The 44,089-nt window shown below is 71.1% G+C and carries 44 protein-coding genes; 30 read left to right on the forward strand and 14 right to left on the reverse strand.

Annotation, left to right across the window (positions count from 1 at the left end; translation table 11 throughout):
- Positions 1–537 (forward strand): dienelactone hydrolase family protein (locus tag VKN16_17445; protein HME95993.1); only part of this gene is annotated, 537 nt, incomplete at its 5' end.
- 28 nt (positions 538–565) lie between these two features.
- On the forward strand, positions 566–991 hold the full coding sequence (locus tag VKN16_17450; protein ID HME95994.1) for a cupin domain-containing protein: 426 nt from the start codon (positions 566–568) through the stop codon (positions 989–991).
- A gap of 47 nt (positions 992–1,038) precedes the next feature.
- On the opposite strand, the gene VKN16_17455 is transcribed toward VKN16_17450, so the two are convergent.
- Positions 1,039–2,040, reverse strand: a complete 1,002-nt coding sequence (locus VKN16_17455; protein ID HME95995.1) for an ABC transporter substrate-binding protein — start codon at positions 2,038–2,040, stop codon at positions 1,039–1,041.
- A 149-nt stretch (positions 2,041–2,189) separates the two neighbouring features.
- Here VKN16_17455 and VKN16_17460 point away from each other — a divergent pair, with 149 nt between their 5' ends.
- A complete protein-coding gene (locus VKN16_17460; GenBank protein ID HME95996.1) occupies positions 2,190–3,920 on the forward strand; it encodes a thiamine pyrophosphate-dependent enzyme in 1,731 nt (576 codons plus the stop codon).
- 59 nt (positions 3,921–3,979) lie between these two features.
- A complete protein-coding gene (locus VKN16_17465; GenBank protein ID HME95997.1) occupies positions 3,980–4,615 on the forward strand; it encodes a hypothetical protein in 636 nt (211 codons plus the stop codon).
- Positions 4,616–4,637: 22 nt separating this feature from the next.
- Here the strand turns inward: VKN16_17465 and VKN16_17470 are convergent, their stop codons facing one another.
- Together VKN16_17470 and VKN16_17475 are read right to left on the reverse strand one after the other, a co-directional pair.
- On the reverse strand, positions 4,638–5,549 hold the full coding sequence (locus VKN16_17470; protein HME95998.1) for an MlaD family protein: 912 nt from the start codon (positions 5,547–5,549) through the stop codon (positions 4,638–4,640).
- A 20-nt stretch (positions 5,550–5,569) separates the two neighbouring features.
- The gene (locus tag VKN16_17475; GenBank protein ID HME95999.1) at positions 5,570–6,178 is read right to left on the reverse strand and encodes a paraquat-inducible protein A; all 609 of its coding nucleotides are present in this window, start codon (positions 6,176–6,178) and stop codon (positions 5,570–5,572) included.
- A gap of 101 nt (positions 6,179–6,279) precedes the next feature.
- On the opposite strand from VKN16_17475, the gene VKN16_17480 reads away from it, so the two are divergent.
- The 7 genes from VKN16_17480 (at position 6,280) to VKN16_17510 (ending at position 12,463) form a co-directional block, all read left to right on the forward strand.
- A complete protein-coding gene (locus tag VKN16_17480) occupies positions 6,280–7,140 on the forward strand; it encodes a xanthine dehydrogenase family protein subunit M (protein HME96000.1) in 861 nt (286 codons plus the stop codon).
- A complete protein-coding gene (locus tag VKN16_17485; protein ID HME96001.1) occupies positions 7,140–7,616 on the forward strand; it encodes a (2Fe-2S)-binding protein in 477 nt (158 codons plus the stop codon). The genes VKN16_17480 and VKN16_17485 overlap by 1 nt, the downstream gene beginning before the upstream one ends.
- Positions 7,617–7,619: 3 nt before the next feature.
- The gene (locus VKN16_17490; protein HME96002.1) at positions 7,620–9,914 is read left to right on the forward strand and encodes a xanthine dehydrogenase family protein molybdopterin-binding subunit; all 2,295 of its coding nucleotides are present in this window, start codon (positions 7,620–7,622) and stop codon (positions 9,912–9,914) included.
- A gap of 10 nt (positions 9,915–9,924) precedes the next feature.
- Positions 9,925–10,224, forward strand: a complete 300-nt coding sequence (locus VKN16_17495; GenBank protein ID HME96003.1) for a MoaD/ThiS family protein — start codon at positions 9,925–9,927, stop codon at positions 10,222–10,224.
- 130 nt (positions 10,225–10,354) lie between these two features.
- On the forward strand, positions 10,355–10,594 hold the full coding sequence (locus VKN16_17500; protein ID HME96004.1) for a hypothetical protein: 240 nt from the start codon (positions 10,355–10,357) through the stop codon (positions 10,592–10,594).
- An 84-nt stretch (positions 10,595–10,678) separates the two neighbouring features.
- A complete protein-coding gene (locus tag VKN16_17505; GenBank protein ID HME96005.1) occupies positions 10,679–10,864 on the forward strand; it encodes a hypothetical protein in 186 nt (61 codons plus the stop codon).
- A gap of 87 nt (positions 10,865–10,951) precedes the next feature.
- Complete coding sequence (locus VKN16_17510) at positions 10,952–12,463, forward strand: alkaline phosphatase family protein (GenBank protein HME96006.1); 1,512 nt, start codon at positions 10,952–10,954, stop codon at positions 12,461–12,463.
- 100 nt (positions 12,464–12,563) lie between these two features.
- Here VKN16_17510 and VKN16_17515 read toward each other — a convergent pair whose 3' ends face one another.
- Positions 12,564–12,956: a hypothetical protein gene (locus VKN16_17515; GenBank protein ID HME96007.1), complete on the reverse strand. Its 393-nt coding sequence runs from the start codon at positions 12,954–12,956 to the stop codon at positions 12,564–12,566.
- A gap of 189 nt (positions 12,957–13,145) precedes the next feature.
- The gene (locus VKN16_17520) at positions 13,146–14,903 is read right to left on the reverse strand and encodes a cyclase family protein (protein ID HME96008.1); all 1,758 of its coding nucleotides are present in this window, start codon (positions 14,901–14,903) and stop codon (positions 13,146–13,148) included.
- Positions 14,904–15,087: 184 nt separating this feature from the next.
- Here VKN16_17520 and aroA point away from each other — a divergent pair, with 184 nt between their 5' ends.
- On the forward strand, positions 15,088–16,386 hold the full coding sequence (gene aroA, locus VKN16_17525) for a 3-phosphoshikimate 1-carboxyvinyltransferase (protein HME96009.1): 1,299 nt from the start codon (positions 15,088–15,090) through the stop codon (positions 16,384–16,386).
- Between the two features lie 66 nt (positions 16,387–16,452).
- Here the strand turns inward: aroA and VKN16_17530 are convergent, their stop codons facing one another.
- Positions 16,453–16,674: an SDR family oxidoreductase gene (locus tag VKN16_17530; protein ID HME96010.1), complete on the reverse strand. Its 222-nt coding sequence runs from the start codon at positions 16,672–16,674 to the stop codon at positions 16,453–16,455.
- Between the two features lie 66 nt (positions 16,675–16,740).
- Between VKN16_17530 and VKN16_17535 the strand changes: the two genes are divergently transcribed.
- From VKN16_17535 to VKN16_17545, 3 genes are read left to right on the forward strand one after another with little or no spacing between them, the layout of a single operon-like run.
- Complete coding sequence (locus tag VKN16_17535; GenBank protein HME96011.1) at positions 16,741–17,508, forward strand: aldolase/citrate lyase family protein; 768 nt, start codon at positions 16,741–16,743, stop codon at positions 17,506–17,508.
- Positions 17,509–17,527: 19 nt separating this feature from the next.
- Positions 17,528–18,661 (forward strand): alanine racemase, encoded by a 1,134-nt coding sequence (gene alr / locus VKN16_17540; GenBank protein HME96012.1) that lies wholly within the window; start codon positions 17,528–17,530, stop codon positions 18,659–18,661.
- Positions 18,662–18,676: 15 nt separating this feature from the next.
- A complete protein-coding gene (locus tag VKN16_17545) occupies positions 18,677–19,522 on the forward strand; it encodes a phytanoyl-CoA dioxygenase family protein (protein ID HME96013.1) in 846 nt (281 codons plus the stop codon).
- A gap of 60 nt (positions 19,523–19,582) precedes the next feature.
- Here the strand turns inward: VKN16_17545 and VKN16_17550 are convergent, their stop codons facing one another.
- Entirely contained in the window at positions 19,583–20,389 is an 807-nt protein-coding gene (locus VKN16_17550) for a polysaccharide deacetylase family protein (protein HME96014.1), read from the reverse strand.
- A gap of 98 nt (positions 20,390–20,487) precedes the next feature.
- Complete coding sequence (locus tag VKN16_17555) at positions 20,488–20,973, reverse strand: ureidoglycolate lyase (GenBank protein HME96015.1); 486 nt, start codon at positions 20,971–20,973, stop codon at positions 20,488–20,490.
- Between the two features lie 135 nt (positions 20,974–21,108).
- Between VKN16_17555 and VKN16_17560 the strand changes: the two genes are divergently transcribed.
- Positions 21,109–22,140 (forward strand): aldo/keto reductase, encoded by a 1,032-nt coding sequence (locus VKN16_17560; protein ID HME96016.1) that lies wholly within the window; start codon positions 21,109–21,111, stop codon positions 22,138–22,140.
- Positions 22,141–22,237: 97 nt separating this feature from the next.
- Here the strand turns inward: VKN16_17560 and VKN16_17565 are convergent, their stop codons facing one another.
- A complete protein-coding gene (locus VKN16_17565) occupies positions 22,238–22,996 on the reverse strand; it encodes a glucose 1-dehydrogenase (protein HME96017.1) in 759 nt (252 codons plus the stop codon).
- A gap of 251 nt (positions 22,997–23,247) precedes the next feature.
- Here VKN16_17565 and VKN16_17570 point away from each other — a divergent pair, with 251 nt between their 5' ends.
- The 4 genes from VKN16_17570 (at position 23,248) to VKN16_17585 (ending at position 27,138) form a co-directional block, all read left to right on the forward strand.
- Entirely contained in the window at positions 23,248–23,682 is a 435-nt protein-coding gene (locus tag VKN16_17570; GenBank protein ID HME96018.1) for a peptidoglycan-binding domain-containing protein, read from the forward strand.
- A 62-nt stretch (positions 23,683–23,744) separates the two neighbouring features.
- Entirely contained in the window at positions 23,745–25,109 is a 1,365-nt protein-coding gene (locus VKN16_17575; protein ID HME96019.1) for an adenylosuccinate lyase family protein, read from the forward strand.
- Positions 25,110–25,117: 8 nt separating this feature from the next.
- The gene (locus VKN16_17580; GenBank protein ID HME96020.1) at positions 25,118–25,903 is read left to right on the forward strand and encodes an alpha/beta hydrolase; all 786 of its coding nucleotides are present in this window, start codon (positions 25,118–25,120) and stop codon (positions 25,901–25,903) included.
- A complete protein-coding gene (locus VKN16_17585) occupies positions 25,900–27,138 on the forward strand; it encodes a cytochrome P450 (GenBank protein HME96021.1) in 1,239 nt (412 codons plus the stop codon). The genes VKN16_17580 and VKN16_17585 overlap by 4 nt, the downstream gene beginning before the upstream one ends.
- A gap of 7 nt (positions 27,139–27,145) precedes the next feature.
- Here VKN16_17585 and VKN16_17590 read toward each other — a convergent pair whose 3' ends face one another.
- On the reverse strand, positions 27,146–27,547 hold the full coding sequence (locus VKN16_17590) for a RidA family protein (GenBank protein HME96022.1): 402 nt from the start codon (positions 27,545–27,547) through the stop codon (positions 27,146–27,148).
- A gap of 140 nt (positions 27,548–27,687) precedes the next feature.
- Here VKN16_17590 and VKN16_17595 point away from each other — a divergent pair, with 140 nt between their 5' ends.
- The 5 genes from VKN16_17595 to VKN16_17615 are packed head-to-tail and all read left to right on the forward strand — an operon-like array spanning position 27,688 to position 31,637.
- Positions 27,688–28,572 (forward strand): polysaccharide deacetylase family protein, encoded by an 885-nt coding sequence (locus VKN16_17595; GenBank protein HME96023.1) that lies wholly within the window; start codon positions 27,688–27,690, stop codon positions 28,570–28,572.
- Positions 28,573–28,622: 50 nt separating this feature from the next.
- Positions 28,623–29,459, forward strand: a complete 837-nt coding sequence (locus VKN16_17600; GenBank protein HME96024.1) for a lytic transglycosylase domain-containing protein — start codon at positions 28,623–28,625, stop codon at positions 29,457–29,459.
- 53 nt (positions 29,460–29,512) lie between these two features.
- Positions 29,513–30,184: a redoxin domain-containing protein gene (locus tag VKN16_17605; GenBank protein HME96025.1), complete on the forward strand. Its 672-nt coding sequence runs from the start codon at positions 29,513–29,515 to the stop codon at positions 30,182–30,184.
- A 39-nt stretch (positions 30,185–30,223) separates the two neighbouring features.
- Entirely contained in the window at positions 30,224–31,099 is an 876-nt protein-coding gene (locus VKN16_17610) for a VOC family protein (GenBank protein ID HME96026.1), read from the forward strand.
- 31 nt (positions 31,100–31,130) lie between these two features.
- On the forward strand, positions 31,131–31,637 hold the full coding sequence (locus tag VKN16_17615) for a VOC family protein (protein ID HME96027.1): 507 nt from the start codon (positions 31,131–31,133) through the stop codon (positions 31,635–31,637).
- Here the strand turns inward: VKN16_17615 and VKN16_17620 are convergent.
- Positions 31,634–32,476 (reverse strand): enoyl-CoA hydratase-related protein, encoded by an 843-nt coding sequence (locus VKN16_17620; GenBank protein ID HME96028.1) that lies wholly within the window; start codon positions 32,474–32,476, stop codon positions 31,634–31,636. The two genes, VKN16_17615 and VKN16_17620, sit on opposite strands and share 4 nt — an antisense overlap.
- A gap of 107 nt (positions 32,477–32,583) precedes the next feature.
- On the opposite strand from VKN16_17620, the gene VKN16_17625 reads away from it, so the two are divergent.
- The 5 genes from VKN16_17625 to VKN16_17645 are packed head-to-tail and all read left to right on the forward strand — an operon-like array spanning position 32,584 to position 38,722.
- Complete coding sequence (locus VKN16_17625; protein HME96029.1) at positions 32,584–33,288, forward strand: TetR/AcrR family transcriptional regulator; 705 nt, start codon at positions 32,584–32,586, stop codon at positions 33,286–33,288.
- On the forward strand, positions 33,285–34,496 hold the full coding sequence (locus tag VKN16_17630; GenBank protein ID HME96030.1) for an HlyD family efflux transporter periplasmic adaptor subunit: 1,212 nt from the start codon (positions 33,285–33,287) through the stop codon (positions 34,494–34,496). Before VKN16_17625 ends, VKN16_17630 begins: the two co-directional genes overlap by 4 nt.
- A complete protein-coding gene (locus VKN16_17635; protein ID HME96031.1) occupies positions 34,493–36,418 on the forward strand; it encodes an ATP-binding cassette domain-containing protein in 1,926 nt (641 codons plus the stop codon). The genes VKN16_17630 and VKN16_17635 overlap by 4 nt, the downstream gene beginning before the upstream one ends.
- A gap of 7 nt (positions 36,419–36,425) precedes the next feature.
- A complete protein-coding gene (locus tag VKN16_17640) occupies positions 36,426–37,532 on the forward strand; it encodes an ABC transporter permease (protein ID HME96032.1) in 1,107 nt (368 codons plus the stop codon).
- Positions 37,529–38,722 (forward strand): ABC transporter permease, encoded by a 1,194-nt coding sequence (locus VKN16_17645; protein ID HME96033.1) that lies wholly within the window; start codon positions 37,529–37,531, stop codon positions 38,720–38,722. Before VKN16_17640 ends, VKN16_17645 begins: the two co-directional genes overlap by 4 nt.
- A gap of 44 nt (positions 38,723–38,766) precedes the next feature.
- Here VKN16_17645 and VKN16_17650 read toward each other — a convergent pair whose 3' ends face one another.
- The 3 genes from VKN16_17650 to VKN16_17660 form a co-directional block, all read right to left on the reverse strand.
- On the reverse strand, positions 38,767–42,327 hold the full coding sequence (locus VKN16_17650) for an adenylate/guanylate cyclase domain-containing protein (GenBank protein ID HME96034.1): 3,561 nt from the start codon (positions 42,325–42,327) through the stop codon (positions 38,767–38,769).
- 62 nt (positions 42,328–42,389) lie between these two features.
- Positions 42,390–43,424: a cobalamin-independent methionine synthase II family protein gene (locus VKN16_17655; protein ID HME96035.1), complete on the reverse strand. Its 1,035-nt coding sequence runs from the start codon at positions 43,422–43,424 to the stop codon at positions 42,390–42,392.
- Between the two features lie 2 nt (positions 43,425–43,426).
- Positions 43,427–44,089, reverse strand: a 663-nt coding sequence (locus VKN16_17660; protein ID HME96036.1) for an ABC transporter permease subunit, incomplete at its 5' end; no start/stop codon positions are given.

Below are 44,089 nucleotides of genomic sequence, written 5' to 3' on the forward strand. Positions count from 1 at the left end.
CCCGATCTCTTCAACATGTTCGGCATCGCGGGCACCACCCACATCGGCATGGGCGCGGATCTGCAGGCCAAGCACGGCGACGACGAGTTCCTGGGCAAGATGGACGAGGCCTGGCGCTACCTCATCGACCGCATGGGGACCGATCCCGCGCGCACCGGCTGCATCGGCCACTGCATGGGCGGGCGGCTGCTGATCCCGTTCGCGGCCGATCACCCGTCGGTGAAGGCCATCGTGCTCTATTACCCCTCGGTGCGCGACGAGCCCGAGACTGGGCACCGGCCCCGTCACGCCTTCCACCTGGCCAGGACGCTCCAGTGCGCGGCGCTCGTGTTCGCGGCGGGCCAGGACTACATCGCGACGCCGGCCATCCAGGGCCCGCTCTGGCAGAGCTTCCTCGCCAACGGCAAGCTCGTGGAGTGGCACTTCTTCTCCGACGCGCAGCACGGCTTCCGCCATCCCGACAACCCGGGCTTCCAGCCCTACTACGCCGATCTCACCTGGCCGCTCACCACCGGCTTCCTGCAGCGCACCGTCTGACGCGCACCGCACCCAGAGGAGAACCGACATGACCGAGCCCAAGCAGAAGTTCAGCGCCAGCCTCGCCAAGGACGCCGTCTACCAGCCCGGCCTCCGCAGCTTCATGGAGTACCGCGACCTCGGCATCGCCGACGCCACCCACGGCAAGATGCGCGCCCACATCATTCGCGTGAAGCAGGGCGGCGACACCCACGATCTCCACACCACCGGGCTGCACAAGCACGAGTGCGACTTCCAGATGTTCTACGTGCTCCGTGGCACCATCAAGTTCGTCTACGAGGGCCATGGCGAGCGCACGTTCAACGCGGGCGACTGCGTGCTGCAGCCCGCCGGCATCGTGCACAACGAGCTCGAGTGCACCGACGACCTGGAGATCCTCGAGATCTACTCGCCGGCGGTGCATCCGACGGTGGTGGTGGAGAAGATGCCGGAGGCCGCGGCGGCCGCACGCTAGCTCCTCACCGAGGCTCGCGGACCCTCTCCTCGTTCGAGGAGAGGGTGTCACTCGAGGACTTGATCGGCCCTCAGGAGCACTGTCTCCGGAATCGTCAGGCCGAGGCTCCGAGCGGTTTTCAGGTTCACGATCAGCTCGAACTTCGACGGCTGCTCCATGGGAAGATCGGCCGGCCGCGTCCCTTTGAGGATCCGATCCACGTAGTACGCGGCGCGTCGGTGCATGCCCGGATAGCTGGGGCCGAAGGACATCAGGCCTCCCGCCTCGACCAGTTCGGAGTAGGCGTAGACCGCGGGCAGGCGTGATCGCTCGGTGAACTCCACGATGCGCGCCCGGCTGTGCAGGAACACCCGATCGGCCAGCATGACCAGGGCGCCAGGCCGCCAGGCCGCGATCGCCTGGAATGCCCGGTCGAACTCGGCTTCGGTCCGCGTCGGGAAGAACTCCACCCTCAGGTGCAGAGCGCGCGCCGCCTCCTGCACCTGTTTCTCGGACGTGACGTGGAGGCGATTCGCCGGGTTCGTCAGGAACGCGACCGCCGACAGGCGCGGCACGATCTCCTTCAACAGCTCGAGCCGCTTGCCCTCGAGATCCGGCGCGATCCCCACGAGCCCGGTGAGGTTGCCGCCGGGGTGAGCCAGGCTCGCGACGAGTCCGCTCCCGACGGGGTCGCCCACCGCCAGCATCACGACCGGGATCCTGGTCGTCGCCCGCTTGACCGCGAGGGCGGCGGGAGTCCCGGCGGTGACGATGACGTCCACCTTGAGGTGGATCAGCTCCTGGACGAGGGCCGGGAAGCGCTCGTACTGCCCCTCGGCCCAGCGATACTCGACGATGAGGTCGCGACCCTCGACGTAGCCCTGCTCGCGAAGCCCCTCGCGAAACGGGCCCACCAGGTTGGCCTCGAGCGCCTCGGTCGAGTTCCCGAGAAACCCGATCCGGTGAACCCTCCCGGTTGCCTGCCCGGCCACCTTCCCGGCGGGGGCGAGAAGGACCCCGGCCGTGAGGGTCAGGAATCCCCGTCGTCCCATCGTCACGCCGCCGCGCATCGCGGGGATTCTGCGCCGGGGGCCGTCGCAACGCAACCCATGAAACCGGACCGAGAGGTCGACGGGGTGGTGTAGTGTTTCGACCCGTGAGGCCCGGGTAGCGGCGGGCCGACGACAACGACATCAGGGGCACACCAGGGGCCAAGACCATGCGCAAGACCATCACCGGCACCGGCGGCATGCTGCTGCTCCAGACGCTCAAGGACGCGGGCGTCGAGTATCTGTTCACCAACCCGGGCTCGGCGGAGACCGGGCTCTTCGCCGCCATCGCCGAGGATGGGGACAATCGCCTGGTGGTCGGCAAGCACGAGGGGCTGGTGGCCGCGATGGCCGACGGCTACCACCGCGTCAGCGGCAAGGTGGGCGTGGTCATCGCGCACGTCATGGGCGGCTCCTACCAGCTCGCGGGGCAGCTCTTCAATGCCCAGGTCGCCGGCTCGTCGCTGCTGGTGATCGCGGGTGACTGGGCCTCGGAGCTTCAGGACTATCGCGGGCTCGCGCCGTTTCCTGGGCTGAGCCAGGCCGAGTCGATGCGCCCGATCACGAAAGAGGCGCGCTGCGCCTACCAGGTGCACACCAACCCCAAGGCCATCAGCGTGGCCACCATCCGCGCGCTGCGCGAGGCGACCACGCCGCCGACGGGGCCGGTGTACCTCTCGATCAGCGCCGAGCTGCTGCACACCGAGGGGCTCGAGGCCACCATCGGCGAGGATGCGCGCTACGAGATCGAGCGGCCGGGGCCGGCGCGGCCTGCGACCATCGAGGCGATCGCCAGGCGACTGGGTGAAGCCAGGTGTCCGGTGCTGATGTTCGGCGACGATGTCTGGCGCACCGGCGCGGCGGCGGAGGCGGTTGCGCTGGCCGAGGCGCTGGAGGCGCCGGTGTTCGCGAGCCGGCAGATCTTCCCCAACTTCCCCACGCGGCATCCGCTCTTCTGCGGCAACTACCCGGTGCCGAAGGACTTCACCCAGACCACTGGACTGCAGCCGGACCTGATCTTCCTGGTCGGCTGCCAGGGCGTGCACGGCAGCGTGAGCGAGCCGGTGGTGATGCAGATCGGGCCGAACCCGCTCCTGATGGGCCGGCACTATCCGCTCGACCTGGCCGCGCAGTGCGAGCTGCGCGAGACGCTGGGCGGCGTCACCCGGGCGCTGGGGCGGCTGCACGGCGACAAGGCATCATCGTGGGCGCCCCAGCGCGGCAAGGTCCGCGCCTTCGCGGCCAACCTGATCGAGCGCGAGGAGAAGCTGGCCCGCGAGCACGAGCACGACATCCCGGTGCACCCGGCGGTGCTGGAGGCGCAGCTGGCCTCGGTGCTGCCGACGAGCACGGTGATGGTGCACGAGAGCTCGACCGCGCGCCTGACGCTCCTGCCGTTCGGTCACGGCGGCATGACCTGGACGCGTAGCGGCGGCGGCTCGCTCGGCTTCGGAGTGGGGGCGGCCATCGGGGCCAAGATCGCGGCCGGCCGCGAGCGCCCGGTCGTCCTGCATCTCGGCGACGGCGCCCTCGGCTACAGCGCCTCTGGCTTCTGGTCCATGGCGCGCTACAACACCGCGATCCTCACCATCGTCTCCAACAACGAGAGCTACCAGATCGTGCGCCACAACTGGGCGCGCGAGATGCCCGACGCCAAGATGATCCGCGAGGGCAAGTACCCCGGCCTCTGGCTCAGCGCGCCGCCGGTGGACTACGTGGGCCTGGCCCGCTCGCAGGGCGTGGACGGCGAGGCGGTCACCACGGTGAAGGACCTGGAGCCGGCCCTCCGCCGCGGGATGGACAAGATCACCCGCGAGAACCGCCCGTACCTGATCGAGGTCGCGGTGGCGCGCGAGGGCATCGGCGCCGACTCCACCTGGTACCAGGACTGGCAGCTCTGAGGACGCGGACCGGCGTCGGCGCTGGCACGCTGGCCCTCGCGCTGGCGGTGCTGGGCGGTGTGGCGCTCGCGGGATCGCTGAGCACGTCGAGCCTGCTCGACTTCGTCACCTTCGACGGCATCGACTACATCCGCTTCGCGGACGAGCCGGGTCGAGAGCTGACGCGGGACGACCTCGGGATCGAGTTCGCGACCGTCGCCTGCTCCATCGGCGAGGACAATCGCGGATGCTCGTACGGCCTGGACGGCGGTGCGGCCTTCCTGCCCGCCGGCACCCGGATGTACGCGGTGCGCGGATTCGCCACCGAGTTCCGCCTCGCCGCGGTGTCCAGCGGCCGCGTCTATCTCTACCAGGCCTGGCGCAATCCGCGGGCCCGGGTCGGGGGGGCGCTCTTCGACATCGCCAGGAGGGTGGAGGCGATCGAGGTCTGGCGCGGCGAGCCCAGCGCGGAGGCGACCGCGGCGCGCATCACGTCGACCGAGGACGTCAGCACGCTGGTGGACATGATCACCCGGGCGCCGGCGCGCCGGCCGGTCCCGCACGCCGCCGCCGAGGCCCGATACTGGCTCACGTTCTGGCTGGTGGACGGCACCACGCTGGGCCGCGCCTATTTCCCGGAGACCGGCGAGCTCATGGGCGGCGTGGTGGTGGCCGCCGAGTTCCAGCGCCTGCTCGAGCGCTACCTGGCCCGATGACTCGATGGCCCGACGCTTCGGGTCAGTCTCCGGCCGGGATCGTGATCTTCGGTCGCCAGTCGAGCCATTCCTTCTGTGGTTTGTCGTGCAGGAGGAAGGTCGTGCCCTCGCGGGCGATCTCGCCCTCGTCCGGCGAGGCGAAGGCGATGCCGCCGGTCACCAGCGACCGGAGCGAGTCCACGTTGATCTGCAGGCCGCGGAACAGGCCGAAGTCGACGTCCACGCCGCCGACCATCCAGAAGCGCGAGCCGACGCGAATCAGGCGCGCGTACCGCTGCGAGATGAACGCGCGCGCCTGCGCGGCGGTCGCGTCGCGGCTCAGCTCGAGCGCGGTCACCGAGCCGACTTCGACGCCGCGATAGAAGATCGGCGAGCCCACGCGCACCGACCCGATCTGGGTCGAGGCCAGCGTGACGGTCATGCCGGGCTGGCCCATGGTCGGGGAGGCGGACTCCAGCCCGACGAAGTCCTTCTTCGCCTTGCCCTTTCCGGGCATCGACTGGATGTACGAGCCGGTGAGCACCGTGCTGAGCCCACGCACGGTGCCGAAGCCGATCTCCGGGCGCACGATCCAGAAGACGGAGCCCTCGCGGGCGAGCCCCTCGGCGGTGTGGTGCAGCTGCACGCTCACCAGCACGTGCTGCTGATCGGAGGTCAGCTCGGCGCGGATGACCTGGCCGACCGGCACGCCGCGATAGCGCATCTCGGTCTGATCCGGTTTCACGCCGCTCGCGTCGCGGAACCGGATCGTGATGGTGGGGCCGCGCTCCTGCATGCGCTGGTAGACGAGGCTGCCCGCGACGATCGCCGCGACGAGCGGCACGATCCAGACGAACGGCAGCTTCCAGCGGCGCTTGCGCATCGTCGCGCGCGGCAGCGACGGATCGGCGGCGCGGTCCGCCGGAATCGGCTCGGGCGGCGGCTCCTCCGGCATCGGACCCTTCGGCGGATCGGTCACGGCTCGCCGTCGGGCTCGGCCCAGATCAGGCTCGGATCGAAGCTGCTCGAGGCCAGGATGGTCAACACCACCACCGCGCTGAACGCGAACAGTCCCGGGCCGGGAATGACGGTCGCCAGCTCGCCCAGCTTGACGAGCGAGACGAGGATCGCCAGCAGGAACACATCGAGCATCGCCCAGGGGCCGACGAGGTCGATCGCGCGGTAGATCCAGGTTCGGAGCGGCCGGCGCCAGCGGGAGCGGAGTCGGGTGGTCACGACCAGGAAAAAAAGCCCGAGTAGTTTGAGGAACGGGATCACCAGACTGGCCAGGAACACCACGATCGCGACGAGGACCTCGCCGCGCTGGAACAGCGTCTTGCAGCCCTCCCAGACCGTGTTCTCCGAGTGCACGCCGTACAGATCCATGCGCAGGATTGGAAAGACGTTGGCGGGAACGTACAGAGCCAGCGCGGCCAGGGTGAACGCCGCCGTGCGGGACAGGCTGTTCGGCTTGTGGTCGCCGAGGCGTGCCCCGCATCGTACGCATTCCGCGAGCATGCCGGGAGCGAGCGGTCCCTGGTGCTGGACCAGGCCACAGACCTTGCAGCAGACCACCGTGTCCACGCTTCAGGCGGTGCTGCAATTCCAGGGCCTACCGTGTCGCGGCGTTAAGGTATGATGCTCGACTGAACCGTTCGACCACACCGAGGAGCCAGACACCACACATGCGATACGAGGCACCGGAGTCGTTGGAAGGAGCAGTTGCCCTCCTCGCCGGAGCGAAGGGCGAGGCGCGGGTCCTGGCCGGAGGCACCGACCTCCTGGTCCAGATGCGCGCCGACGTCGTCGATCCCGACCTGATCGTCGACATCAAGCGGATTCCCGAGACCCGCGCGGTCACCGAGGAAAAGGGCGGCTGGCGCATCGGGGCCGCGGTCACCGGGGCGGAATTGAAGGAGCATCCGCGGCTCAAGAAGGTCTGGCCGGGAGTGATCGAGGCCGCCAACCTGATCGGCTCGACCCAGGTGCAGGGCCGGGCGACGCTCGGCGGCAACCTGTGCAACGGCTCGCCGGCCGCCGACAGCGTGCCCGCGCTGATCGCGGCCGGCGCGGTCGCCTCGCTCGTGGGACCGGGAGGCCGACGCGATCTGCCGGTCGAGGACGTGATGCTCGGACCCCGCAAGCTGGCGCTCCAGAAGGGCGAGATCGTGGCCTCCTTCCTGTTGCCGCCGCGGCCGCCCCGCTCGAGCGACGCCTATCTGCGCTTCATCCCACGCACCGAAATGGACATCGCGGTCGTGGGGGCGGGGGTAAGCTTGAGCCTCGACGCCAACAGCGTCATCAGCGCGGCCCGGGTGAGCCTGGGCGCGGTGGCGGCGCGGGTGCTCCTGGTGCCCGAGGCGGCGCAGGCCATCATCGGGAGCCGGCTGGACAAGCCGGCGCAGGATCGGCTCGAGGCCGCGGCGCGGGCCGCGTGCCGTCCCATCGACGACAAGCGAGGCACCACCGAGTTCCGCATCGACGTGGCGGCCGTGCTGGCCCGGCGGAGCGCCCTGATCGCACTGGACCGAGCGAGGAGCAACTGATGGCCAAGCATCACATCGAAGCGACGGTGAATGGAGACGCGGTGGAGTTTCTCTGCGAGACGGAGGAGACGCTGCTCGACGTGCTCCGCGACACCCTCAACCTGACCGGCAGCAAGGAAGGCTGCGCCTCCGGCGACTGCGGGGCCTGCAGCGTGATGCTCGACGGGCGGCTGGTCTGCTCGTGCCTGGTGCTGGGCTGCGAGATCTCGGGACGGAAGGTCGAGACGATCGAGGGCATGGCCAAAGGGGACTCGCTCCATCCGCTGCAGCAGCGGTTCCTGGAAGCGGCCGCACTGCAGTGCGGCATCTGCACCCCGGGTGTCCTGGTCGCGTCCAAGGCGCTCCTCGAGAAGAACCCGGATCCCAGCGAGCACGAGGTGCGCTTCTGGCTGGCCGGCAACCTGTGCCGGTGCACCGGCTACGACAAGATCGTGACCGCGGTGATGGATACCGCGGCCGCCATGAGAAAGGGATAGGACATGGCCGAGACCAACGGGCACTCCCAGGCGAACGGACACAGCTACGTCGGCACGCGGCAGATCCGTCCGGACGGCGTGGACAAGGTGACGGGCCGCGCCCGCTTCGGGGCCGACTTCAACCTGCCCGGCCAGCTCATCGGCCGCGTGCTGCGCAGCCCGTATCCGCACGCCCGCATCGTCGCGATCGACACCTCGAAGGCGGAGGCGCTGCCCGGGGTGAAGGCGGTCATTACCCGGGACGACTTCGGGGATCAGCCGTCCGAGTTCATCCCGGCCGGCGAGATGATGATGAACTACAAGGACGTGGTGCGGAACGTCATGGCCCGCGAGAAGGCGCTGTACGAAGGGCACGCGGTGGCCGCGGTGGCCGCGACCAGCGCGGCCATCGCCCGGCGCGCGCTCAAGCTCATCGACGTGAAGTACGAGGTGCTGCCCCACGTCATCGACGTGGTCGCCGCCATGCGCCCCGACGCGCCGCTGCTCCACGACGACCTGTTCACGGTGGGAGTGGAGCCGAAGCCGGAGAAGCCCTCGAACGTGGCCAAGCGCGTCGAGATCAAGGTCGGCGACGTCGAGGCCGGCTTCAAGAAGGCCGACCTCGTGGTGGAGCGCGAGTTCAAGACCGCTCCGGTGCACCAGGGCTACATCGAGCCGCACGCCGCGCTGGCCAGCGCGTCCGAGGACGGCTCGGTCGAGCTGTGGACGACGACGCAAGGGCACTTCATCGTGCGCGCCCACTGCGCGCGCCTGCTCGGGCTCGACATCGGCAAGGTGCGGGTGACCGCCACCGAGATCGGCGGCGGCTTCGGGGGCAAGACCGTGGTGTACCTCGAGCCCCTCGCCATCGCCCTGTCCCGCAAGGCCAAGCGGGCGGTGAAGATGGTGATGTCGCGCGAAGAAGTGTTCAAGGCCTCGGGCCCGACTTCTGGAGCCACCGTGCGCGTGAAGATGGGGTCAACCCGCGATGGCAAGTTCGTGGCCGGGTTCGCCGAGCTGAAGTACCAGGCCGGCGCGTTCCAGGGCTCGCCGGTGCAGCCCGGCACCATGTGCGCCTACGCGCCCTACGATATCGAGAACGTGCACGTGATCGGCTACGACGTGGTCTCGAACCGGCCGAAGGTGGCGGCCTACCGGGCCCCCGGCGCGCCGATCTCCGAGTACGCGGTCGAGAGCGTGGTGGACGAGATCGCCAAGAAGCTCGAGCTCGATCCCATCGAGCTGCGCATGATGAACGCGGCCCGCGAGGGCACCAAGGCCGCCTACGGGCCCAAGTTCGGGCCGATCGGCCTCGAGGAGACGCTGAACTCGATCAAGAAGACCGAGCACTGGAACACTCCGCTGCGGAAGTGGCAGGGCCGCGGGGTGGCCTCGGGATTCTGGTTCAACATCGGCGGCGAGACCTCGGTGTCGCTGACCGTGAACGAGGACGGCACGATCTCGCTGATGGCCGGCACCCCCGACATCGGCGGCCTGCGCGCGGCGCTCACCTCGGTGGCCGCCGACGAGCTGGGCGTGCCCTACGACAAGGTGCGCCCGATCATCGGCGACACCGGCTCGCTGTCCTTCAACTTCCTCACCGGCGGCAGCCGCTCCGCGTTCTCGGGCTCGATGGCCATCGTGGAGGCGGCCCGGCAGATCAAGAACGATCTGATCGCGCGGGCGTGCAAGCTGTGGGAGGCCAAGCCCGACCAGGTCGAGTGGAAGGACGGCGCGGTGCGGCCGCTCGGCGCGCTCGCCGAGAAGGTCAAGCCGATGACCATCGCCGACTTCGCCAAGGTCTCCGGCAAGACCGGCGGTCCCATCGGGGGCGTGGGCCGCATCAATGCCCAGGGCGCCGGCCCGAGCTTCGGCACGCACCTGGTGGATCTCGAGGTGGACCCGGAGACCGGCCGGGCCACCATCCTGCGCTACACCGTCGCCCAGGACGCGGGCCGGGCGCTGCATCCGGCCTACGTCGAGGGGCAGTACCAGGGCGGGGCGGTGCAGGGCATCGGCTGGGCGCTGAACGAGGAGTACATCTACGGCGAGGACGGCAAGCTGCAGAACGCGGGCTTCCTCGACTACCGCATGCCGGTGGCCTCCGACGTGCCGATGATCGACACGGTGCTGGTGGAGGTCGGCAACCCCAAGCATCCCTACGGGGTGCGTGGGGTGGGAGAAACGCCAATCGTCCCGCCGCTGGCCGCCATCGCCAACGCGATGGAGAACGCCACCGGCATCCGCTTCACCGAGCTGCCGATGTCGCCGCCCAAGGTGCTCAAGGCGCTCAAGGACAAGGGCCTGAACAAGGCCTGATCGTGCACGCATGGCGCGAGTGGTGCTGGTCGGCAACCTCGCGCAGGTGACGGGCGGCGTCGCCGAGTTCGATCTCTCGGCGACGTCCGTCCAGCAGCTCTTCCGGCAGCTCACCGCGCTGCACCCGGCGCTCGAGCGGCATCTCGAGACCGGCGTCGCGGTCGCCATCGACGGCCAGATCTACCAGGACGCCCTCTTCGCGCCGATCCACGACGACAGCGAAGTCTTCCTCCTCCCCCAGATCGCCGGCGGGGGGCCGGGGGCCGACCGCGGACCAACGGCTGCCCGCGGCCGAAGCCTTGCGAGGTGAGCCAACGGCGAGCCGAGCGCATTGAAAAGAGAAGTCACCGTGTCAGCCGGAAGGAGACCCGTCTCCTCCAGCGCCCAGAAATGTCGTAATGCAAGACCTGACCCCAGGTGAGGCACCCAGGAGGAAAGCGATGGCGAGGATGCAGCCGCTCGGGATGAACGAGGTGGACGTCGAGATCCGGCACCTGTGCGAGGAGTCGGAGCGGCAGATCGGCACGTCGGCGAGCACGCGCACCTATGCGCGGAATCCCGCGGTGGTGAAGGCGCTCGCCGCCTTCCGGGGCGCGCTGGTGCGCGAGGGCACGATCGACCCGGTCATCCGCGAGTTGGTGCGGATCAAGATCGCGGGGCTCAACGCCTGTCGCTACTGACTGAAGGCCCGCTATGCCGGGGCCCGGCATGCTGGCGCGACCGAGGAGAAGATCGCCGCGATCGAGGACGACACCTCCGAGCTATTGACTCCACGCGAGCGCGCGGCGGTGCGGTTCGCGGAGAAGCTGGCCGTCGATCACCGGAAGGTCGACGACGCGCTCTGGGCCGAGGTGCGCGCCCAGTTCTCGGAGGCCGAGGTGATCGAGCTGGTCGCGCACACCACGCTCTACATCGGCTTCGGCCGGTTCAACGAGATCGTCGGCATCTAGAGCGGGGTCAGGTCTTACATTCCGACATTTTTGACCTGATCGCCCGGGCGATGCGCGCGGAAATGTCGGAATGTAAGACCTGACCCCATGCTCGTCATCGTCTTCGTGGTCGACGGGCTCCGCCCCGACTCCATCACCCGCGCGGAGACGCCCACCCTCTTCCGCCTGCGCGCGGAGGGGGTAAGCTTCGCGAGCAGTCACGCCGTCTTCCCCACCGTCACCCGCGTCAACGCGGCCGCGCTCTCGACCGGCACCCAGCCCGGGAGCAACGGGCTGCTCGGCAATCAGCTCTACGTCCCCGCGATCGACCGTGGCCGTGCGCTCGACAGCGGCAACCACCGCAACCTGCTCGACCTCGAGCGGGTCAGCGGCGGCCGCCTGCTGCTGGCCCCCACGCTGGCCGAGCGCCTCCACGGGCTCGGGCTGCGGCTGGCCGGGGTCAGCTCGGGCTCGACGGGCAGCGCCTTCCTGCTGAACCCGCGGGCCCCGGCGGGCATCGGTGTCCTGGTCAACGGTTACTTCGATCCCGGCAAGACGGTGGCCTATCCCGCCGAGGTCAGCGAGGCGATCCTGTCGCGGTTCGGCGCCGCTCCGGTGAAGACGGCCGGCGCGGCGCGCTACGACGCCTCGGTGTCCTGGACCGAGCGGGTACTGCGCGAGTACGTGCTGCCGGACCTGCGGCCGGACGTGGTGATCAACTGGCTCACCGAGCCGGATCACAGCCAGCACCACGGCGGCGTGGGCTCGCCGGCCTCGCGCGAGGCCCTGCGCCACGACGACACCGAGATCGCGTCCGTGCTCGCGAGCCTGGACGCCCTCGGGCTCGCCGGGCGCGTCGCGGTGCTGGTGGCCTCGGACCACGGCTTCAGCACGAACACGGGCGGGGTCGACGTGGCGGCCGCGCTCGTGGCGGCCGGGCTCAAGGCGGCGCCCGACTCTCCGGACGTGGTGCTGGCCAGCAGCGGGCAGGCGGTGGCACTCCATGTCGAGGGACGCGATCCGGAGCGCATCGCGCGCATCGCGCGGCTCGTCCAGGCGCAGGACTGGGGCGGAGTGATGTTCACGGCGGCGAAGACGCCCGGCGACGCGCTGGGCGCGGCGGAGGGCACGTTCTCCCTCGATCTGATCCACGCCGCCAATCCCGAGCGGGCGTGCGACCTGCTGCTGACGTTTCCCTGGACCTCGCGCCCGAACGCGTTCGGCATCCGGGGCAGCGACCTGGCCTGCGTGAGCGGCGGCGCGCGCCTCTACGCGAGCGATCACGGCAGCATGAGCCCGTGGAACGTGCGCAACACGCTCTTCGGCTGGGGGGCCGGGTTCAAGCGCGAGACGACGATGCGCGCGGCGGCGGGCAACGCCGACGTGGCGCCGACCATCCTCGCGCTGCTGGGGCACGATCCGGACCGAGCAGGCCGCGCCGCGGGCGTGACGCTGGACGGCCGGGTGCTGGCCGAGGCGCTCGAGGCGGGACCCGATCAGGAGCAGGTTCTCGAGGAGACGCGGGTTCACATGGCCCGGGTCCATGGGTACCGGGCCGCCATCCAGGTGACCGAGGTCGAGGGGCGCCGCTACATCGACAAGAGCTGGCGGGTGTCGTGACGCCGCGTCGCTCGCCATCGCAGGTGGTGCCGCGCCGGTAGCCTTCCCCCGGTGCCGGAAGGCTACCGGCGCGCGTTACGTCGGACGCCGGGTCGACGCCTCAGACGCGGGTGTGGGTGTGCGGGATCTCGTCGCGCCGGCGGCTCATCGCCACCATGGCGAACACGATCACGATCAGGATCGCCGCGCCCAGGATCATCGCGACCGTGGGATCGACGCCAAGGAACTTGCCGGGCTCACGCTCGACGATGCGCTCGGTCTTCTCGGTGCGCGTCTCGGTCTGCGTGCTCGGCGGGGGAGTCTGCTGCAGCTGGGGCGCCGGCGCCGGTGTGGCCGGCGACGGGGACGGTTGTGCGGTGCTGTTGTCCGTTGCCTTGGAATCCGCCGGCGCCGCCGGTGCGGGTGCGGTCGGCTGCTGTGCGCTGGCCGTCATGGCGGATCCGCCGATCAAGAGCAGTGTCAGGCATAGGGCCATCGTCCAGATGCGTGTCATCGTTCACTCCTCCTTGTGATGCGCATGGGCATCATGCGCATCACAAGGAGGCAATGCCGATGCCACGGCCGGCGCCAATAAGAACGCGCACTTGGATATCCGTCGCTCCCCGCCGGCAGATTTGCCCGAGTAGGGGCTACTCGCTCACCTCCTCCGACCGCCGGATCGGTGACACTCGGGCCGGTGCGGTCACGGCAGGATGCCGATCGCGCGGCCGGGACCGCCGTGATTGTTCTCGTACTTCGGCGCGAGGAACACGAAGAAGCCGCCGGTGGGCGGCAGAGCGCCGACGCCGGTGAGGAACTCCACGAAGACGGCCTCGCGAGAGGCGGCCGCCCAGTGGGTCATCGTCGCTTCTTCCCCGTTCACCGAGCCCATGCTGGGCGCGTCGGTGCCGATGCACTTCACGCCCTTGTCCAGGATGTAGTTCACGGTCTCCGGGGTAGGAGAGGGCCATCCTTCCGAGTGGCCGTTCAGCGGAGCTGCGGTATTCGGGTCCTCGACCCCGCGCTGGAGCTCCCGGAAGTGCGCGTCGGTGTGCCCGCTCTTGAACAGGATGACCTCGCCGGCCTTGATCGGCCCGTACAGGCGCTCGTGAGCCTGCACGTCTTCCACCCGGATCGCCGGTGAGGCGGGCCAGCTCTCGCGCCGGGTCGTGCCGATCCGCGCGGTGACGTCGACGACGCGCGCCGGGCCCATGCAGTAGTGCGGCGGAACCTTGTCGGATGTCATGTCGGTCGTCTTGATCTTGCCGAACTTCGCCTCGTATTTCTGCTGAACGCCCTTGGTCCAGGCATTGTACGAGCCGAAGTCGAATCCCGTCGGTGGCCCGAAGTGAGCCGGGGGATCCATGTGGGTGCCGGTATGGGCGTCCATCAGATGATTGTTCACCCGGTACGGTCCCATCCACCCCGTGTAGGTGTTCGTGTGGAGCACGCGGTACGGGTAGACGTAGTTGCCGACGCCGGCGCCCGGCCACCAGACCGGCAGCTCCTGCGCGAGCGTGACCGAGAGGTCGACCACGCGGTGCGCCCGCACCGCCTTCAGCAGCTCGCCGGCGAGCTTGGTGTCGGTGATCGCCACCGAGCGCGATTCGCCGGTCGGCGATCCGCGATGCTTCGGGGTCAGCGTGATGTAGAGCGAGCCATTCGGCACGCGGTCGAGCGCCATGAGCCCCTCGGTGTGGACGGCGCCGTACTTGAAGTGGCCGAGGTGGCTCTCGATGGCCAGGGGGTTCTGGAAGCTCGAGTCGGGGCCCTTGGTGACGTAACGGGGCGGGCCGAACGCGCCCATGCTCGGGCTGTCGATCCCCATGACGCGCACGCCCTTGGAGCCGACGTACTCCGAGGCGTCGTAGTCCGGCGCGGGCCAGGCCGGCGACTTGCCGTCGAAGGGGGAAACGATGAGTCGGGCGCCCTCGGGCATCGGCTTGTCGTACTTGTCGTCGTAACCGCTCCAGTAGAGCACCGCGTCGCCCGCCTGCAGCGCGCGGTGCGCGCGCTCCGCGGCCTGCACCATGTCCCGGGTGACGATCGGGCTCTCGCCGTTCTTGGCCTGATCGAGGATCGTCCGGGCGTCGATCTTGACGACCTCGCCGAGCCACTGCCAGATCGGAACCTTGTCGCAGGTCAGCGTGCCCCAGTAGCCGGCGTTCGGCAGTCCGCTGTCGGGCGGCGGCACCATGTGCGGCGGGCAGTCCACCTGGTTGGCGGTGTTCTCGTCGACGATGAGCAGGTCCGAGGCCCAGGGCCCGTCCGGTCCCCACTTGTGGTACGGCACGATGATCGGCTGCTCGTGGCCACCCGGCCACCACTGCACTCGATTGGTGTAGACGGTCGGTGTGAGATCGACGACGCCGTTGGGCGCCACCGGATCGTAGGCCTCCGCGGCGAATGGGCCGAGCGCCGCGAAGAGACACAGCAGCGTGAGCGCAACGAGGTGAGCCATGCGAGCCTCCTTCTTCGGTGACGCGATGCACGACGAGAAAACGACCGCTCCTCTCTGTCGAACAGGAACCGCAGTCCGACCGCGAGGTCAAGCCCCGGTTCATCGTCGCGCCGTGGGCGCGCCCGACCGCCCGGGCCGGACGCGCTGGCCGGAGATCGCGGCCCGGCGGTATGATGCGCCCGTCATGAGCCAGGCGACCGCCCCTCCGCTGGCGATCGAGCCCATCGCGACGCCGTTCGAGGCGACGGTCGCGCTGCCCGGCTCGAAGAGCTATTCCAATCGGGCGCTGCTGGTCGCCGCGCTGGCCCGCGGACGCTCCGAGATCACCGGCGCCCTGTGGTCCGACGACACGCGCTACATGCATCGGGCCCTCGAGACGCTCGGGGTGCGCGTGCACGCGGACGAGGCGACGCGCACCTTCGTGATCGACGGCGTGGACGGGCGCTTTCCCGCCTCGGAGGCCACCCTCGAGATCGGCAACGCGGGGACGGCCGCGCGCTTCCTGACCGCGGCGGTGGCCCTCGGCCACGGCACGTTCGTGATCGACGGGTCCCCCGCGATGCGCAAGCGCCCGATCCAGCCCCTGCTCGACGGCCTCCGCGCGCTCGGGGTGGACGCGGAGAGCCGCGAGGGCACCGGCTGCCCGCCGGTGATCGTGCGAGCCCGCGGCATGGCCGGCGGGCGGGCGCGCATGCGTGGCGACATCTCGAGCCAGTACTTCAGCGCGCTGCTGCTGGCCGCGCCCTACGCCGAGCGCGGCATGGAGATCGAGGTCGAGGGCGACCTGGTCTCCGCGCCTTACATCGCCATGACGCTCTCGACGATGGAAGCCTTCGGAGTCGGCGCGGAGCGCGAGGGCGATCGGCACTTCCGCGTGCCCGCGGGCCAGCGCTACGAGGCGCGCGACTACCCGGTGGAGCCGGACGCCTCCGGCGCGTCCTACTTCTTCGCGGCCGCCGCGGTGACGGGCAGCCGGGTGATCGTGCCGCGGCTCGGCCACGCCTCGGTCCAGGGCGACCTGGGGCTGCTCGACGTCCTGCGGCGGATGGGCTGCGAGGTCTCGGTCGAGGACGAGGAGATCACGGTCCAGGGACCGTCGCAGCTGCGCGCGGTGGACGCCGACTTCACGCGCATGGGCGACGTGGCCACGACGCTGATGGCGATCGCCCCGTTCGCCGACGGGCCGGTGACCGTCCGCGGCATCGCCCAGACCCACTTCGAGGAGAGCGATCGCCCGGTCGCCGCCGCGACCGAGCTGCGACGCATGGGCCTGCGGGTGGAGAGCGAGTGGGACTCGGTGACGATCCATCCGGGCATGCCCCAACCGACCGACGTGCAGACCTACGAGGACCACCGCATCGCGATGAGCTTCGCGGTGACCGGCCTGCGCGCCCCCGGCATCCGGATCGTCGATCCGTCGTGCGTGTCGAAGACGTTTCCCGACTACTTTCGCGCGCTGGGGGGCCTCGCCGTCGGCGCATGACCACCTCCGCGCGGTTCGTGGGCGGCCATCCGGACGCGCGGTGGGCTTCCCGACGGACCGCGACGGTCAGAGGACCGAGCGCACCAGGCCTCCGTCGGCGAGGATGGTGGTCGCGGTGATGTAGCTGGACTTGCCGGAGGCCAGGAAGGCGACCGCGTGCGCCAGCTCCCGCGGCTCGCCGAGGCGTCCCACCGCGGTCTCGGCCGCGCGCTGGGCCAGCGCCTCCTCCAGCGGAATTCCGAGCTGTTTGGCGCGCGCGCCCACGTTGGAGAGCATGCGCTCGCTCATGATGCTGTGGTACGCTTCGCCCGCGCGCCGGAGCGCTCCGGCTATCCCCTTCGACGAGGTGTGACGATGCGGCCGAACAAGATCAAACAGATGTGGCGCGACGGCAAGTGCGTGACGATGGGCTGGCTGTCGGTGTCCAACGGGTTCACCGCGGAGGTGATGGCGCGTCAGGGCTTCGACGCCCTGGTCATCGACATGCAGCACGGCCTCACCGACATGGCCAACCTCTGGCCCATGCTGCAGGCCGTCTCCCAGACCGATACGGTGCCGGTGGTGCGCGTGGCGTGGAACGACCCGGCCACCATCATGAAGGCGCTCGATTTCGGCGCCTACGGCATCCTGGTGCCGCTGATCAACACCGCGGCGGACGCCGCGAAGGCGGTGGCGGCGTGCCGCTATCCGCCGGTCGGCATGCGCTCGTCGGGGCCGGTGCGCGCGGTGCACTACGGCGGCGCCGACTACGTGGCCAACGCCAACGACGAGATCGTCTTGATGGCGATGATCGAGACCAAGGAGGGCCTCGCCAACCTCGACGCGATCTGCGCGACGCCCGGCCTCGACTGCATCTACATCGGCCCCGCCGACCTGTCGTTCGCGCTCGGACTGCCTCCGCGGGGCGACAACCCGGACCCGGTGCACATGGCTACCTGCGACCGCATCCGCGACGCGGCCCACAAGCACGGCAAGAAAGCGGCGATGCACTGCGCGAGCGCCGCGTTCGCGGCCGGCGCGGTGAAGCGCGGCTTCGATCTCGTGATGCTCTGCTCGGACCTGGCCAGCATGGTCGCGGGCGTGCGCAAGCAGCTGGATGATCTGAAGGCCGCCACCGTGTGAGGCGGCGGGAGGGGCTTCGGTGAGCGCACCGCTCCGCCCGACCACGCTCGAGGTGGATCTCGACGCGGCCGCGCACAACGTGGGGGCGGTGCGCCGGCTCGTGGGCCCGGACCGGCGCGTTTTTGCCGTGGTGAAGGCGGATGGCTACGGTTTCGGCGCCGTCGAGATGGGCGCGGTCTTCGCGCGGAGCGGCGCGGACTGGCTGGCGGTGGCCGACCTCTCCGAGGGCGTGCGGCTCCGCGAGCGCGGGCTCACCGTGCCGATCCTCGTCTACCCGAACTCGCTGCCCGGCGCGGCCGCCGACGCGCTCGCCCACCGACTGGTGCCGACACTGGTCGATCTCGAGTCCGCGCGGGCCTACTCGCAGGCCGCGGCCGGCCCCTGCGAGATCTTCGTGAAGGTGGACGTCGGGCTCGAGCGGCTCGGCGTGCCGGCCGAGCAGGCGGTGAAGACCATCCTGGCGATGCTGGAGCTGCCGCGCCTGACGCTCGGTGGCCTCTGCGCCCATCCCCACGCCGAGCCGGGCGGCGACCCCGCGTACGCGGACTGGCAGGCGGGCCGCTTCACCGCGGTGGTGGACGAGCTGGAAGCGCGCGGAGTCCGGGTGCCGGTGCGCCTGCTGGCCGCCAGCCCGTTCGTGCTGCGCTTCCCGCACACCTACCTCAACGCGGTGGATCCCGGGCGCATGCTCTACGGCATCACGTTCCCCGGCGAGACGCCGCCGGTGCCGTTGCGCCCGGCGCTCCGCGCGCTGACCACCCGGATCATCGCGATGAAGGAGCTGACCCCGCGCGAGCGGTTCATCGAGCAGGCGCCGTTCCCGGTGACCGCGCCGATGCGCCTCGGGGTGATGCCCATGGGCAGCGCGGACGGGCTGCGGTGGCTCAACGCCGGCCGCGTGCTGGTGCGGGGACGCGCCGCGTCCCTCGTCGGCGCGCCGTCGCTCGAGCACACCCGGATCGACCTGACCGCGGTGCCGGACGCCACCGTGGGCGACGAGGTCGTGATCATCGGCCGCCAGGGCGATCTCGAGATCACGCCCGCCGAGGTCGCGGCCCGTCACGGCCTCGGCCCGCACCACGTCGCGACCACCGTCGGCCCCCGCGTCACCCGCGTCTACCGCCGGGGTCAGGTCTTGCATTACGACATTTGAGAGGGAGGACGCCGCATGCCCAAGGTGCTGACGCAGGCCCAGATCGAGACGTTCGAGCGCGACGGCTGCCTGTCTCCGGTGCGCGCGATGAGCGCGGAGCGCGCGCGCTACTACCGGGAGCGGTTCGAGGCGCTCGAGGCGCGCGTTCCCGACATCAAGAAGATGAAGACCAAGTCGCACCTGCTCGCGCCGTGGGTGCTCGAGATCGCCGAGGACCCGCACGTGCTCGACATCTTCGAGGATCTGGTCGGGCCGAACCTTCGCTGCTGGAGCATGGCCTGGCGGGTGAAGAAGGCCGACCGCGAGACCTTCGCGGGCTGGCACCAGGACTCGGCGTACGGGGCGGCGCGGCCGGTCATCCTGGGCGGCCTGGCCCTGTCCGAGTGCGGGGTCGCGCAGGGCTGCCTGCGCGGCGTGCCCGGCTCGCACAAGTGGGGCATTCTCAAGCACGCCGAGAAGGACGACCCCAAGAGCATCCTCGCCAAGGGCCAGTTCATCGTCGACGAGTTCGACGAGTCCAAGGCGGTGGATTTCTCGCTCCAGCCCGGCGAGATGGTCATGTTCGACAACTCGCTCGTGCACAGCTCGGGGACGAACGTCGGGCCCGACCGCCGCTTCCTGCTGCTGGTCGAGATGGTGCCCACGTGGGCCCGGCCCGCGCGCGTCAAGCAGGCCGCGATGCTCATGCGCGGCGAGGACACCTCCGGCAATTTCGACGACGAGCCGCGGCCCGACGCGGAGTGGTCGGAGACCGCGGTGGCCAACTGGACGCGCATCGTCGAATCGCGCGCCAAGCTCATCTTCGAGGACAGCGCGGTCGCGCCGAGCGTCGCCTACGGTGGCACCCGCGCCGCCACGTAGCGCGGGCCGATGAAAATCAGCCCGCGCGTAGTGGCAGGCGGCTAACGGTCCTGATCCGCGCTAGGCGGGGTGGGTGGCGGCCCAGTGGCGGGCGATGTCGATGCGGCGGGTGAACCACACGTCCCGGTGACTCGCGATGTAGTCGAGCGCGCGCTCGAGGCCGGCGGCGCGCGACGGATGGCCGATCAGCCGCAGGTGCAAGCCCAGTGACATCATCTTGGGCTGGGTCTTGCCCTCGCGATAGAGCACGTCGAAGCCGTCCTTCACGAACGCGAAGTAGTCGTCGGCGGTGAAGAAGCCGCCGCTGCCGAACTTGGAGTCGTTGACGGTGAGGCTGTAGGGCACGACGAGGTGCGGGCGGCCGTCGACGCGCACCCAGTAGGGGAGCTCGTCGTTGTAGGCGTCGGAGTCGTAGAGGAAGCCGCCCTCCTCCACCACCAGGCGGCGCGTGTTCACGCTGGGGCCATAGCGGCAGTACCAGCCGAGCGGCCGCTCGCCCACCGTCCGCTGCATCGACTCGACCGCCTTCCGGATGTGCTCGCGCTCCTCGACCTCGGTGAGCTCGTAGTGCTTGACCCAGCGCCAGCCGTGCGAGCAGACGTCCCAGCCCGACTCGCGGATGGCGGCCGCGACCTTGGGATTGCGCTCGAGCGCCAGCGCGCAGCCGAACACGGTCAGCGGGAGCCTCCGCTCGGTGAAGATGCGGCGCACGCGCCAGAAGCCGACGCGGCTGCCGTACTCGAAGAGGCCCTCGGCGGCGAGATCGCGGCCCTTCACGCCGTACGCGCCCGCGCCCGCCTCGGTCAGGGTGGCCTCGGAGAAGCCGTCGTCCTGCGCGTTGTACTCCGAGCCTTCCTCGTAGTTCATGACGAAGTTGATCGCGATCCGCGCGTCCCCCGGCCAGTGCGGGTGCGGGGGAGTGCCGCCGTAGCCCACGAGATCGCGCTCCCGCCCCGCCGACACGACTAGGACCCTTCGGGCAGGACGATGGTCAGCGGCGCGTCGACCGGCACGAACTCCTCGTCGCCGGCGGTGCCGTCGCGCCACATCAGCACCGCGAACGAGGCCGGCCCATCCAGCACGGTGAGCGGATGGTGCCAGGTCCCCATCGCGTAGGTGACGCCCTGTCCGGCGCGGGCCACGAAGGCGCGCAGGCGGCCGAGGTCGGGGCCGCCACCCGCGGCATCGAGCGTGGCCAGGACCACGTAGCGCGACACCGCGAGAGGGATGAAGGTCTGCGACGAGTGCTGGTGGCGCTCGAGCACGGTCACGCGCATGGGAAACGTGGCCTTCGGCGCCACGGTCGCCACCGCCAGCGACACCGGCGCGTGCGGTCGGCCGTTGGCGAGCGTGTCGCTCAGATACGTCCGGCCCGGAACGGTCGATCCCTCCAGGACCGCTCCGAACGGCTTGAAGGTGTCTCCGGTCAGCGGCTCGGCGACGATGCGCATCGGGAATTCCTCCGACGACGGGACGGGACGAGGAGCCTGCGCGCTGGCGCGCATCCTACCACACGCCTCGCGCGCGGGTTATCCTCGTGCGGGCGCCGGACCCTCTGGCGTCGAGATCGCGTCGCGGAGGCCGTCATGCGCTATCGCCCGTTCGGTCGCACCGGTCTGCAGGTGTCGGTGGTGGGATTCGGCTGCTGGCCGATGGCTGGCGATCGCTACGGCGCCATCGAGGATGACGAGGCCATCCGCGCGATCCATCGCGCGCTGGACCGCGGCGTGAACTGCGTGGACACCGCGCCGGCCTACGGCGCCGGCCACTCGGAGGAGGTCGTGGCGCGCGCGCTCGAGGGACGACGCCAGGATGTGATCCTGGTCACCAAGTGCGGGGTGAAGGCGCCGCCCCTCGGCCAGCCCGGGCCGCTGCGCGACGCCAGCCGCGCCAGCATCTTCCGCGAGATCGAGGCGAGCCTCGAGCGCCTGCGCACCGACTGGGTCGACGTCCTGCTCGTGCACTGGCCGGACGCGGGCACGCCGGTCGAGGAGACGATGCGCGCCCTCGAGGACCTGGTGGCCTCCGGCCGCGCGCGCTTCGTCGGCGTCTCCAACTTCACCGGGGCGATGCTCGCCGAGTGCATGCGCACCCGCCGGGTGGACGTCTCGCAGGTCGGCTATCACATGTTCGACCGGCGCCAGGAGCAGGAGACGTTCCCGTACTGTCGCGTCGAGGGCATCGGGGTCATGGGCTACGGCTCGCTCGGCCACGGGCTGCTCACCGGCGCCTTCACCGCCGCGACCACGTTCGATCCGGCGCGCGACTGGCGCGCGGGCGGCGTCGCCTTCGGGCAGCCGATCTTTCGCGGCGAGAACCTCAAGACCAACGTGGGCGTGGCCGACCGCCTGCGCCGCGAGGTGGCCGACCCGCGCGGGGTGCCGCTCAGCCAGATCGCGCTGGCCTGGGTGCTGGCCAACCCCGCGGTCAGCACCGCGCTGGTGGGCGCGCGCACTCCCGCCGAGGTGGACGCCAACGACGCGGGCGCCGAGCTCGAGCTGTCCTCGGCGGAGCGCGCGACGATCGACGCCATTCTCGCGGGGGCGGTCGGGCGCGTGCGCGAGTTCACCCCGCTGCGCCCCGCGATGGAGCCCTGGGGCGCGGAGCTGCGCGCGTGAGTGACGGGGTCAGGTCTTGCATTACGACATTTTTGCCGCGCCAGGCGACATCGCCGCTTGCCACGAAAATGTCGTAATGCAAGACCTGACCCCGGGCCTACTGCGCCAGGGCGCCGCCGTCGATGACGATCTCGCTGCCGGTCATGTAGGAGGAGTCGTCGGAGGCGAGGAAGAGGACCGCGCTCACGATCTCGGCCACCGTGCCCATGCGCTGCAACGGCACGCGCTGCAGGCGCCGCTCCATCGCCTCGCGGTCGCGGAAGGCGCTGTGGAACATCTCGGTGTCGACCGGGCCCGGGTGCACCGAGTTACAGCGGATGCGGTCCTTGGCGTGCTGGCTGGCCGTCACCTTGGTGAAGATCCGGATGGCGCCCTTGCTCGCCGCGTAGGCCGGCTCCTGGTGCAGCGACTGGCCGATGCCGGCCACCGAGGAGATGTTGACGATGGAGCCGCCGCCGGTGCGGCGCATCGCGGGGATCGCGTGCTTGGTGCCGAGGAACACGCCCTTGGCGTTGATCGCCATCACCTGGTCCCACTCGGCGGCGGTGCGCTCCTCGATGGGCACCTTGGGAATCACGATGGCCGCGTTGTTGATCAGGATGTCGAGCCGTCCGTGGCGATCGGCCGCGAGCTTGATCGCGCTCTGCCAGTCCATCTCGCTCGTCACGTCGAGATGGACGTAGATCGCGTCGCCGCCGGCGGCCCGGATCTCCGACTCGACCTTCTTGCCCTCGTCGTCCCGGATGTCGCCGAAGACGACCTTCGCGCCCTCCCGGGCGAAGGTCTGCGCCTCCGCCGCGCCCTGGCCTCGCGCCCCACCGCTGATCAATGCGACCTTCCCGTCGAGCTTTCCCATGGCCGCCGATCATATCTCTTCGCGGGGCCATGGTCGACCAGGTCGCCGCGGGCTCCGCGCCCGGTCGCGCCGGTCTCGCGAGCGCGGTCGCGTGTCGTTGTTTCACGCCGGCGGGTAACTTCTACACGGCACTTTGTCCGCGGCGGTCCTCACCGTCGACTCTCCCGTCGAAGTGACGCGATGATGCGGTCTGGCACAGCCGATGCTGCCATTTCAGCTGAGCAGGTATCAGATTTCGGAGGTGATTGAGCATGCAGCGAGACAAGAAGGACAAGATCCTCGGCGTCGTGACCATGGGCGCGCTCTGTCTGATGGCCACGTCTCCGGCCGTCGCCCAGACGGACCGTGGCGGCCCCGGCGCGGCCGCCCCCCCGGGCAAGCTCGCCGACCGGATGCCCGGCACCGAAACACAGCGGATGGAGCGCGGCGCGTATCCCACCCAGAGCGCGCAGAGCGGCGCGGCCATGTCCGGCGACGACGCGACCGATCTGCGCGGGTTGCCGGACCCGCCCGCCACGGTCCGTCGCGTGCAGCAGATCCTGAAGGGCGAAGGCTACGATCCCGGGCCGATCAACGGCGTGCTGGGGCCGAAGACGGAGGAGGCCCTGGTCCAGTACCAGCAGAAGCACAACATCGAGGCGACGGGCTGGCTCGACCGGGAGACGAAGGCGAAGCTCGGCGTCTAGACGTCGCCGTCCGATCCGGCCGCGTTTGACAACGCGCCGCCGGCCGTGCGAGAGAATCGGCCATGCTCGAGGAGCCGACCTCTCTCCGCATCGACGACCCCGGCGTACGGGCCCTCTTCACGGAGGCGGCGCGCTTTCAAGCGTGGCTGGACGTCGAGGCCGCGCTCGCGCTGGCCCAGGCCGAGCTGGAGATCATCCCGGAGGCGGCCGCGCGCGAGATCGTCGCCAAGGCGCACCTCTCCTTCCTCGACCTGGCCGCGGTGCGCGAGGGCCTGGCCCGCACCGGCCATCCGCTGGTGCCGCTGGTCTGGGAGCTCGATCGCGCCTGTGAGGGCGAGGCCGGTGGCTACGTGCACTGGGGCGCCACCACCCAGAACGTCACCCAGACCGGCCAGCTCCTCCAGGTGCGGCATGCGCACCAGATCTTCCTGCGCCAGCTCGCGGCGATCCTGACCACGCTGGCCGACCTGGCCGAGCGTACCAAGGACGTGCTCCTTCCCGGCCGCACCCACGGCCAGCACGCGCTCCCCGCCACCTTCGGCTTCAAGGTCGCGGTGTGGATCGACGAGCTGGCGCGACACGTCGAGCGGCTGCAGGGCTGCGAGGGCCGCGTGTTCGTGGCCATGCTCGGCGGCGGCGCGGGCACGCTCGCGTCGCTGGGCGATCTGGGCCTGGCCACCCAGGAGCGGATGGCCGCGCACCTCGGCATGGCCCCGATGCCGATGCCCGCGCGCACCATCGGCGACCACCAGGCCGAGTACGTCGCGCTGCTCGGCATGCTCGCGGCGACGTGCAGCAAGATCGGCCGCGAGGTCTACACGCTGATGAAGCAGGAGTTCGGAGAGCTGGAAGAGCCGGTGCCGCCGGGCACGGTGGGCAGCAGTACCATGCCCCAGAAGCGCAATCCCAAGCTCTCGCAGGACATCATCGCGGCGGCCGCGCAGATCCGCGCGCTGGTGCCGCTGGCCCTGGAGGCGATGCAGACCGAGCACGAGGCCGATCGCACCACCAGCATGATGATGAGTCGCGCGATCGTGCAGGCGTGCGAGCTGACCGGCGACGTGCTGCAGCGGATGATGGTGCTGCTCGACGGCCTCCAGGTGTTCCCGGACCGCATGCGCGAGAATCTGGATCTCTCCGGCGGGCTCATCATGGCCGAGGCGCTCATGCTGGAGCTGGGCCGGCAGATCGGCCGGCAGCGCGCCCACGACGCGGTGTACGAGGCCGCGCAGGCCTCGGTGACGCAGGCGCGGCCGTTTCGCGAGATGCTCGCGTTGGATCCTCAGGTGAGCGCCGGCCTCACCCCCGCGCAGATGGAGACGCTCCTCGACCCCGCACGCTACACCGGGCTCTGCCGGGAGCTGGCCGAGCGCGGCGCCGCGCAGGCTCGCGCGATCGCCGCCGCGGTCGCGCTGCGCCTGGCCTGAGCCGCCACGTGCTCCCGATCCGCGGCCGGTCGACCGAGCGCGGTATCTGGGCCGCGCGGGGCGGTCACGGCGATCGGCTCCTCGTCCTCCTCCACGGCATGGGCGCGAACGCGTCCGTCTGGGAGCCGCTGCTGGCCATCATCGAGCGCTCGTGGAGCGGCCGCTGGCTGGCCCCCGATCTGCGCGGCCACGGTCGCTCGGTGCGCGTGGGCCCCTACGGCATCGGCGCGCACGCCGCGGACGTGGCCGCGCTGATCGAGGCCGAGGCGCCCGGCCCGGTGACGCTGGTCGGCCATTCGTTCGGCGGCGCGGTCGCCGGGCTCCTGGCCTCCGGGTGGTTCGGCCCGCGCGTCGCCGAGGTGGCGGCCTTCGGCGTGAAGATCGAATGGACCGAGAGCGAGATCGAGAAGGCGCGCGCGATGTCGCATCGCCCCGCGCCCGCCTTCGCGACGCGGGACGAGGCGACGGAGCGCTATCTGCGCATCTCGGGACTCGCCGGCCTGGCCGACGCATCGTCCGCCACCGCGGTCGCCGGCGTGCTGGGCGACGACGGCCGCTTCCAGGTCGCGATGGATCCGCGGGCCTACGGGGCGGTGGGGCCGTCGATCCCGGCGCTCCTGCGCCTGGCGACGGCGCCGCTGCGGCTGGCCGCGGGCGACCGCGACCCGATGGTCACGCTAGAGCAGATGCGGCGGGTCGATCCGGCCGCGCGGGTCTTTCCCGGCGTCGGCCACAACGCGCACTGGGAGGCGCCCGACCAGGTGTGGTCGTTCATCGCGGGAGGCGCGCGATGACGGACCCGCGCGCGCTCGCACAGGGCTTCGACCTCAAGCGGCTCGACGCGAGCTTCCTGGACGATCCCTACCCGGTCTACCGGGCCCTGCGCGACCACGACCCCGTCCATCGCATGCCGGACGGCTCGTACTTCCTGAGCCGGTACGACGACTGCGCCGCGGTGTACCGCGATCCCCACACCTGGAGCTCGGACAAGCGGGTGGACTTCCGCCCGGGCATGGGCGACGGCCCGCTCTACGAGCACCACACCACCAGCCTGGTGTTCAACGATCCGCCGTATCACACCCGCGTCCGCCGGCTGCTGGCCCCCGCGTTCACCCCGCGCGCGCTCGCCGCGCTGCAGTCGCGCGTCGAGGCGCTGGTGGATCGGCTGCTCGACCGCGCGGCCGAGCGCGGCGGCATGGACCTGATCGCGGACTTCGCGGCGGCGGTGCCGATCCAGCTGGTGGGCGACATGCTCGGGGTGCCCGAGGCCGAGCGGGGCCCGTTGCGCGGCTGGTCGCTGGCCATCCTGAGCGGCCTCGAGCCGGTGCTGACTCCCGCGCAGCGCGCGGACGGCGACCGCGCGGTCGGCGAGTTCAAGGCCTACCTGCGCGACCTGATCGATCGGCGGGAGCGCGCGCCGACGCGCGACGAGGGCGAGATCCTCTCCACGCTGACCGCGGGGAGCGCGCTCGGTCGGGCGGACTCGGCGGGCGAGCGGCTGAGCGAGGTGGAGCTGCTGCACAACTGCATCTTCCTCCTCAACGCCGGGCACGAGACCACCACCAACCTGATCGGCAACGCGGTGGACCTGCTGCTCCGCCATCGCGAGGCGCTGGCCGGGCTGCGCGCGGGGCCCGGGCTCATCGGCAGCGCGGTGGAGGAATTTCTGCGTCTGGAGAGCTCGAACCAGCTGGGCAACCGGCGCGCCGCGTGCGATACCGCGCTCGGGGGCGTGCCGATGCCCGCCGGCACCTACGTGCACATCGGCATCGGGGCGGCCAACCGCGATCCCGCGCAGTTTCCCGATCCCGACCGGCTCGACCTGCACCGCCAGCCGAATCGGCACCTGGCCTTCGGCACCGGCATCCACGCCTGCGCGGGCATGTGGCTGGCCCGCATGGAAGGTCAGGTGGCGATCGGCCGCCTCGTGCGCCGCTTCGGCACCATCGAGCGGGACGGGGCCTTCGTGCGTGGCGGCCGCGCGCGCTTCCGCGGCTTCCTGCGCTATCCGCTGCGCCTGCGTCCCTGACCGCGGCTCAGTCCACCACCGCGATCGCCTCCACCTCGACCAGCAAGTCGGGATGGGCGAGCTTGCGCACCTCCACGGTGGTGCTGGTGGGCAGCGCGCCGAAGTACTCCATGCGCACGTCCACGTGCTTGAAGAACTCCTCGATGTCGGTCACGTAGGTGTTGGTCTTCACGATGTCGGCGATGGTGGCCCCGGCCGCGGTCAGCGCGGCCTTGATGTTCTCGCCGACCTGGCGGATCTGGGCGCGCATGTCGCCGGCCCCCACCACCTCGCCGCTCGCTCCGCGAGCGAGCTGGCCCGACACGAAGATCGTCTTCTTGCCCTCGACGACGACCACGTGGGAGTACAGCACGTGGCCGCCCACCACCCGCTTGCTGAGCGATGCCGGCTGGATGTTCTGTCGCTTCATGGCGCCCTTTCTGGTCGGCTGGATTGCGTGTGGCCGCCGCGGTCGCGGGCGGTTAGCATGGCGCCTACCGTAGTCCGCCGGGCCGGGGCCGTCAACCCGCCGGACCAGAGGATGACGTCTCACGAGAGGAGAGAGCCGCGATGCTGCCGACCCACGGACGCTACGACTACTCGAGCATCACCACGCGGGCCGACTATTCCTGGCCGGGCGGCCGGCGCCTCGCCGTCTATCTCGCGCTGAACATCGAGGCGTTCGGCTTCGGGGTCGGCAAGGGCGCGGCCATCGCCCCGCCGGACCAGGCCCAGAGCCATAGCGTCTACAGCTGGCGCGACTACGGCAACCGCGTGGGCATCTGGCGTCTCTTCGAGCTGCTGGACGAGCTGGGGATGCCGGCCGAAGCGCAGCTCAACGCGGCGGTCTACGAGGCGGCGCCGGACATTCCCGCGAAGCTGCGGGCCCGCGGCGACGAGGTCCTCGGGCACGGCCTCACCAACTCCCACGAGCAGGGCCACCTCGGAGAAGCCGAGGAGCGCGCGCTCATCGCGGAGGCCACCGCGACCATCGAGCGGCACGAGGGCGTGCGGCCGGTGGGCTGGATGAGCCCGTGGCTGTCCAACAGCGGCGTCACCATGGACCTGCTCCAGGAGGCGGGCTACCGCTACGTGATGGACTGGACGATGGATGACCAGCCGGTGTGGCTGCGCACGCGCAAGGGCCGCATCCTGTCCATCCCGTATCCCATCGAGGTCAACGACACGCGCGGGATCATCTGGTACCACTACACCTCCGAGGAGTTCGCGGACATGATCGTCGATCAGTTCGACGAGATGCTCGCGCAGTCGAAGCGCCAGCCGCTGGTGTGCCCGATCTCGCTCCACCCGTTCGTCTTCGGTCGGCCGTACCGCATCCGGCGGCTGCGCCGCGCGCTCCAGCACATCCTGGCGCACCGGGACCGGGTCTGGCTCACCCGGCCGCGGGACATCTGCGGTCACGTCGAGGGGTTGCCGGCCGGCGTCGTGCGCTGAACTCCGTGCTTCGTGGGGAGCGCGGAAACGCGTAGAGTCGAAGCATCCCCGTGGCCACATCCGCACGCCCCCGGGCTCGCCGCCGCTCGCGCACGCCGCACTGGCTCCGCGCCCGTGCGCTCCGCCGCACGCTGCGCCTCGTGCTGGCCGCGCCGCCGCTCGTCCGCCTCGTGATCTTCGCCGCGGTCGCGGTGGTGCTGTGGTCGGCGGTGAACTGGACCTACCACGTGATCCGCAAGCCCACCGAGCTGTTCTTCCCGGTGAGCGGCACGCTGGCCAAGGCGCCGCCCGAGACCTGGCGGCAGTACGCGCCGCTGTTCCGCCGGCACTCCACCGCCACCATCACCCCCGAGCTGCTGGCCGCGCTCGCTCAGGTGGAGGGCGCGGGCGATCCGGTGGCGCGCACCTACTGGCGCTGGCAGGTCGCCTGGAACCCGTTCGAGGTGTACCGACCCGCCTCGAGCGCGGTCGGCATGTACCAGATCACCGATCCGACGTTTCGCGAAGCGCGCCGCTTCTGTGTCCGCGATCACGTGGTGCGCGAGGACGAGTGCTGGCTCCGCGGGCTCTACACGCGGGTGCTGCCGAGCCACGCGGTGGAGATGACCGCGGCGCTGCTCGACCGCGACGTGGCCCGCATCCTGGAGCGCCGGCGCATCGTGAGGGCGGCCCCGCGGCAGAAGCAGGACCTGGCCGCGCTCATCCATCTGTGCGGCACGGGCGGAGGCGACGACTTCGCCCGGCGCGGCTTCCGGCTCGCGCCCGGCCAGCGCTGCGGCGACCACGACGCGGCCGCGTACCTGGCCCGGGTCAACGGGATGAAGCAGCAGTTCGCGCGCCTGGCCGCCGCGGAGCCGCCGACGTCGCCTCAGTGGTCGCGCCGCTAGGCGGCCGCACGTCGTAGTTGAATCGGGGCCGGGAGGGGCATAGGCTACCGGCCATGACCACCGATTCCACTCCCTCGCGGTTGTCCCCCATTGAGCCGGGCGAGCCGGCTCCCGAGTTCAGCCTGCCGGCGATCAATGACGACGGCACCATCGCACTGGCCGAGTACCGCGGCCGGAGCCCGCTCTTCCTCGCCCTCTTCGTCGGCCTGTGGTGTCCGTTCTGTCGGCGCTCGATCGCCCAGATGGGCACCATCGAGGGCCGCATCCGCGCAGCCGGGGTGGAGACCCTCGGCATCGTGGCGAGCGCGCCCGAGAACGCGCGGCTCTACTTCAAGTACCGTCCGACCCGCCTGCGGCTGGCCGCCGATCCCGAGATGTCCACGCACCGCGCCTACGGCCTGCCCCGGCCGGAGGTGACGCCCGAGCTGATGGACCAGATGACCGCGATTCGCATCAATCCGTCCGGTGACCTGCCCGCCCCGCTGCCCGTTCAGGAGGCCGTCATGGCCATCGAGCGGCTCGACGGCGGCTTCACGCCGACCGAGACCGATCAGGCGGACATGCAGCGGCAGTGGCCGCAGCTGAAAGGGCAGTTCCTGGTCGACCGGCACGGCATCGTGCGCTGGGCGAACATCGAGTGCGGCGGCCCCGACGGCCTGGCCGGCCTCGGCAAGTTCCCGACCGCGGACGAGATCCTGGCCGCCATTCGCGCCCTTCCGAGCTGAGCCCGGCCGGCACGTCCTGCTAGCGGAGCCGCGCGCCCGGTGCTGACCCGCGTCGATCACGTGATGGTCTGCGTTCCCGATTTGTCTCGAGGCATCGATGCCTATCAGCGCGTCGGCTTCCACATCTACCCGGGCGGCGCCCACACGGGCCGGGCCACCCACAACGCGATCGCGTTCACCGGCGAGGAGTACATCGAGGTGCTGAGCCTCCGCGATCGCGCGGCGGTGACGGCGGGCGGCCCGGACGAAAGCCTCGCGCGCTATCTGGACGAGGGCGGGGGATTCCGCGTGGTCGCGCTGCAGAGCGACGATCTGACCGCCGACGTGGCCGCGATGCGCGGACGCGGCGTGGACGTGGGCGAGATCCGCGACGGCGGTCGGCGTACCCCGGCCGGCCAGGAGCTCCGCTGGCGGGCCGCGTTCCTGGGCGGCGCCGACGCGCTGCCGATCTTCATCATCCAGCACCTGACCCCGCTCGCGGAGCGCCGGCGGCAGGTGCCGAAGGCGGGCGACCATCCCAACGGGGCCCTCCGGGTCGAGCGCGTGTACCTCGCGGTGCCCGACGTGACGGCGGCCGCGCGGGCCTACGCCCGGATCCTCGGCCTGCCGGTGCCGGCGGTCCACCGGGGTCAGGTCATCAAGGCCGATATGGCGGTGTTCGACCTGGGGCCGACCGGCCTCACGGTGGCCCAGCCCGCCGAGGCCGGGCCGGCCGCCGAGGCCCTGGCCCGACGGGGGCCCGGACCGTTCCAGGTCCTCTACCGCACCAGCGGCATGGACGCGGCGGTGCGCTGGATGACGACCCACGGTCTGCCCGAGCCCACGCGGGGCGTGCGGAACACCGGCGAACAGGCGATACTGGTCGGGCCGGAGCACGCCGGCGGCGCCTACATCGGGTTCGTCGGGCCGGCCTGAACGGCGAGATCAACGACGGGAGACCACCACCATGGCCAAGGCCGCTGCCCTCGATCACGTCAACATCAAGGTCCGCAACGCGGAGCGCTCGTACCGCTGGTACGCCGATCTCCTCGGCCTGCACACCCAGGACATCTTCTACGTGCCGGGCACCGAGAAGGTCCGCGCGGTGTTCCTCTCGTGCGATCCGGACCACGCCCACGACATCGCGCTGTTCGAGGTGGGAGCCGACGCGGCGGCGCCGCAGAAGGACGGGGTGGGGCTGAGCCACGTGGCGTGGCGCATGTCGACGCTCGACGACCTGGCCGACATGTACCGCGCGCTGCAGACGCGTGAGATCCCGGTGCGCGTGGTGGACCACACCGTGTCCATCGGCGTGTACTTCTCCGACCCGGACGGCAACGGCCTCGAGGTGTACTACGAACTGCCGCGCAGCCAGTGGAAGCAGGAGCGGCCGTTCTCGGAGGCCGGGCAGAAGGGCCGCTTCCCCGGCCCCTGGGACGAGGCGCTGCACGCGCCCGCGCCGGCGGCGGTCTAGCTCGTCCGGTCGCGCTCCCGGTAGTCGCCGAAGGCGGCGTCGCGCTGGCTCAGCAGGTCGCGGACGCTGCCGCCGTCGCGCTTGAACTGCGCGCGATAGGCCTGGCTCGCCGCGGTGGAGAAGGCCAGCGCCTGTAGCTCGGTTCCCGCCCGGATCGCCGCGCGCAGCCCCATGATCTCCATCGCGCGATGGACCGCGCGCTTGTTGATCTGGGTCAGCTCGGTGGGTACCAGCGCCACCCGCTCGGCCACGCCCAGCACCGTCCCCTCCAGCTCGGCCGCCGGCACCGCGCGGTTGGCGAAGCCCTTGGCCGCCGCCTCGGTCCCGCTGATCGCGTCGCCGGTGAGGAACATCTCCATCGCGGTCCGCAGGCCCATGAGCCAGGGATGGAACTGGTTGTCGGGCGGGCTCATGAGCCGGGTCGGCGGGTAGCCGATGCGCGCGTCCTCCGCCACGTAGACCAGATCGCAGCACGCGGCCAGCTCGCTCCCGCCGGCCAGGCAGTAGCCGTGGACCTGGGCGATGACCGGCTTGGCGAGGTCCCAGATCGTGAACCAGCTCTCCACCACGTGCCGCGCCCACTGCCCGGGTCCGCCGGGCGAGTAGAAGGGCTGGCCCACCGAGTTGTCGGCGGAGAGGTCGTAGCCCGACGAGAAGCACGGGCCGGCCCCGCGCATGATCGAGACCTTGACGGCGGGATCGGCGTCGGCCTCGCGGAGCGCGGTGAGGATCGCGCCGCGCAGCTCGTTGCTCAGCGCGTTGCGCTTCTCGGGACGGTTCAGGGTGAGACGGCGGACGCCGGGGAGCGGGTCGTCGAGGAGGAGCACGCCGGTGGTCATGGCGCAGAGCATGCCCGGGGCCCCGGCGCGGCGCAACGGCCGGCCGCGGGCCCCCCGCTTGACAGCCCGGCCCGGCGATGGATAATTAACTAAACGTTTAGTTGATTATGACCACCATCCGATCGAGCGCGCCGCGGCGGAGAGCGAAGCGGGGAGCGGGCCGGCCCCGCGTCCCCGCCGGCTCGCGCGAGGCCCTCCTCGCCGCCGGCACCGAATTGTTCGCCGAGCGCGGCTTCGACGGCGTCTCCGTCCAGGCGATCGCCCGGAAGGCGGGCGTGAACCCGGCGATGATCAGCTACCACTTCGGCGGCAAGCGCGACCTCTACCTGGCCATCCTCGCCGCCACCTTCGACGAGATCGTCGCCGACGTCGAGCGCATCGCGGCCTCGACCGCGCCGGCTCCCCAGGTGCTGCGCGACGTGATGGCGGCGATCGGCGAGACCGCGAGCCGGCGTCACCCGCACTTCTGCACCATGATGCTGCGCGAGGTGCTGACCGGCGGGGCGCGCCTGGAGCCGGCGCTGGCCGAGCCGGTCCGGGTGATGGCCGCGGTCCAGCGCATCGTGGAGCGCGGGGTGCGCGAGGGCAGCTTTCGCCCGGTGGATCCGCTGCTCACCCACTTGAGCCTGATCGGCAGCCTCGTCTTCTTCTTCGCCACCATGCACTTCCGGCAGCGCCTGTTGCGGGACCGCCTGCACCGGGAGTCGCCGGACGGTGCCACCTACATCGCGCATCTTCAAGAATTGATCATCGAGGGCCTCGCCACCCGCGGCGCCGGCGCGGGCGCGGGCCGGGCGGGGCGCCGGTCATGAGCGCGCCGGTTTCCCCGGCGCAGCACCGCCGTCGGGCCGTCGTGGCCGCGGTCGCGCTGGTCGTCCTGGCCCTGCTGGGCTACGGCGCCTGGCGCTTCTTCCTCGCCGGCTCCCGGTTGCCGGCCGGCGTGATCGGGGTGAGCGGGCGGATCGAGGGCGACGACGCGGCGGTCGGCGCCAAGATCTCGGGGCGGATCCGCGAGATCACGGTGCGCGAGGGCGATCGGGTCGAGGCCGGGCAGGTCATCGCGGTGCTCGACGACGCGCAGATCCGCGCGCGCGAGCAGCAGTCCGAGGCCGCGGTGCGCCAGGCCCAGGCGCGGGTCCGCCTCTCCCAGCACCAGATCACGGTGCTGCGCGAGCAGCTGCGCCAGAGCGAGATGAGCGTCGGCCAGTCGCGCACCGACGCGGAGGGGCGCGTGCACGAGGCGGAGGCGCGCCTGGCCGCCGCGGAGGCGCAGCTGGCCCAGGCCGAGGCCTCGCACGCCCAGGCGAAGTGGGAGCGCGACGCCTACGCCAAGCTGGTCCAGCAGGGCGCGGTCGCCGAGCAGGACGCGCTGCAGAAGCGGTACGGCGAGGAGGCGCAGGCCGCGGTGGTGCGGGCGAACCGCCGACAGGTCGAGGCGGCCCGCGGCGCGCTCACCACTGCGAAGGCCAACCTCACCAACCCGGAGATCCGCTCATCGCAGGTGGCCGCGGTGCAGGGACAGATCCTGCAAGCCGAGGCCGACATCGCGGCCGCGCAGGCGGACGCGGAGCGGGCGCAGGCGATGCTGGACGAGGCCCGGGCGAATCGCGCGGACCTCCAGGTCTACGCGCCCTTCACCGGCACCATCGCCACGCGCACCGCCGAGCCCGGCGAGGTCATCGCGGCGGGCACCCCGATCGCGACCATGGTCAACCTGGCCCAGGTGTACCTGCGCGCCTTCGTGCCGGGCGGCCAGATCGGCCGCGTTCGGATCGGCCAGGCCGCGCGCGTGTACCTGGACTCGGCGCCGAGGGCGCCGATCGACGCCGAGGTCATCCGCATCGATCCCGAGGCGTCGTTCACGCCGGAGAACACCTACTTCCGCGAGGACCGGGTGAAGCAGGTCGTGGGGGTGAAACTGCTCATCCGCGGCGCCACCGGGTTCGCCAAGCCGGGCATGCCCGCGGACGGCGAGATCCTCGTCGACGGGCAGTGGCCCGCTCGCCCGACCCATCGATGAGCGCGCCGGCGCCGGCCATCCGGGTCGCCGGGCTCACCAGGCGGTACGGCGAGGTCGAAGCGGTGCGCGGCATCGACCTCGAGGTGCCGCCGGGCGAGATCTTCGGGCTGATCGGCCCCGACGGCGCGGGCAAGACCTCCACCTTCCAGGTGCTGGGCGGCGTCATGCCGGCCACCGCGGGAACGGCGGAGCTGATGGGCCGCCCCGCGCGGGAGGCGCGGCCGTTCGTGGGCTACCTCACGCAGGCCTTCAGCCTGTATCCCGATCTCTCGGTGCACGAGAACATCCGCTACGTGGGCGAGCTGCGCCTGGTGCCGCGCGAGGAGATCGAACGGCGCGGGCGGCGCTACCTGGAGATGTTCGGGATGGATCGGTTCGGCGACCGGCTCGCCGGCCGGCTCAGCGGCGGCATGAGGCAGAAGATGGCGCTGGCGTGCGCGCTGGTGGCGGAGCCTCGAATCTTGTTGCTGGACGAGCCCACCACCGGCGTGGATCCGGTGTCGCGGCGCGAGTTCTGGGACACGCTGGTCGACCTGTCGAGCCACGGCATGACGATCCTGGTGGCCACGCCGTATCTCGACGAAGCCGAGCGCTGCCACCGTGTCGCCCTGATGCACCAGGGGCGGCTGGTGCGCACCGGCACCCCCGCCGAGATCCGCGACGGCCTGGGCCTCACCCGCCTGGAGCTGCGCACGCCCGACCTCCGCGCAGCCGCGGCGGCGCTGGGCGGTCGCGACGGCATCGCAGACGTTCAGCGCTTCGGTGACCGGCTCGACGTCATGGTGCGCGACGCGGCGGAGGGCGAGCGCGCCGTCCGCGCCGCGCTCGGCGCGGCCGGCCAGGGCGTGGGCTCGCTGCGCCCCGGCGCGCCCACGCTGGAGAACGCCTTCGTGTCAATTTTGCAGTCGCTCGAAGGCGAGCCGCGCGCGCCCGACTTCCCGGGCCGGCGCCGCGAGGAGCATCACGCGGAGGCGGTCGCGATCGGGGCGCGCGACCTCGGCAAGACATTCGGGGACTTCACCGCGGTGAAGGGCGTCGACCTGGAGATTCGGCCCGGCGAGGTCTACGGCCTGCTCGGCGCCAACGGGGCCGGCAAGACCACCACGATCAAGATGCTCTGCGGGCTGCTGGAGCCGAGCGAGGGCGTGGTGGAGCTGGCCGGCGAGCGCGGGGCGCTCCGCTCCGAGGCCGTCCGGCAGCAGGTCGGCTACATGTCGCAGAGGTTCTCCCTCTACGACGACCTCACGATCGAGGAGAACCTCGACTTCTTCGCCGGGGTCTACCAGGTGCCACCGGACCGCCGCGCGGAGCGCAAGCGCTGGGTGCTGGCGTTCGCGGGCCTCGAGGGCCGCGGCGGCCAGCTCACCGGCTCGCTGCCCGGCGGGTGGAAGCAGCGGGTGGCCTTCGGGGCCGCGGTGATGCACGAGCCGCGGGTGCTCTTCCTCGACGAGCCGACGTCCGGCGTGGATCCGATCGCGCGCCGGGCCCTCTGGACCATGATCAATCGCCTCGCAGACAGCGGGACCGCCATCCTCGTCACCACGCACTACCTGGAAGAGGCCGAGCAGTGCAACCGCCTCGGCTTCATGGTGGGCGGCGAGCTGGTGGCCGAGGGCACGCCGACCGGGATCAAGGCGGCCCAGGGCGGCCGGGTGCTGGAGCTGCGCGTCGACGACCCGATCCGGGCCATGAGCCGCCTCCGGTCGGAGCTCGAGCGCTGGCGCGTGTCGCTCTTCGGCGACCGCATCCACGTCATCGTGGATGGCGACCCGGACGACGCGGCGCGCGACCTGCGCGCCCGCCTCGAGCGCGCCTCCATCCGCACGCTCGAGCTGACTCAGCAGGACTACTCGCTCGAGGACGTCTTCATCCTGATCGTGGAGCGGAACCACCGCGCGGGCCGGTCGGCCGCGGCGGCGTGACCCGACCATGCGTCGAATCCTCGCCCAGGCGCGGAAGGATCTCACCCAGCTGCTGCGCGACCGCCTCGCCCTGGCCCTCGCGGTGGTGTTGCCGGTGGTGCTCACCGCGCTGCTGGGCACCACGATCTCGCTGACCGTCACCGACATTCCGCTGGTGGTCCAGGACCTGGACCAGACGCCGCTCTCGCGCCGCTACATCGACGCCTACCGCAGCTCGCTCACGTTCCGGATCGTCGCGCTCCCGATCGCGTCCTCGCCCGAGTCCGCCATCGCCCGCGGCCGCGCCCGCGGCGCCCTGATCCTGCCCGAGCACTTCGAGCGCGAGATCCGGCGCGGCCGCGTGGCCCGGGCCCAGCTGCTGGTTGACGGCACCGACACCAACACCGCCCTGCTCGTGCAGGGCGCGTCCGGGCAGATCACGCGCGCGTTCGTCCAGCAGCTGCCCGGCGACGCGCGGGCGCCCGCGGTGCAGACCGCCACCCGGCTCTGGTTCAACCCGGGCCGCGAGCCGCGCAAGTTCTACGGCCCCGGAATGCTCGTGCTGTCGCTGTCGATCTTTCCCACCGTGCTCGCCGCGCTGGCCATGTCGCGCGAGGGCGAGCAGCAGACGATCCTGCAGGTCTACGTCTCGAGCATCTCGGCCCACGAGTACCTCCTGGGCAAGATCCTGGCCGGGATGGTGATCGGGACGGTCCAGTGCCTGCTCGTGATCGGCCTCATGTTCACCCTGTTCGGGCTGCGCCTGGCGGGCGATCCGACGCCGCTCGTCCTCGGCAGCCTCCTCTTCCTCTTCTGCGTGGTGAGCTTCGGCACCTGGGTGGGCGGGGCCATCCCCAACCAGGCCGCCGCGGTCCAGGGGGTGTCGCTCGGCGGCTTCCTGCTCGCCTTCCTGCTCTCCGGCCTCATCTTCCCGATCGAGAACATCCCGCGCTCGCTCGCCTGGATCTCGAGCCTGGTGCAGGCGCGCTACTACATCGTCCTGGTGCGCGACGCGTTCCTGCAGGGCGGCGGCTGGCCGGCGGTGTGGTGGGCGGTGCTGATGATCGGCGTCCTCGGCGCCGGGTACTACGCCCTGGCCTGGCTCGCGATGCGGCGCATGCAGGTGAAGGCATGAGGGCGTGGGCCGGCCCGCGCTTGGGGGGGCGCTTCTGGGCGCTGGCCCTGAAGGAGCTGCGGCAGATCCGAGGCGACCGGCGGCTCGCCCTGTCGCTGGTGGTGCCGCCGATGCTCCAGATCCTGCTCTTCGGCTTCGCGCTGGATTCCCACGTGCGGGACCTGCGGCTCGGCGTGGTGGACGAGAGCGGCACGCATCCGAGCCGCGACCTCGTCGCCGCGATCACCGAGAATCAGACGTTCCGCCTGACCGGCTCCTACCACACCGCCGAGGAGCTGGGGGCGGCGCTGGCGACGGGGCGGCTCGACGTCGGCGTGGTGGTGCCCTACGACTACGCGCGCGAGCGCGCGCGGGGCCGCCCGGTGACCGTGCAGGTGCTCCTCAACGCCGCGAACGCCAACACCGCGCAGATCGCGCAGGGCTACATCGAGGGCGCGGTGGCGTGGCTGAACCAGCACGCCGACCGGGCGCCGCCCGCCACGGCGCGGACCGCCGCCGAGGTGCGCGCCGACGGTGACGAGGCGCGGCCGCCGCTGCCCCCGCGGGCCCGCGTGGAGATCCGCTCCACCTTTCTCTACAACCCGGGGCTGGTGAACACCTGGTTCATCGTGACCGGCATCTTCGGCACCCTGATCATCCTGAACGGCTCGCTGGTCGCGGGCGCGACCATGATCCGCGAGAAGGAGCGCGGCACCGTCGAGCAGCTGCTGATGACCCCGGCCAGCGCGCTCGAGGTGATCACCGCCAAGATCCTGCCGCTCTTCGTGCTGCTGATGGGCATGGTCGGGCTCGTCCTGATGGTGGCCCGCCTCGTCTTCCACGTTCCGTTTCGCGGCAGCCTGCTCCTGATGCTCGTCGCCTGCGCCTGCTGCGTGCTCACCGGGATCGGGATCGGCACGTTCCTGTCCACGTTCGCCCGCTCCGCGAACCAGACCCAGCTCATCGGGTTCTTCGTCAATCCGCCGCTGGCCATGCTCTCGGGGGCTCTGACTCCGATCGAGGCGATGCCCGGCTGGATCCAGCCGGTCACCCTGCTGAACCCGATCGCCTACTTCGCGAGCGTGGCCCGCGCGGTGCTCGTGAAGGGCGCCGGCCTCGAGGTGGTCTACCTGCAGCTCCTCGCTCTCGCCGCGCTCGCGCTCGGGCTCGTGGCGGTGAGCGCCTGGCGCTTCCGGAGCCAGCACAGCTGAGCGGGCTTTCTGCACGCGCGGGGCGCGGCAGGTCCGGCGCGCCCTCAGCCGCGCAGCAGCCGATCGGCGTCTTCCCGGGCCGTCTCCACGCGACGCCAGGACCGGAACGCGCGCCGCAAGTCGGAGTCGGGAACGCGTCCGGCGATCTGCTCCATGGTCTCGAGGGTGAGGCGGGCGCTGCGCGCCGCGCCCTCGGCGTCTCCCGTGGCGGCCTGGGCGCGAGCCAGGAGATGCGCGGCCTGCCACGTGAGCGTGGGATAGCCGATGCGGCGGGCGAGCGCCAGGGCCTCCGCGAGCTCGCGGGAGGCGTCGTGGCCCTGCCCGGCCTCGAGGAGGATCTGGCCGCGGAGCGCGAGGGCCTTGGCCTGATACTTGACCGATCCGGTGCCGCGAGCCTGGGCCAGCGCCTTGTCGGCCTGCTGAAGCGCGGGCGAGGCTTCGCCGGTCGCGAGCAATGCCTCGCTGAGATACAGGCTCAGGTGGTTCGACCACCGCCACCGGTGAGCGCCGAGTGCGTGCTTCTCGACGCGCTCCTGCGTCTCTTCCATTGCCGCGATGGCTCGACGAGGGTCGCCGAGGTGGAGCCGGTCCAGCCCCAGGTTGATCAGCGAGCTGACCTCCACGTTGGCGTTCTTCGCCCGGCGTCCGATGTCCGCGGCCTCGCGGTTGTACTCGGTGGCCCGCGCGAAGTCGCCGAGCTCCTGATAGAGCCAGCCCAGCGTGTTGGTGAGACGGCCCACGATGAACGAGTTGTTGCGCTCGCGGGCCTTGACGAGCCCTTCGTCGATCGTGACGATGGCTTCCCGGTAGTCGCCCAGGCCGATCTGGGCCAGGCAGAGGAAGGCCAGCGAAAGCAGCTCCGACAGCCCATCGTTGAGCTGCCGGGCCGCCGTCATGGCCTGGCGGCTCGTCTCGATCGCCCGGGTGAACTCCCCGCGCCAGTTGGCGTGGGCTCCGAGCCAGGTGAGGTTCACCGCGACGGTGTCCGCGAACCCGGCGGCCCTCGCGATGCCCAGTGATTCTTCGAAGAGACGGTCCCCCCCGGCCGGATCGCCCTCGGCCTGCGCCACCAAGCCGAGGTAGCAGAGGCTTCGGGCCACCACGTGCTGGTCCCCCGTCTCGCGCCCGATGGCCAGGGCTTCCTGGGCGAACCGGCGGCACTGGTCGATCCCTTCGCTGCTGAAGACCAGGAACTGGCTGTAGGCGATCTCGACCAGCGCCTCACCCTCGCGCACGCGGTCGCCGCCACGGCGAGCCGCCTCGCGCACGCGCTCGAACGCGGCGATGGAGTCCGGGTAACGGGCCAGTAGGCGCAGCACCTCGCCCCGCCGATGATGGACCTCCTCGATCCGGGTCGGCTCGATCGCGGGAGTCACTCGTTCGCTCGCCTCGAGGGCGCGCGCGTAGAGGTCGAGGGCGGTCTCGTTCGCGTACGCGGCCTTCGCGCGGTCGCCGGACCGGACGAGATAGGTGAAGGCCTTGCTCCACTCGCCCCCGTTCTGAAAATGATGAGCCAGCTCCTCGGCGTGCTCGGCCAGACGGTCGGCATAGATCTCCTCGATGGCCATGCCCACCGCCCGATGGAGGTCTCGCCGGCGCTCCTTGAGCAGGCTCTGATACGCCACGTCCTGGATGAGCGCGTGCTTGAAGATGTAGGCGGGCTCGGGTGCCAGACCGAGCTCGTAGATGATCTCGAGGTCCTTCAGCTCCTCCAGCAGGTCCGAGAGCCGCTCGGTCAGCCCCGCGACCCGCTGCAGCAGCCGCCCCAGGAACTGGCGCCCGATGACCGAGGCGAGCTGGACGGTGCGCTTGCCCTCCTCCCCGAGCCGGTCGAGCCGGGCCATGATGATGCCCTGGATGGTGTTGGGGACGTCGAGCGAGCCGACGCTCTGCACCACCTGGTAGCGGTCTCCCTCCCGCCGCAGCATGCCGAGGTCGAGCAGCGTCTTGATCACCTCCTCGATGAAGAGCGGCACGCCTTCGGCCTTCTCGAGCAGGGCCCGGCGGAGCGCCGGGGGCAGGTCGGCCGCGCCGAGCACGTGGCCGGCCATGTCCACCGCGTCCGTCTCGGACAGCGGGTGCAGGGTCAGCACGGTGTGGAAACTGCGGGCCGGGATCGCGGGCGAATAGCCCACCCGGTACGTGAGGATCAGCATGAGAGGCACGCCGGCCACCGCGTCGACGATCGACGCCAGATACTCCTCGGTGCCCGAGTCGACCCAGTGCAGGTCCTCGAAAACGAGCACGAGAGGCCGGCGCCGGGCCCCGCGGACGGAAAGGGCTCGGATCGCCTCGAAGCACTTCCCTCGGCGCGCGCCCGCATCCATGTCGAGGATCGCCGGGTCGCCCGGGTCGACGGACAGCAGGTAACGGACATATGGAATGTGGGCGTCGAGCTCTCCCATCCGGCGCATCGCGTGCTCGACCTTGGCGATGATTTCTGGCTCTCCGTCGAATTCCTCGATCTCGAAGTTCAGCCGCAGCTGCTCGATGAGCGGCAGGAACTGGATGGACTGACCGAAGGAGACGCACTGCCCCTCCAGCCACGTGGGCGACTCTCCGGACTCCGTCAGGGCGCGCCGGAACTCGAGAAGCAGGCGCGACTTGCCGATGCCCGCGTCGCCGGCCAGGGAGACGACTTGGCCCCGCCCCTGCTTGACGTCCGCGAAGCGTTCGAGCAGGGTTCCGACCTCCCGGGCGCGACCCACGAGGCGGGTGAGTCCCCGCTCGACCGCGGCGGAGAGCCGGGAGCGGCGGGCGCGGCTCCGCACGACCTCGAAGGCCCGGACGGGCGCGCGGCCCTTCACCGAGATCTCGCCGAGATCGAGAGTCTCGAAGAAGGTGTCGATGACGTCGTGGGTTGCCTCGCTCACCACGACGCTGCCCGGCCGGGCGGTCTGCTGGAGGCGGGCGGCCAGGTTGGTCGTGTCGCCCACCGCGGTGTAGTCCATCCGCAGGTCGTCGCCGATCTTGCCCACCACCACCGGCCCGGTGTGCAGGCCGATCCGCATCTGGAGGTGGAGGCCTCCCTGCGCCCGGAGCTCGCCATCGTAGTCCCGGAGCGCGCGCTGGATCGCGAGCGCGGCGTGGGCGGCGCGCCGGGGGCTGTCCTCGTGGGCGATCGGCGCTCCGAACAACGCCATGACCCCGTCGCCGGTGTATTGATTGATGGTGCCCTCGAACCGATGCACCTCGGCGGTGATGAGCTCGAAGCACCGATCCACGATGCGATGGACGTCCTCCGGGTCGAGCCGCTCGGCGATGGTGGTGAAGCCCGCGATGTCCGCGAAGAGGACGGTGACCTGGCGGCGCTCCCCCTCGAGCGCCGACCGGGAATTCAGGATCTTGTCGGCAAGATGCCGCGGCGTGTAGCCGACGACGGGACTCCGGTAGTCCAGCGGAGACGGCGCCGGGCCGGCGGGGGCCCGGCCTCCCGCGGGGACCGGGCCCGCTTCACCGAGGCGCTTGCCGCAGGCTCCGCAGAACTTGGCCTCCGGCCGGAGACTCGCCCCGCAGCTCGGACACGCCTTGTCCAGGGCCGAGCCGCACTGATCGCAGAAACGGTTTCCCGTCGGGTTGTCGGCCCGGCACACGCCACAGAGCATGTGGGTATGAGTACCACGGCGCGGAGCGTGCGCGGAAGACCGCGCGCACCGGCCCGCCGGAACTAGGACAGCTGCGAGCGGACGAGGCGCGCGCCCTCGCTGAGCGCCCGCAGCTTGCCGAAGGCGGTCTCGCGGGGCAGGTACTTCATCCCGCAGTCGGGCGCGGGCATCAGCCGGTCCGGGGTCGTGCGGGTCAGGCCGGCGCGGATGCGCGCGGCCACCTGCTCCGCGGTCTCGACCGCGGGGTCGGACAGGTCGATGACGCCCAGCACGATGGTCTTGCCCGAGAGGTCGGCGAGCACGCCGAGATCGATCTTGGGCTGGGCGGCCTCGATGGAGATCTGCTGCGCGGTGGTGGCGGCGAGCTGGGGCAGGAACGAGTAGCCGGTCGGCTTCTGGTGCCGCACCACCGCCGCGTAGCCGAAGCAGAGGTGGAGCGCGGTGGGCACCGTGATGCCCTCCAGCGCGCGATTGATCGCGGGCACCGCGAAGCGCCCGGCCGCCTCCGGATCGTTGCGCAGCCACGGCTCGTCGAGCTGGATGAGATCGGCGCCGGCGGCCTGCAGCTCGCGCGCCTCCTCGTTGACCGCCGCGGCCAGATCCATCGCGAGCGACTCCACGTCACGGTAGTGCTCGTTCTTGGCCTGCTGCGCCATCGTGAAGGGGCCGGGCAGGGTGATCTTGGCCGGGCGGTCGGTGTTGGCGCGGAGGAACTGCAGGCCGCGCAGCTCGACCGGGCGCGTGCGGCGCACGCGGCCGACCACGCGCGGCACGTGGGTCTGATTGCCGTAGCGGTCGGTGATCACCGCGGGCTGCGCCACGTCCACGCCGTCGAGGGCGGTGGCGAAGTGGTTCGAGTAGCTCTCGCGCCGGATCTCGCCGTCGCTGATCACGTCGATGCCGGCGCGCTCCATCGCGCGGATGGCCACGATGGTGGCGTCGTCCTGGGCGGCCTGCCGGAACGGCTCGGGCACCCGCCACATCGCCTGCAGCCGCACCCGCGGAACCCCCTTGGACAAGAGCGCCCGGTCCACGAGCCAGTCGGGCTGGGGATAGCTGCCGACCACGGTGGTGACGAGGGGATGCCGGGGGATCATGCTCAGGCTCCTTGACGGTACGCGGCCACCCGGCGCTCCAGGCGGCGGAGGAGGATCTCGTGCATCCCGGTGATCAGGAGCACCAGCACGATGCCGGCGTACACTCCGGGGCTGTTGAGCAGCGTGCGATGGCGGGTGATGAGGAAGCCGAGGCCGTCGGCCGCGCCCAGCATCTGGGCCACGATGACGCCCACGATGACGAGGGCCCCGCCCAGGCGCAGCGCGGCCACCATCGAAGGCAGGCTGGCGGGGAGCGAGATGTAGAGGATCTGCTGGGCGCGGGTGGCCCCGAAGGCGCGCGCGGTCTCGTTGAGCGCGGGGCTCAGCGCGGCGACTCCCGCGACCGCGGTGAGCATGGTCGGGATGAACGCGTAGATCGCGGCGAACGCGATCTTCGATTGCGAGCCGAGGCCGAACCACACCATCATCACCGGGTAGAGCACGACCAGCGGCACCGCGTAGGCGCTGCGCAGCACCGGCAGCAGCATGCGGCGCGCGGTCGCCGAGGCGCCCACCACCTGGCCGAGCAGGATCCCGCCCCCGCAGACGATGGCGTAGGAGGCCAGGATCTCGCCGAAGGTGGTGGGCAGGCTGCCGAGGTACTCGCGCCGGTCGGTCACGAGCGCGGTCAGCGCCTCGCTGAGCGGGGGCACGAAGAGGCGGGG

It is taken from the genome of Candidatus Methylomirabilota bacterium, from assembly GCA_035315345.1.
Taxonomy (GTDB): Bacteria; Methylomirabilota; Methylomirabilia; order Rokubacteriales; family CSP1-6; genus CAMLFJ01.

Excerpts from the sequence above, each read along its gene's own strand:
- VKN16_17450 (HME95994.1), top strand. The coding sequence starts at position 566 with ATGACCGAGCCCAAGCAGAAGTTCAGCGCCAGCCTCGCCAAGGACGCC.
- VKN16_17455 (HME95995.1), bottom strand. The coding sequence starts at position 2,040 with ATGCGCGGCGGCGTGACGATGGGACGACGGGGATTCCTGACCCTCACG.
- VKN16_17460 (HME95996.1), top strand. The coding sequence starts at position 2,190 with ATGCGCAAGACCATCACCGGCACCGGCGGCATGCTGCTGCTCCAGACG.
- VKN16_17470 (HME95998.1), bottom strand. The coding sequence starts at position 5,549 with ATGCCGGAGGAGCCGCCGCCCGAGCCGATTCCGGCGGACCGCGCCGCC.
- VKN16_17480 (HME96000.1), top strand. The coding sequence starts at position 6,280 with ATGCGATACGAGGCACCGGAGTCGTTGGAAGGAGCAGTTGCCCTCCTC.
- VKN16_17485 (HME96001.1), top strand. The coding sequence starts at position 7,140 with ATGGCCAAGCATCACATCGAAGCGACGGTGAATGGAGACGCGGTGGAG.
- VKN16_17490 (HME96002.1), top strand. The coding sequence starts at position 7,620 with ATGGCCGAGACCAACGGGCACTCCCAGGCGAACGGACACAGCTACGTC.
- VKN16_17495 (HME96003.1), top strand. The coding sequence starts at position 9,925 with ATGGCGCGAGTGGTGCTGGTCGGCAACCTCGCGCAGGTGACGGGCGGC.
- VKN16_17500 (HME96004.1), top strand. The coding sequence starts at position 10,355 with ATGGCGAGGATGCAGCCGCTCGGGATGAACGAGGTGGACGTCGAGATC.
- VKN16_17510 (HME96006.1), top strand. The coding sequence starts at position 10,952 with ATGCTCGTCATCGTCTTCGTGGTCGACGGGCTCCGCCCCGACTCCATC.
- VKN16_17515 (HME96007.1), bottom strand. The coding sequence starts at position 12,956 with ATGACACGCATCTGGACGATGGCCCTATGCCTGACACTGCTCTTGATC.
- VKN16_17520 (HME96008.1), bottom strand. The coding sequence starts at position 14,903 with ATGGCTCACCTCGTTGCGCTCACGCTGCTGTGTCTCTTCGCGGCGCTC.
- aroA (HME96009.1), top strand. The coding sequence starts at position 15,088 with ATGAGCCAGGCGACCGCCCCTCCGCTGGCGATCGAGCCCATCGCGACG.
- VKN16_17530 (HME96010.1), bottom strand. The coding sequence starts at position 16,674 with ATGAGCGAGCGCATGCTCTCCAACGTGGGCGCGCGCGCCAAACAGCTC.
- VKN16_17535 (HME96011.1), top strand. The coding sequence starts at position 16,741 with ATGCGGCCGAACAAGATCAAACAGATGTGGCGCGACGGCAAGTGCGTG.
- VKN16_17545 (HME96013.1), top strand. The coding sequence starts at position 18,677 with ATGCCCAAGGTGCTGACGCAGGCCCAGATCGAGACGTTCGAGCGCGAC.
- VKN16_17550 (HME96014.1), bottom strand. The coding sequence starts at position 20,389 with ATGAACTACGAGGAAGGCTCGGAGTACAACGCGCAGGACGACGGCTTC.
- VKN16_17555 (HME96015.1), bottom strand. The coding sequence starts at position 20,973 with ATGCGCATCGTCGCCGAGCCGCTGACCGGAGACACCTTCAAGCCGTTC.
- VKN16_17560 (HME96016.1), top strand. The coding sequence starts at position 21,109 with ATGCGCTATCGCCCGTTCGGTCGCACCGGTCTGCAGGTGTCGGTGGTG.
- VKN16_17565 (HME96017.1), bottom strand. The coding sequence starts at position 22,996 with ATGGGAAAGCTCGACGGGAAGGTCGCATTGATCAGCGGTGGGGCGCGA.
- VKN16_17570 (HME96018.1), top strand. The coding sequence starts at position 23,248 with ATGCAGCGAGACAAGAAGGACAAGATCCTCGGCGTCGTGACCATGGGC.
- VKN16_17575 (HME96019.1), top strand. The coding sequence starts at position 23,745 with ATGCTCGAGGAGCCGACCTCTCTCCGCATCGACGACCCCGGCGTACGG.
- VKN16_17585 (HME96021.1), top strand. The coding sequence starts at position 25,900 with ATGACGGACCCGCGCGCGCTCGCACAGGGCTTCGACCTCAAGCGGCTC.
- VKN16_17590 (HME96022.1), bottom strand. The coding sequence starts at position 27,547 with ATGAAGCGACAGAACATCCAGCCGGCATCGCTCAGCAAGCGGGTGGTG.
- VKN16_17595 (HME96023.1), top strand. The coding sequence starts at position 27,688 with ATGCTGCCGACCCACGGACGCTACGACTACTCGAGCATCACCACGCGG.
- VKN16_17605 (HME96025.1), top strand. The coding sequence starts at position 29,513 with ATGACCACCGATTCCACTCCCTCGCGGTTGTCCCCCATTGAGCCGGGC.
- VKN16_17615 (HME96027.1), top strand. The coding sequence starts at position 31,131 with ATGGCCAAGGCCGCTGCCCTCGATCACGTCAACATCAAGGTCCGCAAC.
- VKN16_17620 (HME96028.1), bottom strand. The coding sequence starts at position 32,476 with ATGACCACCGGCGTGCTCCTCCTCGACGACCCGCTCCCCGGCGTCCGC.
- VKN16_17625 (HME96029.1), top strand. The coding sequence starts at position 32,584 with ATGACCACCATCCGATCGAGCGCGCCGCGGCGGAGAGCGAAGCGGGGA.
- VKN16_17630 (HME96030.1), top strand. The coding sequence starts at position 33,285 with ATGAGCGCGCCGGTTTCCCCGGCGCAGCACCGCCGTCGGGCCGTCGTG.
- VKN16_17635 (HME96031.1), top strand. The coding sequence starts at position 34,493 with ATGAGCGCGCCGGCGCCGGCCATCCGGGTCGCCGGGCTCACCAGGCGG.
- VKN16_17640 (HME96032.1), top strand. The coding sequence starts at position 36,426 with ATGCGTCGAATCCTCGCCCAGGCGCGGAAGGATCTCACCCAGCTGCTG.
- VKN16_17645 (HME96033.1), top strand. The coding sequence starts at position 37,529 with ATGAGGGCGTGGGCCGGCCCGCGCTTGGGGGGGCGCTTCTGGGCGCTG.
- VKN16_17650 (HME96034.1), bottom strand. The coding sequence starts at position 42,327 with ATGCTCTGTGGCGTGTGCCGGGCCGACAACCCGACGGGAAACCGTTTC.
- VKN16_17655 (HME96035.1), bottom strand. The coding sequence starts at position 43,424 with ATGATCCCCCGGCATCCCCTCGTCACCACCGTGGTCGGCAGCTATCCC.